52 protein-coding genes (2 of these 52 cut by a window edge) are annotated in these 57,671 nt (G+C 44.8%); 14 read left to right on the top strand and 38 right to left on the bottom strand.

What is annotated here, in order from left to right; all coding sequences use genetic code 11:
* Positions 1-118, bottom strand: the 5' end (the start) of a protein-coding gene (gene htpX / locus F0232_RS06325; protein ID WP_061031768.1) for a protease HtpX. It extends 746 nt beyond the left edge of the window; only the first 118 of its 864 coding nucleotides appear in the window; the start codon lies at positions 116-118; its stop codon lies beyond the left edge, outside the window.
* A 275-nt stretch (positions 119-393) separates the two neighbouring features.
* On the opposite strand from htpX, the gene F0232_RS06320 reads away from it, so the two are divergent.
* Positions 394-561: a hypothetical protein gene (locus F0232_RS06320; protein WP_162884288.1), complete on the top strand. Its 168-nt coding sequence runs from the start codon at positions 394-396 to the stop codon at positions 559-561.
* 80 nt (positions 562-641) lie between these two features.
* Here F0232_RS06320 and F0232_RS06315 read toward each other — a convergent pair whose 3' ends face one another.
* Positions 642-1,532, bottom strand: coding sequence for a LysR family transcriptional regulator (locus F0232_RS06315; RefSeq protein ID WP_061031769.1), 891 nt, complete (start codon positions 1,530-1,532; stop codon positions 642-644).
* Between the two features lie 97 nt (positions 1,533-1,629).
* Here F0232_RS06315 and F0232_RS06310 point away from each other — a divergent pair, with 97 nt between their 5' ends.
* Positions 1,630-3,018: an MATE family efflux transporter gene (locus tag F0232_RS06310; RefSeq protein ID WP_081090308.1), complete on the top strand. Its 1,389-nt coding sequence runs from the start codon at positions 1,630-1,632 to the stop codon at positions 3,016-3,018.
* A gap of 36 nt (positions 3,019-3,054) precedes the next feature.
* Complete coding sequence (locus F0232_RS06305) at positions 3,055-3,276, top strand: hypothetical protein (protein WP_061031770.1); 222 nt, start codon at positions 3,055-3,057, stop codon at positions 3,274-3,276.
* A 107-nt stretch (positions 3,277-3,383) separates the two neighbouring features.
* Here the strand turns inward: F0232_RS06305 and bioD are convergent, their stop codons facing one another.
* Genes bioD through bioB form a run of 4 tightly spaced genes read right to left on the bottom strand, consistent with a single transcriptional unit; the run spans position 3,384 to position 7,082 of the window.
* Positions 3,384-4,067: a dethiobiotin synthase gene (bioD, locus tag F0232_RS06300; protein WP_061031771.1), complete on the bottom strand. Its 684-nt coding sequence runs from the start codon at positions 4,065-4,067 to the stop codon at positions 3,384-3,386.
* Entirely contained in the window at positions 4,064-4,867 is an 804-nt protein-coding gene (gene bioC / locus F0232_RS06295; protein WP_105059268.1) for a malonyl-ACP O-methyltransferase BioC, read from the bottom strand. Before bioC ends, bioD begins: the two co-directional genes overlap by 4 nt.
* On the bottom strand, positions 4,868-6,043 hold the full coding sequence (gene bioF / locus F0232_RS06290) for an 8-amino-7-oxononanoate synthase (protein ID WP_105059267.1): 1,176 nt from the start codon (positions 6,041-6,043) through the stop codon (positions 4,868-4,870).
* The gene (gene bioB / locus F0232_RS06285) at positions 6,030-7,082 is read right to left on the bottom strand and encodes a biotin synthase BioB (protein WP_105059266.1); all 1,053 of its coding nucleotides are present in this window, start codon (positions 7,080-7,082) and stop codon (positions 6,030-6,032) included. Before bioB ends, bioF begins: the two co-directional genes overlap by 14 nt.
* Positions 7,083-7,241: 159 nt before the next feature.
* Between bioB and bioA the strand changes: the two genes are divergently transcribed.
* Complete coding sequence (gene bioA, locus F0232_RS06280; RefSeq protein WP_061031775.1) at positions 7,242-8,522, top strand: adenosylmethionine--8-amino-7-oxononanoate transaminase; 1,281 nt, start codon at positions 7,242-7,244, stop codon at positions 8,520-8,522.
* A gap of 133 nt (positions 8,523-8,655) precedes the next feature.
* Here the strand turns inward: bioA and F0232_RS06275 are convergent, their stop codons facing one another.
* From F0232_RS06275 to lrp, 6 genes are all read right to left on the bottom strand, one after another.
* Entirely contained in the window at positions 8,656-8,922 is a 267-nt protein-coding gene (locus tag F0232_RS06275) for a DksA/TraR family C4-type zinc finger protein (protein ID WP_061031776.1), read from the bottom strand.
* 235 nt (positions 8,923-9,157) lie between these two features.
* Entirely contained in the window at positions 9,158-10,465 is a 1,308-nt protein-coding gene (gene serS, locus F0232_RS06270; protein WP_105059265.1) for a serine--tRNA ligase, read from the bottom strand.
* Positions 10,466-10,608: 143 nt separating this feature from the next.
* Entirely contained in the window at positions 10,609-11,958 is a 1,350-nt protein-coding gene (locus F0232_RS06265; protein ID WP_105059264.1) for a replication-associated recombination protein A, read from the bottom strand.
* A gap of 70 nt (positions 11,959-12,028) precedes the next feature.
* Positions 12,029-12,625, bottom strand: coding sequence for an outer membrane lipoprotein chaperone LolA (gene lolA, locus F0232_RS06260; RefSeq protein WP_004741992.1), 597 nt, complete (start codon positions 12,623-12,625; stop codon positions 12,029-12,031).
* An 83-nt stretch (positions 12,626-12,708) separates the two neighbouring features.
* Positions 12,709-15,879 carry a DNA translocase FtsK 4TM domain-containing protein gene (locus F0232_RS06255; RefSeq protein ID WP_105059263.1) on the bottom strand — a complete coding sequence of 1,057 codons (3,171 nt, stop codon included), beginning with the start codon at positions 15,877-15,879 and terminating at the stop codon, positions 12,709-12,711.
* Between the two features lie 163 nt (positions 15,880-16,042).
* Positions 16,043-16,537, bottom strand: a complete 495-nt coding sequence (gene lrp / locus F0232_RS06250; RefSeq protein WP_004734558.1) for a leucine-responsive transcriptional regulator Lrp — start codon at positions 16,535-16,537, stop codon at positions 16,043-16,045.
* Positions 16,538-16,693: 156 nt separating this feature from the next.
* Between lrp and ald the strand changes: the two genes are divergently transcribed.
* Positions 16,694-17,818 (top strand): alanine dehydrogenase, encoded by a 1,125-nt coding sequence (gene ald, locus F0232_RS06245; RefSeq protein ID WP_008224299.1) that lies wholly within the window; start codon positions 16,694-16,696, stop codon positions 17,816-17,818.
* Between the two features lie 161 nt (positions 17,819-17,979).
* Here ald and F0232_RS06240 read toward each other — a convergent pair whose 3' ends face one another.
* A complete protein-coding gene (locus F0232_RS06240) occupies positions 17,980-19,182 on the bottom strand; it encodes a methyltransferase (protein ID WP_105059262.1) in 1,203 nt (400 codons plus the stop codon).
* A gap of 150 nt (positions 19,183-19,332) precedes the next feature.
* Positions 19,333-20,307, bottom strand: coding sequence for an HTH-type transcriptional regulator CysB (gene cysB, locus F0232_RS06235; RefSeq protein WP_004741986.1), 975 nt, complete (start codon positions 20,305-20,307; stop codon positions 19,333-19,335).
* Positions 20,308-20,627: 320 nt separating this feature from the next.
* On the opposite strand from cysB, the gene F0232_RS06230 reads away from it, so the two are divergent.
* Both F0232_RS06230 and F0232_RS06225 read left to right on the top strand, forming a co-directional pair.
* Entirely contained in the window at positions 20,628-21,395 is a 768-nt protein-coding gene (locus F0232_RS06230) for a hypothetical protein (protein WP_008224295.1), read from the top strand.
* 101 nt (positions 21,396-21,496) lie between these two features.
* The gene (locus F0232_RS06225) at positions 21,497-22,291 is read left to right on the top strand and encodes a tRNA-(ms[2]io[6]A)-hydroxylase (protein WP_275245645.1); all 795 of its coding nucleotides are present in this window, start codon (positions 21,497-21,499) and stop codon (positions 22,289-22,291) included.
* A 90-nt stretch (positions 22,292-22,381) separates the two neighbouring features.
* On the opposite strand, the gene pyrF is transcribed toward F0232_RS06225, so the two are convergent.
* The 11 genes from pyrF to F0232_RS06170 form a co-directional block, all read right to left on the bottom strand.
* A complete protein-coding gene (gene pyrF / locus F0232_RS06220) occupies positions 22,382-23,077 on the bottom strand; it encodes an orotidine-5'-phosphate decarboxylase (RefSeq protein ID WP_105059261.1) in 696 nt (231 codons plus the stop codon).
* Between the two features lie 126 nt (positions 23,078-23,203).
* A complete protein-coding gene (gene lapB, locus F0232_RS06215) occupies positions 23,204-24,379 on the bottom strand; it encodes a lipopolysaccharide assembly protein LapB (protein ID WP_102425557.1) in 1,176 nt (391 codons plus the stop codon).
* A 12-nt stretch (positions 24,380-24,391) separates the two neighbouring features.
* On the bottom strand, positions 24,392-24,664 hold the full coding sequence (locus F0232_RS06210; RefSeq protein WP_004741981.1) for a LapA family protein: 273 nt from the start codon (positions 24,662-24,664) through the stop codon (positions 24,392-24,394).
* A gap of 129 nt (positions 24,665-24,793) precedes the next feature.
* Positions 24,794-25,078 (bottom strand): integration host factor subunit beta, encoded by a 285-nt coding sequence (gene ihfB, locus F0232_RS06205; RefSeq protein WP_004741980.1) that lies wholly within the window; start codon positions 25,076-25,078, stop codon positions 24,794-24,796.
* A gap of 121 nt (positions 25,079-25,199) precedes the next feature.
* The gene (rpsA, locus tag F0232_RS06200; protein WP_061031784.1) at positions 25,200-26,870 is read right to left on the bottom strand and encodes a 30S ribosomal protein S1; all 1,671 of its coding nucleotides are present in this window, start codon (positions 26,868-26,870) and stop codon (positions 25,200-25,202) included.
* 106 nt (positions 26,871-26,976) lie between these two features.
* Positions 26,977-27,657, bottom strand: coding sequence for a (d)CMP kinase (gene cmk, locus F0232_RS06195; RefSeq protein WP_004741977.1), 681 nt, complete (start codon positions 27,655-27,657; stop codon positions 26,977-26,979).
* 255 nt (positions 27,658-27,912) lie between these two features.
* Complete coding sequence (gene kdsB, locus F0232_RS06190; protein WP_105059260.1) at positions 27,913-28,659, bottom strand: 3-deoxy-manno-octulosonate cytidylyltransferase; 747 nt, start codon at positions 28,657-28,659, stop codon at positions 27,913-27,915.
* A complete protein-coding gene (locus F0232_RS06185; RefSeq protein ID WP_004741973.1) occupies positions 28,659-28,838 on the bottom strand; it encodes a Trm112 family protein in 180 nt (59 codons plus the stop codon). The genes kdsB and F0232_RS06185 overlap by 1 nt, the downstream gene beginning before the upstream one ends.
* Positions 28,819-29,826, bottom strand: coding sequence for a tetraacyldisaccharide 4'-kinase (gene lpxK, locus F0232_RS06180; RefSeq protein ID WP_105059259.1), 1,008 nt, complete (start codon positions 29,824-29,826; stop codon positions 28,819-28,821). Before lpxK ends, F0232_RS06185 begins: the two co-directional genes overlap by 20 nt.
* A 15-nt stretch (positions 29,827-29,841) precedes the next feature.
* Complete coding sequence (gene msbA, locus F0232_RS06175; protein ID WP_061031786.1) at positions 29,842-31,590, bottom strand: lipid A ABC transporter ATP-binding protein/permease MsbA; 1,749 nt, start codon at positions 31,588-31,590, stop codon at positions 29,842-29,844.
* Positions 31,591-31,621: 31 nt separating this feature from the next.
* Positions 31,622-33,925 carry a DNA internalization-related competence protein ComEC/Rec2 gene (locus tag F0232_RS06170; protein ID WP_105059258.1) on the bottom strand — a complete coding sequence of 768 codons (2,304 nt, stop codon included), beginning with the start codon at positions 33,923-33,925 and terminating at the stop codon, positions 31,622-31,624.
* A gap of 17 nt (positions 33,926-33,942) precedes the next feature.
* On the opposite strand from F0232_RS06170, the gene F0232_RS06165 reads away from it, so the two are divergent.
* Positions 33,943-34,452, top strand: coding sequence for a DUF2062 domain-containing protein (locus tag F0232_RS06165; RefSeq protein WP_008223866.1), 510 nt, complete (start codon positions 33,943-33,945; stop codon positions 34,450-34,452).
* 173 nt (positions 34,453-34,625) lie between these two features.
* Here F0232_RS06165 and lolE read toward each other — a convergent pair whose 3' ends face one another.
* Genes lolE through lolC form a run of 3 tightly spaced genes read right to left on the bottom strand, consistent with a single transcriptional unit; the run spans position 34,626 to position 37,764 of the window.
* Positions 34,626-35,870, bottom strand: a complete 1,245-nt coding sequence (gene lolE, locus F0232_RS06160; protein ID WP_061031788.1) for a lipoprotein-releasing ABC transporter permease subunit LolE — start codon at positions 35,868-35,870, stop codon at positions 34,626-34,628.
* Entirely contained in the window at positions 35,871-36,563 is a 693-nt protein-coding gene (gene lolD / locus F0232_RS06155; protein WP_105059257.1) for a lipoprotein-releasing ABC transporter ATP-binding protein LolD, read from the bottom strand. It lies immediately after the preceding gene.
* Entirely contained in the window at positions 36,556-37,764 is a 1,209-nt protein-coding gene (lolC, locus tag F0232_RS06150; protein ID WP_171750725.1) for a lipoprotein-releasing ABC transporter permease subunit LolC, read from the bottom strand. Before lolC ends, lolD begins: the two co-directional genes overlap by 8 nt.
* A 227-nt stretch (positions 37,765-37,991) precedes the next feature.
* Here lolC and F0232_RS06145 point away from each other — a divergent pair, with 227 nt between their 5' ends.
* The 4 genes from F0232_RS06145 to F0232_RS06130 all read left to right on the top strand — a co-directional run bounded on the left by F0232_RS06145 (position 37,992) and on the right by F0232_RS06130 (position 43,555).
* On the top strand, positions 37,992-38,561 hold the full coding sequence (locus F0232_RS06145) for a PilZ domain-containing protein (RefSeq protein ID WP_105059255.1): 570 nt from the start codon (positions 37,992-37,994) through the stop codon (positions 38,559-38,561).
* 6 nt (positions 38,562-38,567) lie between these two features.
* Positions 38,568-42,029 (top strand): transcription-repair coupling factor, encoded by a 3,462-nt coding sequence (gene mfd / locus F0232_RS06140; protein ID WP_105059254.1) that lies wholly within the window; start codon positions 38,568-38,570, stop codon positions 42,027-42,029.
* A gap of 63 nt (positions 42,030-42,092) precedes the next feature.
* A complete protein-coding gene (locus F0232_RS06135; protein ID WP_105059253.1) occupies positions 42,093-42,857 on the top strand; it encodes a peptidoglycan binding protein CsiV in 765 nt (254 codons plus the stop codon).
* A gap of 152 nt (positions 42,858-43,009) precedes the next feature.
* The gene (locus tag F0232_RS06130) at positions 43,010-43,555 is read left to right on the top strand and encodes a GNAT family N-acetyltransferase (RefSeq protein ID WP_105059252.1); all 546 of its coding nucleotides are present in this window, start codon (positions 43,010-43,012) and stop codon (positions 43,553-43,555) included.
* Between the two features lie 119 nt (positions 43,556-43,674).
* Here F0232_RS06130 and F0232_RS06125 read toward each other — a convergent pair whose 3' ends face one another.
* The 7 genes from F0232_RS06125 to hinT form a co-directional block, all read right to left on the bottom strand.
* Positions 43,675-44,964, bottom strand: a complete 1,290-nt coding sequence (locus F0232_RS06125) for an NAD(P)/FAD-dependent oxidoreductase (RefSeq protein WP_061031794.1) — start codon at positions 44,962-44,964, stop codon at positions 43,675-43,677.
* 486 nt (positions 44,965-45,450) lie between these two features.
* Positions 45,451-45,990: an alpha/beta hydrolase YcfP gene (gene ycfP / locus F0232_RS06120; RefSeq protein WP_048658279.1), complete on the bottom strand. Its 540-nt coding sequence runs from the start codon at positions 45,988-45,990 to the stop codon at positions 45,451-45,453.
* Positions 45,991-46,098: 108 nt separating this feature from the next.
* Entirely contained in the window at positions 46,099-46,953 is an 855-nt protein-coding gene (locus tag F0232_RS06115; protein WP_105059251.1) for a phosphotransferase, read from the bottom strand.
* 153 nt (positions 46,954-47,106) lie between these two features.
* Positions 47,107-47,697 carry a penicillin-binding protein activator LpoB gene (gene lpoB / locus F0232_RS06110; RefSeq protein ID WP_004741952.1) on the bottom strand — a complete coding sequence of 197 codons (591 nt, stop codon included), beginning with the start codon at positions 47,695-47,697 and terminating at the stop codon, positions 47,107-47,109.
* A 122-nt stretch (positions 47,698-47,819) separates the two neighbouring features.
* Entirely contained in the window at positions 47,820-48,203 is a 384-nt protein-coding gene (locus F0232_RS06105) for a YcfL family protein (protein ID WP_004741950.1), read from the bottom strand.
* A complete protein-coding gene (locus F0232_RS06100; protein WP_105059250.1) occupies positions 48,203-49,594 on the bottom strand; it encodes a COG3014 family protein in 1,392 nt (463 codons plus the stop codon). Before F0232_RS06100 ends, F0232_RS06105 begins: the two co-directional genes overlap by 1 nt.
* Positions 49,595-49,904: 310 nt before the next feature.
* The gene (gene hinT / locus F0232_RS06095; RefSeq protein ID WP_004736268.1) at positions 49,905-50,255 is read right to left on the bottom strand and encodes a purine nucleoside phosphoramidase; all 351 of its coding nucleotides are present in this window, start codon (positions 50,253-50,255) and stop codon (positions 49,905-49,907) included.
* A 276-nt stretch (positions 50,256-50,531) separates the two neighbouring features.
* Between hinT and F0232_RS06090 the strand changes: the two genes are divergently transcribed.
* A complete protein-coding gene (locus F0232_RS06090; protein WP_061031797.1) occupies positions 50,532-52,523 on the top strand; it encodes a methyl-accepting chemotaxis protein in 1,992 nt (663 codons plus the stop codon).
* Between the two features lie 197 nt (positions 52,524-52,720).
* Positions 52,721-53,887 (top strand): DUF1887 family protein, encoded by a 1,167-nt coding sequence (locus tag F0232_RS06085; RefSeq protein ID WP_061031798.1) that lies wholly within the window; start codon positions 52,721-52,723, stop codon positions 53,885-53,887.
* A gap of 170 nt (positions 53,888-54,057) precedes the next feature.
* On the opposite strand, the gene udp is transcribed toward F0232_RS06085, so the two are convergent.
* The 3 genes from udp to F0232_RS06070 all read right to left on the bottom strand — a co-directional run.
* The gene (gene udp / locus F0232_RS06080) at positions 54,058-54,816 is read right to left on the bottom strand and encodes a uridine phosphorylase (RefSeq protein ID WP_017632176.1); all 759 of its coding nucleotides are present in this window, start codon (positions 54,814-54,816) and stop codon (positions 54,058-54,060) included.
* Positions 54,817-55,097: 281 nt separating this feature from the next.
* Entirely contained in the window at positions 55,098-57,443 is a 2,346-nt protein-coding gene (locus F0232_RS06075) for a zinc/cadmium/mercury/lead-transporting ATPase (protein ID WP_105059249.1), read from the bottom strand.
* Between the two features lie 165 nt (positions 57,444-57,608).
* On the bottom strand, positions 57,609-57,671 hold the 3' portion of the coding sequence (locus F0232_RS06070) for an MATE family efflux transporter (RefSeq protein WP_008221673.1). Its footprint extends 1,401 nt past the window's final position; 63 of the gene's 1,464 nt are visible here — the last part of the coding sequence; its start codon lies off the right edge, out of view; it ends in the stop codon at positions 57,609-57,611.

The raw sequence follows: 57,671 nt of genomic DNA, 5'->3' as shown, positions 1-57,671 counted from the left end.
ACAAGCCTGAGAGGCTACCTGGTTGCATACCTGTGACTGCGTATACAATATTAAGAACAACACTTAGTACCAATACAACCGCAAGGTTGGTTGCAAGGAACAACATTACTCGCTTCATTACTTATCTCCGCATGAAAGCTGTTTTTATCAAACTTATTGTTATAGACAAGGCAGACAGCAATTGATTCCAACCTTGACGACTTATACTTACTTATACATATAGTCTTAGATTAAGAAAACAAGGTTAAGCATTAAATTGAAACATTTGATTACGGGAGTAGCGCAATTTGCACTCGTCCATTAGACCTAAGTAGTATGGTCTACCTCTATCGTTCAGTTTAGAGTGTTAATCAATTAATGATTGGCTAGTTCATGTAACAAAAGGAAAGGATCATGGTTGAAGGTACTAACACTCAAATGGCTATCGATTTACTGTGCTGTCACCTGGGGATTACTGAAGAAGAAGCGAAAAAACAGATCGGTATTCTTACGCCAGAGGCTGCGCAGACAAACATCACAGAGACACAACAAGCACTAATGGGACTTACAAAAGAACATTGATCCCAAGCTTAACTCTACACAGGCTTAAAATAGCAAAAGGGCTGCAATCGCAGCCTTTTTTCTATTTACCCATAGTAACATTAATTGAAATATCGCTTAGCCAACAAATCACACTCATTTCGAAGAGCTTTAATAAATGGGTCACTTTCTAACTCAATGGTATGAAACAAGCTAAAGGGGACTTTCAAATCATTGCTTAGCAAACTCGTCTCTTTCTTTTCTATATCGCCCTTCTTAACAGCCCCTTCAGCAGTTCGATTAGGCAATAGTGCCCATCCTTGGTCTTGAAGCAGCTGTATGATTAAATCGCTACTACTAACAATACGCGTGCTATATGAAAACGCTTTTATAACGCCCTCTGCTTTCAATGCGTTTTCACTCAGATATTGGATTTCCAACTGAGCATCTTCAAGATCAAAAGTAGGTTTATGCGCCAACGAAGTATCGCTCCCAACATATACACCATAATCAATATACCCAAGGTGTTGGAAGTGAGCTGGAAATCCTAGGGAAATAGCGCCTCTAGTCGGGAAAATAGCAAAATCGAGTGCACCACATTTCAGCTCATCAAGGCCAACCTCACGATTTCTCGCCAACCAGTTAATACTCACTAATGGAAAGCATTTAGTTGCCCATAACTCGACACTCTTCAAAAAACCAAATGGAAAATCGACATCATAACCAATATTAAAATGTGTTCTCGACGCAGAGAATAAGAATTGACTCACTTCGGCCAACTTGCTCTCCTGTCTAATCACCAGAATCGCATGTGGATACAGTTTTTCTGCCGCAAATGTTGCTACTGCCTTTCTTCCTACGATATTAAAAAGAGCGTAACCTAAAGCATCTTCGTAAGACTTCACCAATTCCCTAACCGTTGTACGATCTTTATTTAAAGATCGTCCGGCTCCGCTAAAGGAGTGGTTCTCGTAAACAGCAATAAAAGCTCGCAGTTGTTCCAACGTATGCATAAAACACCTTTTGAACGCCTAACCCCATCATAAGTGATTTTTAAGAGTGTGAAATTCCTAGCATAATTGCTAGCAGTATTTCTTACTTGTTAGTGCTATGACTCCCAAAAAAAGATCAATAACTTCAAACCCACTGGTGCAATTTAATGCCCCACTCTTAAAGCAGCTTTTTGCTCTCGCACTCCCTATAACGCTACAAAGTATCTTTTTTTCTAGCAAAGGAGTGATTGACCTAATCATGATTGGTCAATTGAGCGAGAACGATATTGCAGCGGCAGGTGTCTCTAGCCGAGCCTTATTTGTTGCTACCATCATTCTCTCCGGTGTGACAACGGCTGGCGCTATCTTAATTGCTCAGTACTTTGGGAAAAAGGACGACCAAGGAACCAAAAGAAGTACTGCATTGACTTGGTTGCTATCAAGCCTGCTTGCACTAATGCCTTTCGGTGCTCTAGCACTGGCAAATTCACAAGTTATGGGTCTATCTTCCAATAACGTCGAAGTGCAAGCTCTGGGCTCTCAATATCTATTTATTACCAGCTTTAGCTTATTTTGCGTGGCATTTACTGGCAGTATCGCCGCGTACCTACGCTCAGTACACCAAGCTTCAATCAGTTTATATCTAAGCAGTCTTGGTATCATTCTCAATATATTGCTCAACTGGGTATTGATATTTGGACACTTCGGCGCACCTCAGATGGGATTAAAGGGGGCTGCAGTTGCCACGTTAATCAGTAGCTTGCTCGAAGTGGCAATAACGATCATTTACCTGAAACTGAATAAAAATGTAGTTTTGTTTAACCTGTCAGATATAAGACAAGCACTGCTGTTTTCTCATGTCAAACAGCTTACTCGTTTGGCTCTCCCTACCACTATCAACTTTGCCTTATGGGCCGGGGGCTTATTCGCTTACACCTCCATCATGGGGCGTTCTAGCGATGAAGGGCTGATAGTCTTGTCGATCATTACTCCAATTGAAGCCTTCTCTCTTAGCTTTTTAATCGGAATTGCAAATGCTTCGGCAGTTATTGTTGGTAACCACATCGGTGCAAAAGACTTTGATTCGGCATACCGCCACGCCATTATGATCACTGTGATCGCATTCATGGTTACTTTGTGTGTGTCATTATCGCTGTATGCACTAAAAGACACGATTCTCGCTCTCTTCACTTCCTTGGAAGCAACAACTATAGAGCTAGCAAATAAATTCTATGGGATTTTGTGCTTAGGAATTATTTTGCGCTCACTCCCAACAACCATGGTCGTTGGCGTGCTACGAGCTGGAGGTGATGTGAAATTTTGCTTATACCAAGACCTAATCACTCAATGGTGTTTTGGTATCCCTTTAGCCGCAATAGGCGCTTTACTGATGGGGTTGAGTCCGGAGTGGGTTTTCGCGCTTTTCTTTTTGGAAACTCTGTTTAAGTGGTTCGCTTGTATCTATCGATTTCGAAGTAAGCGTTGGTTTAACTACTTAGCTCAATAGACACGATTTACCTATACAAAAATTAAGAGACTAAAAATGAATATAATTACTTTGTATGAAGCCTACGGCGTCACCATCGCGACCTTACTTTTCATCGCCATTTATATATTTATCCATGTTAAGTACATTAGGCATCATGCTGCTCACAAACGATTCCTTGAGGCTTTGTGGGCATTAATGAAAAACACCATTCACGGTGAGCATATTCGCACCATGGGCTATAAGCCAGATGATAAAAAAGAAGATAGGAAAGTTTAGCCCTGCATACAAAAAAACCGAGTGAATAGATTCCACTCGGTTTTCATGAAATCAGTACGCAGAAACGATTAGAAATCGAAATATTCTCTACAAACCAAGATCAGCTGTTAAAGATTCAGTAGAGGTGCTACATCAATGTACTTACCAATATTCTTAGACTTCGCTTTTGGTACGTAAGGGATTTCACCTAACTTTGGTGCACCTAGCTTATCTTCAAGCATCGCAATAATATCCGCGTAATGTTCAGTGCCTGGATTAATACGGTTAGCCACCCAACCTACTAGGTTTAAGCCGTCAGCACGAATCGCTTCAGCAGTTAGCAGCGCATGGCTCAAGCAACCCAGCTTAATACCAACCGTCAATACAACTGGAAGCTGCTCTTTTTTAACCCAACTAGACAAGTATTCGTCATCTGAAACCGGTACACGCCAGCCACCAGCACCTTCAACTAGAACGATGTCAGAGTTTTGCTTATGCTCGTCTAGTTTCGCCGATAATACCGCTTCATCAATCACGACACCGTCATGCTTGGCTGCGATGTGAGGTGATGATGGTAGTAACAATGCGTATGGGTTAACGTCTTCGTAAGCAATATCTTGCGTCGCCGCTTCTTGAAGATGCAGCGCGTCGCTGTTACGCAACCCTTCAGGGTACTTTTCACACCCTGCAGCAACTGGCTTATAACCAATTGTTGATAAATCTTGTGCGGCCAAAGCTTGAAGAATCGCTTTTGAAACCACAGTTTTTCCCACTTCGGTATCCGTACCTGCAATGAATACTGCATCAATCATAATTGAATAACCCCTAAACAAACTTGATATGTTGCTGGTAAGAAACCTTGATGGTTTTTAAACTCTCGATATTCCCGTTCAACAAGCTGCAACATGCGACGACTTGTTAAACCTTGTGAGCGACCACTTACGTGATTAGCGCCGATACCTTTAAGGTCGCGCATCAGTTCAAATGAAGTGTCGTACCAAACGGTGATGGTGGGCAAGTCTAGTTGATGAACCGTACAGCTAGATTGCGCTAACGCAATTTTTACCTGATTGATTGTAATAAAATGGTTAACGTGTTGATGTGCGTCAATTTTGCTCCATGACTTTTCTAACTCAAACAGTGATCCATCGAGCAAAGTTGAGAAAATAACCCGCCCACCCGCTACAGTCACACGCTTCATCTCCTTCAACGGTGACGATAAATCGTCACACCATTGCAAAGCTAAGCTCGAAAAAACAATGTCAAAGCTTCCATTTGCAAACGGCAATTGTTCGGCATCAGCTTGCTGATATAAAGAGACGGCAGAACCACAACGCTGCTTTGCCTTCTCTAGCATTCCAATAGAGAGATCGGCACAAACCACTTCTGCACCACGATTCAACAATTGCTCTGAAAAATAGCCCGTCCCGCAACCAAGATCGAGCACCTTAACACCAGAAAGATCGTTTGGTAGCTTATCCAGCAATCGGTGACCAACATCGCGCTGAAACTCAGCGTGTTTATCATAGGTAGTTGCTGCCTTACCAAACGCTTCGGCAATTGCACTTTTGTCTTGGCCTAGGTATTCATGCACTACTGCTTCTTGTGACATTTACTGAGCCTCTTCCTTTAATACAGGTCTGGATTCGATAGCTTTAAGTAACAAACTGCTTAACTGGCTAACCTGTTTTTGAGTGTGATTGGTAGTTAATGTGATTCTCAAACGAGCTGTTCCTGCTGGTACAGTTGGCGGCCTGATTGCTGTCACCCAAATCTGATTATTTTTTAACTCATCTGCGACCGATAATGTCGTCTGTGCTTCGCCTATCACCAATGGCTTAATCGGAGTCTTGGTATCAACAAAGCCCGGTACGCATTTCATCTGCTCCGCATAATGAGCACTTAACTCTGTCAGTTTCTCTCTGCGCCACTCTTGGGTTTGAATCATCTGACAAGCATGCGACAAAGCGACAGCCTGTGAGGGCGGCATTGCCGTCGAATAGACATGATGACGTGCAAACTGGGTTAAGTAATCACCCACCTCGGCTGAACATAGAATCGCAGCACCGGAGAGACCAAATGCTTTACCGAAGGTCACCACCAAAATATCAGGTGTGATTTGCGCAGCATTGCAGCTTCCTGCCCCTCTGTCGCCTAATACACCGATGCCATGAGCGTCATCAACCGCCAACCAACTGTCGTGTCGATTGGTCAAGCAAGACATGATATCGAGAGGGGCTTGGTCACCATCCATGCTGAAAACGCCTTCCGTCACGACTAACGATTGGGGAGAACGGCTTAGTAACGACTCAAGGTGCTGCACATCGTTGTGCTTAAAGCGTTTCATTGTGGCAGGAGAAAGTACACCCGCTTCCATCAAAGAGGCGTGATTAAGCTTGTCTTGTAGCAAGACGTCATCTTTCTCGAGCAAAGAAAACAACAGGGCTTGATTAGCGCTGAATCCAGAACTAAAAAGAATGGCACGTTCGAAGCCAAGCCACCCACACAGCTGAGCTTCTAGGTTTCGATGAGCTGGGCTAAACCCGGTGACTAATGGCGACGCTGCACTGCCAGCGCCATACTGAGACAACCCGTTTTGCCATGCTTCGACCAACTCAGGATCGTTCGCCAGTCCCAAATAGTCATTACTCGAAAAGTTTATGAAGGATGAACCTTCACTACTAAGCAATGGACCATTACTGTTTTCAAGCACCTTGAGTTGACGAGTTAACCCTTGCTCACGGCGATGAACAAGGGCTTCTTCAATGCGAGATTTAAACCGTGGCATCGTAGAACATGTCATCTTTCGTAGGGCGAGCTGCAACGCGCTCCACCACTTGATCTAACAGTTCGTTTTCTTGAATTTCATCTGGCTTTTGAGCCACTTCTCGGCTGTTGATACCCAACTTTTTGAACAGCTGTATATCTGTATCTTCATCCGGGTTTGGCGTAGTCAGTAGCTTACAGCCATAGAAGATAGAGTTTGCACCCGCCATGAAACACATCGCTTGCATTTGTTCGTTCATGTTCTCACGACCTGCAGATAAACGAACCGCAGACTTAGGCATCATGATGCGAGCAATCGCGATCAATTTAATAAAGTCGAAAGACTCAACATCATCGACGTTTTCCATCGGTGTGCCTTTCACTTTAACGAGCATGTTGATAGGTACACTCTCTGGGTGTACCGGAAGGTTAGCCAGTTCAACTAGCAAGCCCGCACGGTCATTAGTGCTTTCGCCCATACCAATAATACCGCCCGAACAGATCTTCATACCTGCATCACGAACGTGAGATAGCGTGTCTAGACGATCTTGATAGGTACGAGTGGTGATAATGCTGCCATAAAACTCTGGAGAGGTATCAAGATTGTGGTTGTAGTAATCCAATCCTGCATCTGCTAACTCACCTGCTTGTTCAGGCGTTAGCATGCCAAGTGTCATACAGGTTTCTAGCCCCATACCTTTCACACCTTTAATCATATCGGTAAGGTGTGGCATATCGCGCTCTTTAGGGTTCTTCCATGCTGCCCCCATACAGAAACGTGTTGAGCCCGCATTCTTCGCTTTTTGTGCGGCATCCAGCACACGTTCAACTTCCATCAGGCGCTCTTTATCGACATCAGTTCGATAATGAGCACTTTGAGGGCAGTATTTACAATCTTCAGGACAGGCACCTGTTTTGATCGATAACAGCGTACTCACCTGCACGTGGTTGTGCTCTTGGTACTGTCTGTGAACCAGTTGTGCTTCAAACATTAAATCCATAAATGGTTTTTCAAGCAGTGCCTTTACTTCAGCGACTGTCCAGTCATGACGAACTTCCACGTGTCGATCCTTTTTTATTATTTGATGTCGCATCTCCATCAATAGAGATTGCATTTATGCTTGGCTAGTCTACCGACAAGCTTTAGACTGTCAACACATTGATAATAACAAAAGTTTACATCTGGTTATTTTTTAATCACAACAAGAACGGAAATCGTTATGGATCTCGCCTTTGATCGCCAGCATATCTGGCATCCCTACACATCAACGTTAACACCTCTGACCTGCTATCCTGTTACCAATGCAGACGGCGTTTACCTAGAACTAGAAGGCGGAAATCGAATTATTGATGGCATGTCTTCTTGGTGGTCAACGATCCACGGATACAATCACCCTGTCTTAAACGAAGCCGCACACAGCCAAATCGATAAGGTTTCACACGTCATGTTTGGTGGCATCACCCACCAGCCGGCTATCGATTTATGTAAGAAACTTCTAAAACTAGCACCAGACAATCTAGAACACGTATTTTTGGCTGATTCAGGATCAGTCGCGGTAGAAGTGAGCCTGAAAATGGCACTTCAATTTTGGCATGCGAAAGGACAACCTCGCTCTAAATTCTTAACGCTGAGAGATGGTTATCACGGTGACACGTTCGCTGCGATGTCAGTGACAGACCCCGATAACTCAATGCACAGTCTCTATAAGGGCTTTTTACCTGAGCATATTTTCGCTGAATCGCCAAAGACTGGCTTTTGGGATGATTGGAACCCAAGTGACATTGATAGTTTTCGTGAAAAGCTATCCGCACACCATGAAGAAGTCGCCGCCGTGATCTTAGAGCCAATCGTTCAGGGCGCTGGCGGTATGCGTATTTATCACCCTGAATTCTTGAAACAAGTTCGCTTGCTTTGTGATGAGTTTAACGTGCTGTTGATTTTAGATGAGATTGCGACCGGGTTTGGCCGCACAGGCAAACTGTTTGCCTGCGAGCATGCAGATATTCAACCGGATATTTTGTGTGTCGGCAAAGCTCTGACTGGTGGTTATATGACGCTCTCAGCAACACTAGCAAGCAAAGAAGTCGCGGACACCGTATGTGGAGGTGAGGCAGGTTGCTTCATGCACGGCCCGACTTTTATGGGTAACCCGTTAGCTTGTGCCGTTGGAGCAGCGAGTTTATCCCTCATAGAACAAGGCCATTGGCAAAATCAAACCCTACAAATTGAACAGCTTTTCTCTGAATTGCTGCCACCTTTGCGAGAGCATGCACTGGTTAAAGACGTTCGCTGGTTGGGCGCTATTGGTGTAGTTGAAACCCATTCACCTGTCGAGATGGAAGCTATACAAGCTCACTTTGTCGAGCAAGGTGTTTGGATTCGTCCATTTGGAAGGTTAATTTATATGATGCCTCCGTTTATTAGCGAACCACAACATATCGAGAAATTGGTCGCTGCTATCGATACTGCATTAAAAAATGCTCATTGCTTTAAATCGTAATTAAATAATGCGTTTATTGTTCTAAACAAGAGCGATGATTATTTCCGTATATCTTCAGTAATAAATCATTTAATAAAACTAAAAGGCCTTACATAAAAGTAAGGCCTTATCTATTTTGAAGATATCCGTCAGTTTAACGCAATTGACTATCTTTACTTGCTCGACGGTTAAACAATGAATGTCGATGTGCGTCATGCTCTAATAATGACTGACATTCGATACACAAACGAACGCCTTTTATCGCGAGTCGTCTTTGTTCTGGTATCTCGTCGCCACACTCATCACAATAACGCAAACTCTCACCACCTCGAAGGTTCCCTCTTACACGAGAGATCTCATCATCGATGGTGTTTTGTATTTGCTGGCTGACACTGTCGTCTCCAGCCCACCCTACGGCCATAAGCCCTCCTCAATACATAAACGAGAAAATCTATACCTACCGCGGTAAGAGGACATTATAGCTACATATAAATTAAGTAATAATAACCAAAAATAACAAAATACTATTACACTATGGTAATAGTACTGAAATGAAAGTAGCTAAGGAATGCACCAACCTATTATTAAGGCAATAAAAAACCCAGCCAATAGGCTGGGTTTTCAATATTTTATGGACTCATTAAATCGTAAAACGATTAGCCGATGTGCGTTACGCCGCCCATGTATGGCTGAAGTACTGCTGGGATAGCAATACGGCCATCTGCTTCTTGGTTGTTCTCAAGAATCGCAACCATAGTACGACCAACAGCAAGACCAGAACCGTTTAGTGTGTGCACAAGTTCAGGTTTCTTCTCGCCTTTACGACGGAAACGAGCCTGCATACGACGAGCTTGGAAATCCCACATGTTTGAACAAGAAGAGATTTCGCGGTAAGTCTCTTGTGCTGGAACCCATACTTCTAAGTCGTAAGTTTTCGCAGCGCCGAAGCCCATGTCACCAGTACATAGAACCACTTTACGGTAAGGAAGCTCTAGAAGTTGAAGTACTTTTTCAGCGTGACCTGTTAGCTCTTCAAGAGCAGCCATAGAGTCTTCTGGCTTAGTAATTTGTACTAGTTCAACTTTGTCGAATTGGTGCATACGGATAAGACCACGAGTGTCACGACCGTAAGAACCCGCTTCAGAACGGAAACATGGTGTGTGAGCTGTCATCTTAAGTGGCAGTTCAGCTTCGTCTGTAATGGTATCGCGAACCATGTTCGTTACCGGTACTTCCGCAGTAGGGATAAGTGATAGCGTCTTAAGAGGAACATCACTTACTTGCTCAGTTAGCGGGCTTGTGTGGAACAAGTCTTCGCCAAACTTAGGAAGTTGACCTGTGCCGTATAGGCTATCGTGGTTCACTAGGTACGGTACGTACATTTCTGTGTAGCCGTGCTCATCAGTGTGAAGGTCCAACATGAACTGAGCAATCGCACGGTGTAGACGTGCAAATTTGCCTTTCATCACGATGAAACGAGAACCTGAGATTTTTACTGCGCTAGCAAAATCAAGACCGCCAGACATTTCGCCAAGATCAACGTGATCTTTCACTTCGAAGTCGTAAGTCTTAGGTTGACCCCAACGAGAAACTTCAACGTTATCATCTTCGTCTTTACCTTCTGGCACAGAGTCGTCTGGCAGGTTTGGAATAGACATAGTGATCGTTTCTAGATCAGATTGAAGCTCAGCCAATGCTGCTTTAGCTTGGTCTAGTTCTGCGCCTAAGTTGCCTACTTCAGCAAGGATACGCTCAGCTTCTTCATGGTCGCCTTTTGCTTTCGCTTGACCAATGGACTTCGATCGAGAGTTACGTAACGCTTGTAGCTCTTCAGTTTTCATCTGAAGGGACTTACGCTTTTCTTCAAGTTCACGAATTGTCTCTACATCAAGGTCAAAGCCTCGACGTGCTAATTTTGCCGCTGTTTCATCCAGCTCAGCTCGAAGTAATTTAGAATCCAGCATTGCTAATCCTATGCTTTAGTTATTTGAATATTCAGTAGCTTGGCTACCGAATCACCACTAAACCCCTAAAACTGGTGCTATTTCAACCAATTTGTAACGATTTAATCTGAATTTTATGACTAGGTAAAGATATCCAAAAAAGACTACTTTTCATAGCGTTTTTGTGGGCTTTTTGCGTCCAAATCCGCCAGATAATCTAGCTTCTCGCCAATTTTGGTCTCTAAGCCTCGTTTTGTTGGGAAATAGTATTGTTTCTCGCCCATTTCAGGAGGCAGATACTTTTCACCCGCCGCGTAGGCACCTGGTTCGTCGTGAGCATAACGGTATTCTTGTCCATAGCCCATGTCCTTCATCAAAGTTGTCGGTGCATTTCGTAAATGATGAGGCACTTCATACTCAGGAAGATTATGAGCATCGGTTAAGGCTTGCTTCCAAGCTGTATAAACCGCATTACTCTTTGGTGCACACGCTAAATAGACAACCGCCTGTGCGATCGCGCGTTCACCTTCTGCAGGGCCAATGCGTGTAAAGCAATCCCAAGCAGACATAGCAACCTGCATAGCACGAGGGTCCGCGTTACCAATATCTTCAGAAGCTATCGCCAATAAACGCCTAACGATATAAAGCGGATCACAGCCTGCTGCAATCATTCGAGCCGACCAGTACAAAGCTGCATCAGGTTTTGAACCACGAATCGATTTATGAACAGCTGATATTAGGTCGTACCAAATATCACCCTTGTTATCAAAGCGAGCCACTTTCTCACCCGCCACTTCAGCAAGCAGTTGTAAGGTGATCGCTTTCTCGCCTTTGTCGTTGTCTTCTGCCATGTCGTACAGCAGCTCAAGGTAGTTGAGCGACATACGTGCATCACCGTTCACTAACTCAGCTAAGCGATCCAAAACATTATCAGCAAAGTGTGCAGGTACATCACCAAGGCCACGCTGCTTATCTTCAATCGCTTGACGTATTACCGTCGCAATATCATCGGTATTGAGAGATGTCAGCTTGTACACTCGCGCACGAGATAACAGAGCGTTGTTTAACTCGAAGGAAGGGTTTTCTGTGGTTGCACCAATGAAGGTAACCGTGCCGTCCTCTATATGAGGCAGAAAAGCATCTTGCTGGCTTTTATTAAAGCGATGGACCTCATCCACAAACAAGATGGTTCTGCGCCCTGCATGCTTGTTTTCACGCGCTTTTTCAATAGCGATGCGAATGTCTTTCACACCCGATGTCACGGCGGACACACGCTCCACTTCTGCATTGGCATAATTGGCGGCCACTTCTGCGAGCGTGGTTTTACCAGTACCAGGAGGCCCCCACAAAATCATCGAGTGGATATGCCCCGCTTCCAGAGCTCTACGAAGAGGTTTACCTGGACCTAATATGTGCTGCTGACCAATATACTGCTCTACAGTTTCTGGTCTCATACGAGCAGCAAGGGGACGAAAATCTTCGTCCCCTGCAAAATCTAAGCTGTAATTACTCAATTGCAATCTCTTGATTCGTTGATGGCATTAATGCCTATCGACGTACTACCAAACGATCGACTTGATTCGATCAGTTTCTTTGGTCGTCGACCTCGACACCTTCCGGTGCCACAAAAGTAAAGCGGTCTGCCGCTGGTTTACCCAAATTCACATTACTGAAAGTAAACTCGCCTTTTTGACCGTCTTGTTCAATCACATTAAAGCCCTGAACAATGCCTTTTTCATTGATATTAATCTGGAAGTCACCCTGATTAGAGTCAACTGCCGTTGGTGTTAGTGTAAATTGGTTACCCGATTGCGCTACATTGTAGTTATCCCAATCGCTCTCTTGGTTGCGTGTCAGCAGTACAAAAGGCGTTTGCGATGTCGCTTGTTCTTGCCAGTAAATACTGACTTGCTCAATGAACGGGCTGTAATACCACAAACTCTGACCATCAGAGACTAATAGGTTCTCATCCGGGAACGTGGTTTCCCAGCGGAATAAGCTTGGGCGCGCAATTTCAACCGTGCCTTCACCTTCCATTACAACATCGCCGTCAGGGCTTGTTACCACTTGTTTAAAGTCAGCGCTAAACCCTGCGTTCAATGCCAAGCGGCTACTCAACTCTTCTTTCGGAGAAGCAAACACTGAGAAGCTCATAAATAAAAGTGCGAATACTTTTTTCATTAATAATCCTGTTCCAAGGTAAATCGGTCATAAAGCTATGACCGATTATTAAGGGTTGAGTTCCTATCTACACAATTAAGCGATTACTCTTTCGGTGGCGCTGGTGCTAAGACTTCTCGGTTACCGTTATGGCCTGGAGCACTTACAATGCCTTGCGCCTCAAGCTGTTCCACAATTCGTGCCGCTCGGTTGTAACCAATCTTGAATCGGCGCTGTACGCCAGAAACTGAACCACGGCGTGAATGAACAACATGCTCGACTACTTGATCAAACAGAGGATCAACCTCTTCATCACCTTCCATTTTCTCACCCGGAAGCAAGGTTTCTGGTGTTTGCTCGCCATTAGTGATTTCATCAATGTAATTTGGCTTGCCGCGTGCTTTCCAGTTGTTTACCACCGCGTGTACATCATCATCTGACGCAAACGCACCGTGAACACGGATCGTATGGCTAGAACCTGGCGGTAAATAAAGCATATCACCCATACCAAGCAGCGATTCTGCGCCACCTTGGTCAAGAATGGTTCGAGAGTCGGTCTTAGTTGATACCGTAAAGGCAACACGCGTCGGAATGTTGGCTTTAATCAGGCCTGTAATAACGTCAACTGATGGACGCTGAGTTGCAAGAATCAAGTGAACACCAGCTGCACGAGCTTTTTGTGCCAAGCGTGCAATCAGTTCTTCAACCTTCTTACCTACCACCATGATTAAGTCGGCAAATTCATCGACGATAACCACAATGTATGGCAGCTTCTCTAGCAATGGCGCTTCTTGGTCCATGCTATCGCCCGGTTTCCACAATGGATCGTGGATTGGGTGACCTGCATCGGCAGCCATCTTAAGCTTGTCGTTGTAGCCTTTGATATTACGAACACCGAGTGCTGACATCAGCTTGTAACGACGTTCCATTTCGCCAACACACCAACGAAGTGCATTCGACGCATCTTTCATGTCAGTAACGACTTCAGATAGTAGATGAGGAATGCCCTCATATACTGAAAGCTCTAGCATTTTCGGGTCGATCATAATGAAACGAACGTCTTCAGGCGATGCTTTATACAGCATACTCAAGATCATTACGTTCACACCAACCGACTTACCAGAACCCGTAGTACCCGCAACGAGAACGTGTGGCATCTTAGCTAGGTCAGCAATCACAGCTTCACCTGCAATATCTTGTCCTAACACCACTGTTGTCGGTGATTTCGCTTCTTGGAACTGCTCGCTGCCCACTACGTCTGAGAAGAATACGGTTTGACGGCTCATGTTTGGCAACTCCAAACCAACATAAGGTTTGCCCGGAATTACTTCAACTACACGTACCGCCAACGCAGACAATGAGCGAGCCAAGTCCATAGATAGGCCAGAAATACGGCTTACTTTCACACCAGGTGCCAAATCCAACTCAAATCGAGTGATAACTGGACCAGGGAAAATATCAACAACGTCCGCTTTAATCTTGTAGTCCGCTAGCTTGGATTCAACCAGACGCGCAATTGCTTCTAGTGCATCACGGTCGATAAATGTTTCACGTTTCTCAGGGTGGAACAAAAGCTCAAGTGTCGGTAGTGGCTCAGCCGGTTTCGGCAAATTAACTTCCTGCTGAACCAAGAATGGGTTTTGTGCAGCTGCCATGTTTGCTTGCGCTTCAGAAACAATGTTCTGGAAAGCCGCAACGTCTTTATCCTGATTCAGGTCTTCATCTTCCGAGACTTCTTCCCAAGGCAGATCAATCGCAGGCTCTTCATCCAAAACGGCAGGTTGTGCAGCTTGCTCTTGCTGATATGAGAATGGTTCAGGTTGTTCTTCGATATCACTCTCTACTGTTTCAGAATCAAACTCAGAAGGCTGCTCGTAGCCTTGCTCTTCAGGCGCATCAAATGGTGCACTGTGCGCTGAGAAATCATCTTGAGTATCAGCATCTAGCTCGCCCATAGGTAAGGCATACAAAGATTCAGGCTGAACGTCATCAGCATCAAACTCTGTAGACTCGTGAGCTTCACTATCAACCTCTGGTTGTGCATATTGAGCATCAAGAGCTGTTTCTGTAGTCGCATCCACAATAGGTTCAGTAGGACGAACTGGCTCCTGTTCTTGCTGCATGTATTGCTGATAAGCAGCTTGAGATTCATGTGCATCTGTCTGATCTTGCTCAGCAAGATCATCTTCATACATTGCAGCACTTTCTAGCTGCTCTATGGTCGCATTTAACTGCTTAGAACGCTCAACGCCCTCTTCCAATGGCTCTTGTGGCGCTTGATAAACAGGAGGAACAGCAATTGGCTGCTCTGGTTGAGGAGCAACAGGTGGTTGAGTCACTCGAGAAACTTGGTCTTGAGAAGCAGGCGCTTGCTGCTTAACCGGCGCTTCTGTTGGCATATGAATATTGTAATGACGCTTCTCTGCAACACCCTCTTTAGATGCGTTTGTTGCAATACCAGAAGGATCATTGGTCGCTGAGAAGCTCATTGCAGGATCGAGAGCTTCTTCTTGCTCAGCATATTGCTCTTTCACTTCGTCATCGCGGTATGTTGGCTGTTGACGTAGATCTTGCTGTGGAGCTCGGTCTGCTGACTCTTTCAGTTCCGGCTCAAGCAATTCTTGGTCTTGACCACGAGCTTTGTTAACCGTTGAAGTAAAGAGTTTGATTGCGCCTTCACCCAACCATTCAACAATTCTTAACCAAGAAATACCAGTGAGAAGCGTAAAACCTGCCCCCCAAAGGAAAAGAAGCACAAGCGTACTACCCAAAATATTCAACGTTGGAAGTGCAAGGCTCGTTAACACGTCACCAACCACACCACCTGACGAGAAGTACCAAATATCATCAAAGTTAATGTCTGCCAAACCACAGCTGGTCAGAATGAGCACTGTCAAACCAAGTAAACGAGTACCCCACAACATAAAGTCGATCTGCTCATCTTCATTACGCTTACGGAATAAGACCCATGCGGCAACGGTCACTAAGATCGGCAGTGGATAAGCCAGAGAGCCAAACACAAAGAAAAGCGTATCTGCTAGCCATGCTCCTAGATAGCCACCCGCGTTTTGAATGTCACCACCCCACGCCGTTTGCGACCATGATGGATCGGCTGGGCTAAAGGTTAATAACGCAACGGCAAGTAGAATAGAGAAAAGAACACCCAGTATCAGGCTGCACTCTTTAAGGCGTTGAGAACCATTTAAACGAGAAGACTGGGGCTCTTCACTCGTTTTAATGATTGTTTCTACTTTATTACTGCTCTGCTTGAACATAAACCAACTTAATAATTAAACGAGATAAAAACATAGCGAGCGGCACAGGCCGCCCGTTTCAATGAAACTACTGTTGATTTAACCATATCAAACCAAAAAACCCAATTCCAGGAAGCAAGAAAGCGGAACAAATGTCCGCTTTCTTTCATTTCACCAATTATGACTAACGAGTTTTAATCACAAGTTGGTTGGTTTGTTTCACTTCTTCCATTACTACGTAGGTTCGAGTGTCGTTTACGCCCGGTAGACGAAGTAACGTATCACCCAGTAGCTTACGGTAAGCACCCATATCAGATACACGTGTTTTTAGAAGATAGTCAAAGTCACCCGACACTAAATGACACTCTTGGATGTCATCCAGTTTCTGCACAGCGGTGTTGAATTGTTCGAACACATCTGGCGCACCACGGTTCAACGTAATTTCAACAAACACTAAAAGTGAAGCATCAAGGTACTGTGGGTTCAGCAGCGCTGTGTACCCAGTAATGTAACCTTGACGTTCTAAACGACGAACACGCTCAAGACACGGAGTCGGAGAAAGTCCTACTCGTTTTGAGAGTTCAACGTTCGAGATACGACCGTCTTTTTGCAACTCATTAAGAATGTTGCGGTCAATACGATCTAGTTCCTTGGACGGCTTCTTATAATTGTCTGCCATTTTTTATTCCACCTTATTACTTCCTTGCAAAAAAATATACTACAACTTTTTAATATTCAGTATCAAATTTTATCTGAACATATCTATACTAGATATTAATTCGACAGAATTACCCTACACATAGATAAAACAACCAAAATAAAATGAGGAGTCAGGATGATCATTGGCGTACCTAAGGAAATCAAAAACCACGAATACCGCGTTGGTATGACCCCAGCTAGCGTGAGAGAACTAATCTCACACGGCCACCAAGTTTTTGTTGAAACCAATGCCGGTACTGGTATCGGTTTTTCAGACGATGATTACATCGCTGTAGGCGCATCCATTCTTCCTACTGCTGCTGACGTTTTCGCGAAAGCAGAGATGATTGTAAAGGTTAAAGAACCTCAAGCTGTCGAGCGAGCTATGCTTCGCGAAGGGCAAATATTATTTACTTATTTACACCTTGCACCAGATTTTCCACAAACTGAAGAGCTTATCAAGAGCAAAGCTGTCTGCGTAGCCTATGAGACTGTAACAGATAATATGGGTCGCTTGCCACTATTAGCACCAATGTCTGAAGTAGCTGGTCGCATGTCTATTCAAGCAGGTGCACAAACATTAGAGAAATCTAACGGTGGTTGTGGTCTTCTTCTAGGCGGCGTTCCTGGTGTTGAACCAGCGAAAGTTGTTGTTGTTGGCGGCGGTGTTGTAGGTGCTAACGCAGCACGTATGGCTGTTGGCCTTCGCGCTGATGTAACGATTCTAGACCGCAACGTGGACACGCTTCGTCGCCTTGATGAAGAATTCCAAGGTCGCGCAAAAGTGGTTTATTCTACTGAAGACGCTATCGAGAAGCATGTTCTAGAAGCAGACCTAGTGATTGGTGCAGTACTGATCCCTGGTGCAGCAGCACCTAAACTGGTTACAAAAGAGCACATCGCTAAGATGAAACCAGGTTCAGCGGTTGTTGACGTTGCTATCGACCAAGGCGGTTGTTTCGAAACTTCGCACGCGACGACACACGCAGATCCAACTTACATCGTTGACGACGTAGTTCACTACTGTGTTGCAAACATGCCTGGTGCTGTTGCTCGCACTTCAACTTACGCACTAAACAATGCAACACTTCCTTACATTGTTAAGCTAGCGAACAAAGGTTACCGCGAAGCACTTCTATCAGACAAAGGCTTCCTAGAAGGTCTTAACGTGATTCACGGTAAAGTGACTTGTAAAGAAGTTGCAGAGAGCTTTGACCTAGAATACGTAGATCCAGCTGAAGCTATCGCGATGTTCAACTAATGATGTAATGAGTCACTGAGCGTCAAATTTTCTCGTTGAGGCGCTCAGTTGAATCATACGCATGAAAAAAGCCAGTCCGATTATGTCGAACTGGCTTTTTTGTCTCTGTAACACTAACGTTCGAAAGCGGTGAGGAACATGCTTTCTACTAGACGCATCGTCTATCGGTCGTTCTTAACACCATGAATCAACAGGTTTCTGGGTGTGATACTACGTCCACAAAACTCTTCGATGCTCGCCTCATAGCCTTGCTCTTGTAGGTAAATCGCTTTATCTAAAGCTAGCCATATCTCCAATGGTCGTCTGAAAACTTGTTGAACCAAACTCAGCTTCTCCATTTCCCAGAAAAGTTTCTCACCTTGAGCAAAATAGGATTCAAAATCGATATCCGAACCAAGTGTTATCTCTTTCACTTCAGAAGCCCACTGACAAAACGATTCAAACCCTTCAGATAATTCTGACTTTTTGATGCTCGGTACTGGGATGTATTCATCAATCCCCATTTCAGTCTTAAGTAACCGGCTGAAGCCTAGGCGATAGCTCATCTCCAATTGACGGTGTCGCCTTACTCTTTCACCACCAGTAACGGTTTCTTGAAGTGGGATTCGCAAATCACTCTTGCTCAATGTTAACGCTGAGGCTTTTGCCACTGATGACATTGTCTGGTAGTTGTCGTCTCGAATAAGGTGGTAACAACAAGGGGATATAGTCACCGCAGGAAGCCCATGCGATACGGACTTTTTAACTAACTCAACATGTAGATCGCCACAAGCATGCAGTGCTACCGCATGTTGATTGGCATTAAACACCTTGTCAGCACTCTCAGAAAAAGCGTCACCTTGCACAAAGGTCATTTCTAGACGTTGTGCATCCGCTATTTTTTGGCCGTTTTCACACAGTGATTGCTGCCATTCGAAACTGGTCACCTTTTGGTTAGATTGCTGAGACAAAATTCGCCCTAAGAACCCTTTACCAGAACACCACTCCAACCACTCTTCACCGTGGTGATGTTCAAGCGCGGCCTCCCCCATAGATACGATTTGCTGCAACTTTCTTCCTGGAATACCGTCTTCAGTTCCTCTAGGAAGCTGCAAGCCTTTGAGATTTGTATTCGTAAATTGAGTGCTTTGGTGAGCGTCCGCAAGCTGAGGCATAAAATAGCTGAGTTCAGTAAGCAGCAGATCAGGCAGTTCTTTCAGCGTCTGAATATTTTCAATCGTTAAGCTATTTAACCAGTCAACGAGTGGCGAGTTAACTTCTTGCCATGGCTGCTGTTGTGTTTGGCATAGGTGAAAAGGCTCAGAGCGCCAATAAACTTGGTGCTCAAGCAAAAATGAGTCGAGTGTTTTAAATCGTGAATGCATGCTTCCCCCTATGGTGCGTGGATTGTAGGGGTAACCGGCTTAAATGAAAAGGTTCGAGGTAAAGGGAACGAAAGGTGAACGCCAAACGCCAAAAAGGAAAACGGCCTGTAGACACAGGCCGAAGTAACAATCTAGCTTTGTATGTTGTGATTAACGAACAGGCAGTTCGATATCTTTAAACATCTCTTCAATCTCTTCATTCGATTTCAAAGAGATAGCCTGCTCTACCACTGGGCGAGTTAAGTGAGGTGCAAAACGTTCCATGAAATCAAACATGTAAGAACGCAGGAACGTACCTTTTCTAAAGCCAATGCTGGTTGTGCTCGCACCAAATAGATGGCTCGCATCAATAGCAACCAAGTCGGTATCTTGTTCATGGTCAATCGCCATACTCGCAATCACACCAACACCGATGCCCATACGAACGTAAGTTTTGATTACATCGGCATCCGTAGCAGTAAACACAACACGTGGTGTTAGACCTACTTTATTGAAGGCCGTATCCAGCTCAGATCGACCAGTAAAGCCAAAGACGTAAGTCACCAGAGAATAAGCAGCCAGATCTTCGATGGTGATATTTTGCTTTTGAGCCAGCGGGTGATCTTTTGTTACCACGATAGAACGGTTCCAGTGGTAACAAGGCAGCATTATCGCATCTTGGTAAAGGTGAAGTGCTTCTGTCGCAATCGCGAAGTTTGCTGTGCCCTTAGCTACTGCCTCAGACATTTGGCTCGGTGTACCTTGGTGCATGTGAAGCGACACTTTAGGGTAACGCGCGGTAAAGCCTTTGATGACATCTGGCAATGCGTAACGAGCTTGCGTGTGAGTCGTTGAAATATTCAATGTACCCATCTCAGGGTGAGTATGTTCGCCAGCGACCGCTTTAATGCTTTCAACACGAGCAAGGATCTCTTGAGAGATACGAATAATGTCTTCACCAGCTTGAGTAACTTGAGTCAAATGCTTGCCGCTTCGCTCAAAGATCTGAATACCCAATTCATCTTCAAGCAGTCTAACCTGTTTACTGATGCCTGGCTGAGATGTGTATAAACTCTCTGCTGTTGCAGAAACATTTAGGTTATGGTTTACAACCTCAACAATGTACTTCAGTTGCTGTAACTTCATATCTAACCTCGTAATCCTTTACTCATTTCTGTGCTAACTTATTTGCAAAGAGAGCATTCTAGTCTCGTGTAATATAATTATTAGTTATAACGCTTCAAGCGCTAAAAAGACAGAAAAATTGAGTTTTTCTCGATGAACAAATAAAAATGCCACGATGGCTTTGCAAGCTAGCCCTCATTCCCATAAATTAGTTGATAGTTTTGATTGCTGATTACGCTCAACAAGAGATAATCAGAAATTGCATTTTACGAGTGCCGATACACAATGGAATCGTGTATCCTCTCTAGTTAGCTCAAGAAAACATAAGCAGACATAAATATATGAATAACCCTGGTTTAATTATTGCCTTAGTTGCGATTCTTTTGGTGTTGGTATTAGGTTACAACATCATGCTTCAGTACAAAGTTAAGGTAGAAACAGCGAAGAAACAGGAAGCTTCTCGTTATTTGACCATTATTGATGGAACCGAAGAGCTTATTGGCAACGCGCACCACATGCCGTTTAGCCAAGATCTTCTTGTATGCTTAAATAATCGAATTCTTGATGCATTAGAAAACATGTATCAGCTCGACCCCAAAAATAAGCAACTTGCCCAGCGCATTGAAAGCGTAAAACAGCAAATCACGCAGCTTAAAGAGAACTACCAAGGTGGCGAAAGCACGGCCTTTAGAGTTCCAAGCAGCGATAAACAAGCAATCATGATGCTCAAACTGGTTAAGCGCCTACGCGATACGGTACGTAACGAACACAATAAAGGCCGTTTTGAAACCCAAGCTTATGTGGTAGAAAACGCACGTTTAGAGACTATTCAGATTCGAATCAACATTGAGAACGTGATTAAACGTGCTAACGATTCAATTTCACGCGGCCAACCAGGTACCGCTATTCAATTGCTTCGTAAAGGTATTGATGCACTGGCAACCAAGAATGACGCATACTCAATGAGAGCAAAAGAAAAGCTTCAACAGATGCTGAACGAGCTTGACCAAAAACGCCAAGACAAAAACGCGCAAGATTTACAGCAAATGGAATCTAAAGAACGCGATGACGATATGGATGCCCTATTCGGTCAGAAAAAGAAGTGGTAACCACTTAATCAAGTCATCGAGAAGGCCACCTCAGTTCGCTAAAGTGGCCTTTTTTGTCACTAATGAATTTCCTTCCTCCGTATAGGGAGATCTCATTAGCTGTGATAAAATCCCGCATTATCAACAAACCTGCTCCGACCATGTATCAAGAATTACTCGCTCCAATCCACTCTTTTCTTAAAGCTGAAACGCCAGATTCATGGATCGATGAAGCCAAAAAGCCAGAAAACCTCCACATCATTTTGCGCGACCACATGTTGTGTGAACTCAAGGCTGCTCAAAGTGCTTTATTCCTTATCCGTAAATACGCGGTAGATAAAGAAAGTGCCAAGCAATTAAACGAATGGATCTTGCCATACGAGCAATTTGCTTACCGTCGCATTGGTGATTTAGAGTCACTTCGTGGCAAGAGCAACGTTTCAAAACAGATCACAGCAAAAGAAGGCTGTAATTACGGCGCTGACCTTATCGATAAGATGGTGCTGTTGATTAAAGAGGAACTCCACCACTTCTATCAAGTAATGGAATTAATGGAGAAGAAAGGCGTGACTTACCAACCGATCGAAGCCGGTCGTTACGCGAAAGGATTGATCAAACAAGTAAAGACATACGAGCCTGATGCTCTGGTCGACAAACTGATCATCGGCGCCTTTATTGAAGCACGCTCTTGTGAACGTTTTGCGAAACTGGCCCCTTTCTTAGAAGAAGACATGGAGAAGTTTTACGTATCCCTACTTCGTTCAGAAGCTCGTCACTACCAAGATTACCTCGAATTAGCAGAGCAAATCGCAGGTAAAGATATCTCGGAACGTATCGCCCACTTCGCTCAAGTAGAAGCAGATCTGATCACCTCAGACGACAGCGACTTTAAATTCCATAGTGGCGCACCAGTATAATCCCGCTAAGAAAGCACGCTCCAATCCAAACAAAGAAGGCCAGCTAACTGCTGGCCTTCTTATTTGTTTCACGCTAGCTATAAGAGAAAGTTAAGCTAGTGTGCCGTTGATTTCAGCAAGCACAGCTTCAGGGTCTACAGCCTGAGTAATTGGACGACCAATAACCAAGTAGTCAGAACCAGATTCAATCGCTTTAGAAGGCGTCATGATACGCTTTTGGTCACCAACATCGGCACCTACAGGACGAATACCCGGAGTCACCAGTTTGAACTCTTGGCCAAGCGCACCTTTCAATAAAGAAGCTTCTTGCGCTGAACACACCACACCATCAAGACCAGAGTTTTTTGTAAGAGAAGCTAAACGCATCACTTGTTGCTGTGGTTCTAGATCCAACCCGATACCCGCTAGATCCGATTGCTCCATGCTCGTCAGTACTGTTACGCCAATCAGCAATGGACGATCTTTACCATAAGGCTCCAATATTTCGCGAGAAGCCGTCATCATGCGCTCACCGCCACTTGCGTGTACGTTTACCATCCATACGCCTAGTTCAGCGGCTGCACGAACGGCTTTTGAACATGTGTTCGGGATATCGTGGAACTTAAGGTCCAAGAATACTGAAAAACCACGCTTGTGTAATTCACGAACAAACTCAGGACCAAATAGGGTGAACATCTCTTTACCCACCTTAAGGCGGCAAGATGCTGGGTCAATACGGTCAACAAAGGCTAACGCATCCGCTTGGTTGTCATAATCCAAAGCTACAATGATTTTTTGGTCGTTCATTTCATCTCCTAACGCAGTTAACTTTCTTAAAAAATATCTATCTACCCTTGCAGGCGATATATAACAGTCATAAAAATGCAGCCCGAAAGCTGCAATTAATAATTTGGTCTTGTAATGACCACAAATCTATTCACCATCCAACCCACGAATAGGCTTGATCGTTCCCCACCCCTTACATGAAGGGCAGTGCCAATACATTGAATGTGTTGAGAATCCACACTGACGGCAACGGTAATGAGGCTTAACCTTAAGCTGTTCACCAACCATAGATTGAAGCGTGGTTAAGCTTTCTTTTGCTCGGCCTTCTTCAGCTTCTGCTAGGTGATAATCGATCAGTCGATAAAAACCTTTCATGGTTGGGTTTTTAACAAGTTGCTTGGTCAGGAGCTCTTGCGCAGAGCCAACATCTTCATGGTGAGCAACCAGCTGAGCCAGCATCAATTCTGCAGACACACCAGCCTTCTTCTGGATACATGCTTTAAGGAACTCAACCAACTGTGCTTCGTGCCCGAGCTTGTGATAACACTCAGCAAGAGTTGGTAACACTTCACTGATAAAATCGATATCTTGCTCAAGAACACCCTCAAGGCAGTCGATCGTCTTCTGGTAATCTTCGTTCGCTAAGTGGAATTTACCCAAAGCGATACTGGCACGCACACATTTAGGGTCTTCAGATAACGCTTTCTTAAAATGCGCTAATGCTTTTGAACGATTACCATCAGCTTGTTCTTGCATAGCGAGCTCACACCAAAAATGCGCGACCGTAGCACGCATCTTCATCTTCTTCTTGCCAAGCTTTACTAGAATATTGCCGTAATGAATCGCCTTGTTCCATTCTCGAGTCTGCTGATAAATTGCAACTAACTGCTGCAGAGCACCCTCTTTGTGGTCAGGTTCATCAACCAGCTGTTCAAAGATTTTTTCAGCGCGATCAAGAAAGCCAGAGACCATATAGTCTTTCGCTAGTTGTTGCAGTGCGAGGTTTTTCTGATCGAGAGTCAGCCCAGAACGGGAGATAAGATTTTGGTGAATACGAATAGCGCGGTCGACTTCGCCTCTTGAGCGGAATAGGTTACCCAAGGCCAAGTGAGTATCGATGGTTTCATTGTCTACTTGAAGCAGCTCAATGAAGTGATCAACCGCTTTGTCAGATTGGTCTGACAGTAATAGGTTCAAACCCGTCACGTATTGACGGGAGATCTGGTGTGATTGCTTTTGTTTTTCTTGCTGAGCATTACGATTACCCATATACCAACCATAAGCGGCTGCAATAGGCAAAAGTAAGAACAGTAACTCTAACATCAAATATAGCCTTTAAGCTTTAGTATCAGCAGCTACCTGCTTTGATTGCTTATTGAGTTGCTTCTTCAAGCGATGAATTTTCAGCTGAGATCGCATATGCATGTTACCAAAGACTAACCAAGCAAGAGCAAAGCCTGAAATGAAGACAATACCTAATAGGCTTGAAAGGTGGAAATCACCTTGTGCTAGCAGGTAATTAAAATTCACGATAGTTTGGTTTTGAGAGCCTAAAGCCAGTGCAATTAGGAAAAGTGCGATAACGGCGACTATTTTTATAATTTTCATAGTTCATCACTCATTGGTTGGTTAGCTGTACGATTATGCAGGAAAATTACTAATCAGACCACCATATTATGGTCATAAAAAAGCGGCATACATTATAGTATGCCGCTTTTCATAATTCCGATAAGTAGACTACATTCCTGTATTTACTCGTTCACGTAGCTCTTTACCTGGTTTGAAGTGAGGAACGTATTTACCTTCTAACTCTACCTTGTCACCAGTCTTTGGGTTACGTCCAACACGAGGCTCACGATAATGCAGAGAAAAGCTGCCAAAACCGCGAATTTCGATTCGATCACCACTTTCTAGTGTTGAAGCCATATGCTCTAAAATGTCTTTTACAGCGTCTTCAATTTCTTTTGCAGAAAGATGCGTTTGCTCAGCGCACAGTCTTTCAATCAATTCAGACTTAGTCATAGTTACCCTCGTTGGTTTTCTTTTTAGAAATTATAGACCTATCGGAAAAATAAGCAAAAAAAAAGGAGCCTTACGGCTCCTTTCTTGGCTATATAGCTATATTTCTCTTAATGAGAAGCTATTATTCGCCTTTAGCAGCTTTGAATGCGTCTGCCATTGCGTTACCGAACGCGCCTTCTTCAGACTTGTTCAGTGAAGCCATTGCTTCTTGCTCATCAGCTTCATCTTTAGCTTTGATAGATAGGTTGATTACGCGGTTCTTACGGTCTACACCTGTGAACTTAGCTTCAACGCTGTCACCAACGCTTAGGATTAGAGATGCATCTTCGATACGATCGCGAGATACTTCAGAAGCGCGGATGTAACCTTCAACGCCTTCGATTAGCTCGATAGTAGCGCCTTTCGCGTCAACTGCAGTAACAGTACCGTTTACAAGAACACCTTTCTTGTTGTCAGCAACGTATGCGTTGAACGGGTCGTTTTCCATTTGCTTAACGCCAAGAGAAATACGCTCACGCTCTGCATCTACTGCTAGAACAACTGCTGAGATTTCGTCGCCTTTCTTGTACTCACGTACAGCGTCTTCGCCAGCAACATTCCAAGAAATGTCAGATAGGTGTACTAGACCGTCGATACCGCCTTCTAGACCGATGAAGATACCAAAGTCAGTGATAGACTTGATCTTACCAGTAACTTTGTCGCCCTTAGCTTGCATTTCTGCAAATGACTGCCATGGGTTAGCTTTACACTGTTTCAGACCTAGAGAGATACGACGACGTTCTTCGTCGATATCAAGAACCATAACCTCAACTTCGTCGCCAACATTAACAACTTTAGAAGGGTGGATGTTCTTGTTAGTCCAATCCATTTCAGAAACGTGTACTAGACCTTCAACGCCTTCTTCGATTTCAACGAAGCAGCCGTAGTCAGTTAGGTTAGTAACACGACCAGAAAGCTTGTGACCTTCTGGGTAACGCTTAGCGATTGCTACCCATGGATCTTCGCCTAGTTGCTTAAGACCTAGTGAAACACGAGTGCGCTCACGGTCGAACTTAAGAACTTTAACTAGGATTTCGTCACCAACGTTAACGATCTCTGATGGGTGCTTAACGCGCTTCCAAGCCATATCTGTGATATGTAGAAGACCGTCAACACCGCCAAGGTCAACGAATGCACCGTAGTCAGTAAGGTTCTTAACGATACCTTTAACTTCAGTACCTTCTTGTAGAGTTTCAAGAAGTTCGTCACGCTCAACACTGTTTTCAGATTCGATAACAGCACGACGAGAAACAACAACGTTGTTACGCTTCTGGTCTAGCTTGATTACTTTGAACTCTAGCTCTTTGTTTTCTAGGTGAGCAGTGTCACGGATAGGACGTACGTCTACTAGAGAACCTGGAAGGAAAGCACGGATACCGTTTAGTTCAACAGTGAAACCGCCTTTAACTTTACCGTTGATGATACCAACAACAGTTTCAGCTTCTTCGCAAGCTTTCTCAAGAACGATCCAAGCTTCGTGACGCTTAGCTTTCTCACGAGAAAGTTGAGTCTCACCGAAACCATCTTCAACAGCGTCTAGAGCTACGTCTACTTCAGCGCCAACTTCAACTTCAAGTTCGCCAGCAGCGTTCTTGAACTGTTCAGCAGGGATAGCAGATTCAGACTTAAGACCAGCGTCAACAAGAACGAAACCGTTCTCGATAGCTACTACAGTACCTTTAACGATGCTGCCTTGTTGGAATTCTGTTTCGTTTAGAAACTCTTCAAAGAGTTGAGCAAAAGATTCAGTCATTATTTAATCTTCAATAATTAAACGTCCATGGGTATCCTACCGCATGGGGTTGATAAATTCGCCGGTCATCATCCTTGCGACCAACGTTCTTGCCAGCCGGGCAGAATTACCCAGCTAGTTTCGATTCAATATAGTGTAGTGCTTTTTCTACTACCTGCTCAATATTCATTGAGGTGGAATCAAGCACTAGAGCATCCTCTGCAGGGCGAAGTGGCGCCACTGGGCGATTACGATCTCGGTCGTCTCGCTCTTGGATCTCGCTCAAAAGGTCGTCAAATTTAACATCTAACCCCTTCTGTTGCAACTGTTTAAGGCGGCGAGTCGCACGCTCTTCTGCACTTGCATCTAAAAATATTTTTGCTTCTGCTTCAGGGAAGACAACGGTTCCCATATCGCGGCCATCAGCCACCAAACCTGGCGCTGCGCTGAATGCGCGCTGACGACGAAGTAATGCTTCACGTACGCGAGGTAATGCAGCAACTTTTGAAGCCGCCATGCCGGTCTCTTCTTTACGAAGCTCACCCGACACATCTTCACCTTCTAGGATAACCTTAACTAGGTCGCCCTCAGCAATAAACTGAACGTCTAAGTGAGTTGCAAGAGGAACTAAAGCGTCTTCCGATTCAGTATCTACACCGTGATGAATTGCTGCTAAAGCCAGTACGCGATAGATCGCACCTGAGTCTAGAAGATGAAAGCCTAGCTTATCTGCTAGTAACATACACAGGGTACCTTTACCTGCACCACTTGGTCCATCAACCGTAATCACTGGGCTTTGAGAAGGCATCTTTTACTCCACGTTTAGTCGTAAGTTTTATTCTGTACTAGCGAGTCGCCACTACTTTATAGGCGGCATATTATAGAGAAAAATTGGAAGTCGAGCGAGGTAAATCTCAGATAATTCAATCTTGATGATGCACACGATAATGCAACAGGCCTAATATCAATCACCTGATGCTAATAAGGCTTTCTATTGGCAGTAAATCGGCATAAAAAAGCCTCGCATGAGCGAGGCTAAGTATATTTGTTGCTTCAAGCAAGTCTAACCGATGATGGCGCGTACCGCTTCCAAGTCTTCTGGAGTATCAACACCCGCAGCCGGCGCTTCAACAGCAACATCTACATGAATCTTTTCACCATACCAAAGTACGCGAAGTTGCTCTAAGCACTCGATGCGCTCTAGGGTACTTGGTTCCCAGTTGATGTAGGTATTGATGAAACCCGCTCGGTAAGCGTAAATACCAATATGACGAAGTAGTGGAGATTCAGCAGCAGTACCGTTATTAGCATAAGCATCACGATCCCAAGGAATCGTCGCACGGCTAAAATACAGCGCATAGCCGTCTTTATCCGTCACTACTTTTACAGCATTAGGGTTAAAAACTTCATCAACATGAGAGATTTCAACACCAAGTGTTGCCATTGGCGCAGTGCTGTTTGCTAAGTTGTTCGCCACCTGATTAATAATCGCCGGTGGAATAAGTGGCTCATCCCCTTGTACGTTCACAATAATGTGGTCGTCAGGGATGTTCATCACTTCAATCACTTCTGCTAGGCGTTCAGTACCTGACTCGTGATTCGGTGACGTCATACACACAGTCGCACCAAATGCTTTCGCAGCCTTCTCAACGCGAGCATCATCGGTAGCAATGATTACGTTATCAGCCCCTGCTTTCATTGACTGTTCGTATACCCATTGAATCATCGGCTTGCCGCCAATGTCAGCCAGAGGCTTACCTGGCAAACGGCTCGATTGGTATCTTGCTGGTATAACTACCGTGTAAGACATTACTTGCCCTCGTCCATTGAAAGAGTACGAGCTTCAGGTTCAAGAAGAACAGGAATACCCTCTTTAATTGGGTAAGCTAGGCGATCGATTTTACAAACAAGCTCTTGCTTATCCTTGTCAAAAGTTAGTTTACCTTTACATACAGGGCAAGCAACGATCTCAAGCAGACGGTGATCCATAGTATTCCATAACCTCTTTTATTCTTTTTAAAATTTGCTGTTGCGCTTCTTCTTCGAACTGCGCAGAAACTGGAAGATACCACCAGTTGTCTTGAGCATATTCTTCGCATTTTACAGCGTCTTTTTCTGTCATAATCATATTCATACCTTTCTTTGCTAAGGCATGAAGTTCATCTTTATCAAAATCCTGATGATCGGCGAAGCCTTGTGTGTAAACCACATCACCATCAAGATCGTCTAATGTTTTAAAAAAGCGTGGCGGGTGCCCTATTCCAGCAAAAGCCACCAGCTTTGGTAATTCTGCAACTGGCTTTTTTTGACCTGTCTTTAGGTTAACCGCTTCACTTGGTGCCAAAGACATTGAGAACTCTCGCCCTTGTGCCTCTCCACCATTGTTAATCAAGAAATCTACGTCAACTAAACGCGATACAGGCTCTCTCAATGGGCCTAGTGGAATCAGACTCTCGTTACCAAAACGCCTTACACCGTCGATAACTGAAAACTCAATGTCGCGTTCAAGTGCATAATGCTGCAGGCCGTCATCAGTGATAATGACATCCACGCCTTGATTCAATAAAGCCTTTACCGCATTCGCTCTTACTGGGTCAACCGCTACCGGCGCGCCCGTTCGCTTTCGAATCAAGCGGGGTTCATCACCCGAGTGTTCAGCGGGCGTGCTCTCTTCTAAAACCAGTGGATAACTCGGCGCTTTCGCACCATAACCACGAGAAACCACACCTGGTTTAAAGCCGTTGGCTTGAAGCATTTCAACCAACCAAATCACAACAGGGGTTTTACCATTGCCACCAGCGGTAATGTTACCAACAACGATTACAGGCAGAGGTGGTCGATAGGTTTCTTTCTTTCCAGAGAGATAAGCATTACGACGTTGCCCACTGATCACTTTGAACAGCAGGCTCAATGGCCACAATAGTGGCCAAAGAAGATATTTTAACGGGTGATTGTTAAACCAAATCTTTTCGATCACAACAAAGACCTAATCTTATCCGCTGAACTGAATTCGATGCAGTTGAGCATAGGCACCATCATGAGCAATTAGCTCTGCGTGTGGGCCTCGCTCTACAATCTGACCATCATCAACAACCAAAATTTCATCAGCTTGTTCAATCGTCGATAGCCTGTGAGCAATCACCAACACAGTTTTATCTTTTTGTAACTCTTCTAGTGCTGATTGAATCGCTCTTTCTGACTCTGTATCTAGTGCAGACGTCGCCTCATCAAGAATCAGAACTGGCGCGTCTCTCAATAGTGCTCGTGCGATCGCAATACGTTGTCTTTGACCGCCAGACAAGCTCGCACCGTTTTCACCCACGACAGTATCAATACCATTTTCCATACCCTCAATAAACTCAGTCGCATGAGCAAGTTTAGCGGCATGTTCGATCTGTTCGCGTGAATACTGTTCTTCTGCTGCGTAAGCGATGTTGTTAGCCACCGTATCGTTAAACAGATGCACATTTTGAGAAACCAGAGCAAAGTGCTCACGCAGATTTCTCAATTCGTAATCACGAATATCGTGACCATCCAGTTCAATAGAGCCAGAGTCTACGTCATAGAAACGAGTAAATAGGTTGGCAATGGTACTCTTACCTGAGCCCGATCGCCCAACAAGCGCAACCGTCTTACCTTTCGGTATATTAAAACTCACATTATCCAATGCTGGCTTCTCGGCACCTTCGTAAGTAAAGGTCACATCTTTTACCGCAACATCACCACTTACCGTTTCAGGTTTCAAGGTACCTGTGTTCTGCTCTGTGTCTAAGTCCATCAAGCCGAACAGTGTCGTACTTGCAGCCATACCACGTTGGAATTCAGACGTTACGTTAGTTAGTGCTTTTAGTGGACGCATTAGACCAAACATTGCTGAGAACACTACCGTAAACGTACCCGGAGTTAGTTCAGCCTTAATTGAATCAACGCTCGCCAATACCAGTACAACCACAATAGCAACCGATGCAATCATCTGAATGATTGGGTTAGCGGCCGCTTGTGCTGTTACTAGCTTCATGCTCTGTTGACGCATCTGGTTACTTACTTTATCAAAGCGATGTTTTTCTAAATCCTGACCGCCATAAGTAAGCACCACTTTGTGCCCTTTCAGCATTTGTTCTGCTGACGAAGCAACGTGACCCATGCTGGTTTGCATGTTTTTAGAAATCTTTCTGAATCGCTTCGATACTATGCTGATTGCCCAAGCTACCAGTGGAGCAACCGCAAATAGAACCAAAGACAACTGCCAGCTGTTCCAAAACATCAAGGTCAATAAGCCAATGATGCTTGCGCCTTCACGAACAATACTCACCAACGCTTTACTGGTTGCCGCAGAAACTTGCTCCGAATCGTAGGTAATACGAGACAGCAGCGCACCCGTCTGCTCTTTATCAAAGAAAGAGACTGGCATGTGCATAAAGTGACTGAATATTTTACGGCGGATTTCCATCACCACATTGCCAGAAACCCAGCTTAAGCAATAGGTGGATACGAAACCGCTGACACCACGAATGAACATCATGGCAAAGATAATAAGAGGAAGTGTGCGTAGGAAATCTGATTCCGCACTACCAAAGCCTTCATCTAGCAACGGCTTTAGCAAAGAAATCATGTAAGTATCAGAGACGGCATTAATAATAAGCGCAATAACCGCAACACCAAGGCCAGCCTTATATAGTCGAATATAAGTCCAAAGTCGTTTAAATGTGACCCAGGTAGTTTCATCTGTTTGTGTTGACATAAAATCGCTTAATTTTCTCACAATAATCTATCTATTCTACTCCCTTACGAAGCATCTGCCTATACCACTGCCGACCTTGTTCCTCTCTAATCGTATGATAATGCCAACCTTCTTGGTTGGTAGTGATGGTTATTTGTCCACTTTCACCTGTATCAAGCCAAGCACTTCCACTTTGTAAGTAACGTTGAACGACTGATTCGCTTGGCATCCCCCATTGATTTCCCTTTGCCAACGAAGCAATCGCTAACTTTGGTGAAACCGCTTCTATGAAAGGGGCGATAGATGAGCTGTCACTACCATGATGAGGTACTAGCATGGCGTCGCTTTGAAGCTGTTCAACTTCCCGAGCAAGTAACCACTCACTTACGAGTTCAATATCACCCGTGAGCAACATCGAAAAGCCCGATTCTGGTTCAATTATCCGTATGACACAAGAGTGTGGGTTATACGCCCTATTCACTAGTTGTGGCGGCCACAACACTTCGAACTGCACATTCTGCCATTCCCACGCCTCACCTAACGTACATGCTTGAACAACTGAGCTCATTTGATGATTCAAACTTTGGCTAGCTCTTATCCATTCAGGCTGATAGTTCTCAAGCAATGCAGGGTAACCACCAGCGTGATCAGAATCGAAATGGCTAATGATCACTCCTTGAATTTCATCTATACCTCTTTGAGATAAAGTAGGAATCAATAGTGACTCGACCATCGACCCTCCCGGCCACGCGTTACCTAAATCGTACACCACCACGTGATTGTTCTTTTCAAAGATGAGAGACAAGCCATGCCCTACGTCCAAGACATCAATAGTTAACCTGTCCTGTTTCACTTTGCCAAATTCCCACCACAACAGGAATACAGAAATGATGACAGCGGCTACCCCATGTTTAAGGTATCGACCAATAAAACCGAAGAATAAGATAAGAAAAACGAGCAATACGGTTACGTGATTATCTACCTGAATCCAAAACTGTTCAGAGAAAGGCAAGCTAAACACCAACGGTTCAAGTGACAAATCAACCAGTTTCCATAACTCAGCAGAAAAACGAGCCATTGAGTCACTTCCCCAAAATAAAGACTCAGTGACCAAACTTAGAAACATCGAAAAAAACAGCAAAGGTATCGTCACCATTGACACCCAAGGCAATAGCAACAAATTGTAGACGACCGAGATCAAGCTAACACCTTTGAAAAACAACATCGAAAAGGGAGCAATTAACAAGGTCAGCATGACCTGTATTTTGATGAGCTTTAGCACTCGTTCAATAAAGGTAGAATTTGAAGAAGAAGCATCACTATTGAACGCAATGTAGAGAACCGCACCCAATGTACCAAAAGATAACCAGAAGCTACTGGATAACGCAGAAAAAGGCCAAATAACGAGAACGATACACAAGCTGACTAGAACATAGCGAACCACACCGATACTTTGTCCACGCCACAGAAAGTAACTCGCCACAACACACATCACTAGCGCTCTTAGGGTCGGTAGGGTGAACCCAGCAAACCAGCTATAGAAATAAGCGAAACCTAAACCAAATAGTGTCGGAAGCCATAACAACTGAGGAGACAACAAACGCGCCAACTTCCCCAGCTGATAACCGATACCAAAGGCAATACCAATGTGAAGCCCAGAAATCGCCATCAAATGAATCAAGCCACTGCTCTTTAGTAAATCCCAACGCAAAGAAGGAATGAGATCTCGATAACCGAAACTCAAAGCGACTATTAAATCGTTATTTTTTAGCTGGCTAAGATTATAAAGACTGCGCTCGAACCACCGAGCACGTAGATGGTTGCTAGAGTGGATTCTATATTTAGTATTCGTTCGGTAATTCGCATTTGCCGTGACCCCAGTGCTAAACAGGTGCTTTTCCAAATCAAAGCCCGCTTCATTAAGCTTCCCAAAAACAGGCTTGATACTGACCGACAAATGAACTTCATCACCCAAAGTGAGCTTGAAAGGCGTAAACAATCGCAATTTTATCAATTGAGGAAAGATTAATTTTTCACCGTCAATTGATCTAACTACTACTACGCTTTCAAAACCATGGCTATTTTCACTAAAAAGACTAACTACTGAGGCATTTATGGTAGTATTCTGCCCTGATTGAAATAAGCGACTTGTTTGGATTTCAATCGTATTCCCTAGGCATGCAACGAGTGTCAACGCAGTAGCTAGACCTCTTGTACGTCGGAAAACGCTATACTTTATTGATGCGATTAGTAATAACAGCATCAATGGTGCCAAGACCCAATGTGGCATCACAGGCCAGAAGCTGGCAGACACAACTGTCGCAGCAAATGAAATCAAGAACCAAGTGTTAAACAAGAGAGTAGCTTCCTCCTATGCCAAGAAAGTTTATCAAACGATTTATGCCTGACCATGAGCTCATCAAGCGTCAGAAAGCATTAAAAGTTTTTGGCAATGTTTTGTACAACCCCAACTTATGGTGCCTTAATCGTCGCTCCGCGGCCGGCGCGTTCGCTGTTGGGTTATTCATGGCGTTTGTCCCTCTACCAAGCCAAATGATTATGTCTGCAGGCCTAGCCGTTGTATGTGGTGTTAACTTACCGCTGGCTGTCGCTCTCGTTTGGATCAGTAACCCCGTAACCATGCCAGTCTTGTTCTACTTTGCCTATAAAGTAGGTGCATTCGTTATGCATGTTCCGCCGCAAGCCTTTCACTTCGAACTGTCTTGGGACTTTATCTTGGCGCAAATGAGCACCATCGGGCCTCCGTTCCTGCTGGGCTGTATGATTTGTGGTGTGATTTCAGCAATGATTGGTTATTTCGGTATTCGTGGCTTATGGCGCTACTCAGTAGTAAGAAGCTGGAAGAAACGACAAGCAAGATAGTGAATCTATACTGACGAGCTCTCCACTTTTAAGAGATAGCTGTGAAAATAAGACGAGTCATAAGCCATTAGATGATAGGCATGTAATGAAAGTCTTAGATAATAAAGTTTGAATTCAATAAAAAAGGATCCCACAAGGGATCCTTTTTTGTATCTGTCGAAACAGTCGGTTGGTTATTTGGAGCTCAGCACAGAAGCTGGATTTAACTTCGCTGCTCGAGATGCTGGGTACCATGTCGCCAGCAGACTTAAAGCGATTGCAGTACCTGATACTACAACGACATCCATCATATTCAGCTGTGATGGCAAGAAGTCGACAAAGTAGATATCACCAGACAGGAATTGGTGATCGATCAGCTTCTCAAGACCCTTAATAAGAGTGGTCAGATTGAGTGCAACCAAAACACCTATCGCACTGCCGACTAAGCTACCTAATACGCCTGAGAACACGCCCTGCCAAACAAAGATACGTTTAACTAAGCCGTCGGAAGCGCCCATGGTTCTTAATATTGCGATCTCCGAGGCCCTATCTTTTACTGCCATCATCAAGGTAGAGACAATATTGAAACACGCAACACCAATCACTAGCACCATGACTAAGTACATAATGGTGCGAACCAATTGAATATCTCGATATAGGAAGCCGAACTTCTGTTGCCAACTGCGCAGGTACACATACACATCAAGCTGATTGCCAACCTCACGTACAATCTCGTTCGCGTTCAGTACATCGGTCACTTTCAAAGAAACACCTGTCACAGCCTCCCCCAAGTTCGCATATACCTGAGCATCACCAATCGGAATGAGCGCTAAGCTATGGTCAATTTGTCCATTAAGCGTCAGTAAGCCGGCAACTTTTACTCGTACCCGCTTTGGCGCCTGAACCTTAACCGAGCCGTTCACTGTTGGGATCATCAAAGTCAAGTAATCACCCACTTGCGCGCCAAGCACATTGGCGACACCAGAGCCTAAGATGATCTGCTGCTGCCCTGCTTTGAAATCGCTCCACACTTGCTTATCAATAAAGCTTGATAAACTCGATACCTGTTGCTCAAGCTGTGGGTCAACACCACGCACTTCAATCGCTTTAAGTTCTTTGCCCTTTTCAGCGAGCGCTGTGATTTTCACATAAGGCGCAGCGGCAACGACTTTGTCATTTTTTTCGGACTGCTCTACCACATGCTCCCATCGAGTTACAGGTTCATTGACCCCTTCAAACTCACCATGTGGAATCACAGACAGCACGCGAGATTCTAGCTCACGCTCAAAACCATTCATGGCTGACAGACCGATAATGATCACCGCCACACCAACCGCAATACCGATCGTCGAAGACAAGGAGATAAAAGACACCATCTTGTCTCGCTGCTTAGCACGGCTAAAGCGACCGCCTATCAATAGGGATAAAGAAGAAAACACTTAGCTCTCCTCTTTTTCTACGTTAACCAGCAAGCCATCTTGCATGTGCAGTTGACGATCCATTTTACCAGCAAGTTCGCCATCATGGGTCACCACTAAAAAGGCAGTATCGTATTCGCGATTTAACTCTCGCATTAAGTCATAAATGGAAACTGCAGTATTATGGTCTAGGTTACCCGTCGGCTCATCCGCTAGCACAAGAGCAGGCTTGTTTACTAATGCACGAGCGATCGCCACACGTTGCCTTTCACCACCAGAAAGCTCTGAAGGACGGTGATCAACTCGATGACTTAGTCCCACTTTATCAAGTAACAACTGTGCTTCTTGTTTGGCTTTCGCAGGCTTTTCACCACCTATCAACAGCGGCATAGCGACGTTTTCTAATGCTGAAAAGTCAGACAATAGATGGTGAAATTGATAAACAAAACCAAGGTGCTGGTTGCGAAGCTTAGCCTGCTTGTTCGAGCTCAGTTTAGCTAAGTCTTGACCAAGAAAGCTCACGCTCCCCTCAGAAGCATCATCAAGCGCTCCTAAAATATGCAGTAATGTACTCTTACCTGAACCAGAAGTACCTATGATAGAAACCAATTCACCTTTTTCGACCTCAAAGCTCACCCCTTTAAGGACCTCAGTATCCAACGAGCCTTCACGGTACGTTTTACGGATATCATTACATTGAAGAAAATTACTCATAACGAAGGGCCTCAGCAGGTTTCACAGAAGATGCACGATAAGAAGGGAAAATAGTAGCAATCAAGCTAAGTGCAATAGCAAGTACCACCACAACGGCGATTTGAATTGGGTTAATCAAAATAGGTAACTGACCACCAAACGAGAATAGAGCAACACCCATCGCTTCTAAAATCGGGTTAAGGTTCATTGCCAGAACAACGCCTAATGCGCCGCCGGATAGTGCGCCAATAACGCCACTACTTGCACCTTGAACCATAAAGATGCCCATCACTTGACCATCGGTCATGCCTTGAGTTTTAAGTATCGCGACCTCAGATTGCTTCTCCATCACCACCATAATCAGCGCAGAGATAATATTAAATGCAGCAACCCCGATGATCAGCCCAAGCATTAGGCCCATCATGTTTTTCTCCATACGAACCGCTTGGAACAGCTCGCCGCGTTGGTCACGCCAATCGCTCCACAACCATCTATCTGGTAAGGGTTGACTCGATAGCTCCGCGACTTCAAATGGGTCTTCAAAAAACAGTCGCCAACCTGAAATAGTGTCCGACTTGTAGCGCATCAAACGCCCTGCATCTTGGATATCCGTCACCATAAGTTGAGCATCAATGTCCGAGCCCGTATTAAAGATACCGGCTACGGTGAAATTACGTTGGCTAGGAATACGGCCAAGTGGTGTGTATTGGCTTGCGCTAGTCACCATTAGACGAACCTTGTCGCCCATCGATACCTTTAGGTTTCTCGCCAGTGTATGACCAAGGAACAGCTGATATTGCCCAGCTTTTAGTGAAGACAGTCTACCCGCAATGAGGTGGTCTTGAAGTGGATCATCAGAATTGGGTTGGATGCCAATTAAAAGGCCAGCAGACAGCTGAGCTGGGCTCTGAATCACCGCCTCACTGCGAACAATCGGTTCAACATGACCATTAAGCGAAATTTGCTTAGCAAAATCCGGAGCCTGTTCAGAGAGTAGCGTCTTACCACCTTGCTCATAAACCACTGCCTGAGGAAGAACGCCGAGAATTCGGTCTTTTAATTGCGCTTCGAATCCATTCATTACCGACAAAACAGTAATCAAAGACAGCACACCAATGGTGATACCCGCTGTCGACATATAAGAAACAAAACGGCTAAAGCGATCACCTGAACGGCCTTTCAAATAACGCAGGCCAACAAACATTGAAATAGGATGAAACATACTTTGAACCATCAAAAAGGGATGCGGGTTAATGTAACGGGTATTGCTGTTACTTTGTAGGGGTTAATTGAAAATATAGAGTGAATTAACTCAATTAGTTAGGCCTGAAAAACAGAACCCTGTCAAAACACCAAATTTCAAACAACTATTTGATACTTTCAATTAACTGACCTTGATTACTGACGCCACATAGCGATAATCAATAGATCACTTCAAGGAACTAACGCATGACAGAACAAGAGTTTTTCACTGTTCACCACAGTCTTACCGCTAATATAGAACCGATGGAAAGTAACTTCACTTTACCCTCTCAAATTCAGTTCGAATCCGAGATCCCTGCCCCTTTTATTGTGGCGAGTGAATTTAGTCAGTTGGACCTTTTAGCCGACAGTGCTCGCGCTGAACTGAAAAACAGCGACTTGAAGAATGTCACCAGTTTATTGGATGCACAGAACTCTAAATTAAACCTGCTGTTGAGCTTTATGTTATCGCAGCAAGATGATGAGAAGTTTCGAACTCACACTTACTCCTTCGGTGCGAGCCAATTTTCCTGCTTTTCGAAGACAGACATCGAACCGGGTCGCTTAGTAAAAGCTAAGCTATTCTTGGAACACCCTGCCGCAGCGATTTACTGCTACGCGGAAGTGTTTGCAAGCCAACCTAAAGATTCAGGTTTCGAAATTAACTTCAAATACGCTCATCTTCGCGATACTGACCAAGACCTGCTGATCAAAGCGGCACTTCATCAACAACAGAAACTTTTGCGTCAACGCTCTCTAGACCGAGATAACAAGTAAATTAACATGACCAAACAATCTATTTTTACCCTACCTACCCTCAAAGGAGCTGGTGACAAAAAGCACATTGGTAACCTAGTGGGTTCGTCTCTCGCTCTGGCCATTGCTAAACTCGCAGAGCAACACAGCAGTCATACTGTACTTGCTGTGCCAGATCCACAAATCGCACTCAAGCTGCAATCTGAAATTGAACAGTTTACGGCGAGCGAAGTAGCGCTATTCCCAGACTGGGAAACCCTGCCTTACGACAGTTTCTCACCACACCAAGAGATCATATCAGATCGTATCGCGCGTCTTTATGCCTTGCCGACATTAAAAGACGGCATCACGATCGTACCGATTAGCACCCTACTTCAGCGCCAATCACCGCGTGACTTCTTGCTACAGCACACTCTAATGGTGAAAACTGGTGATCTTTACTCACTAGAGAAACTGCGTTTGCAGCTTGAAAAGTCTGGCTATCGTTACGTTGATCAAGTATTTGGCCCAGGTGAGTACGCGAGCCGTGGCTCTATTCTTGACCTGTTCCCGATGGGCAGCAAAGACCCTTACCGTATCGACTTCTTCGATGATGAGATCGACACCATCCGAACCTTCGATCCAGAGAACCAACGTTCTATTGAAGACATCTCTGAAATTCGACTCTTACCAGCTCACGAGTTTCCAACCTCGGAAACAGCGATCGAAGATTTCCGTATTCGTTGGCGCCAACAGTTTGATGCCCGCCGTGAACCAGAATCGGTTTACATGCAGGTATCTAAAGGGACATGGCCCGCTGGTATTGAGTACTGGCAACCTCTATTCTTCGATCATACAGAAACACTGTTTGACTATGTTGCCGATGAAACGCAACTCTTGGTTCTTGGTGATGTAGAAACCGCTGTTGATTCTTTCCTTGCTGATGTCGCTCATCGATACGACCAACGTGGGGTCGATCCATTACGTCCTCTATTAGCGCCAGAACAGCTTTGGCTGAAAAAAGACGAACTGTTCGCACACTTCAAGCAAAAGTCACAAGTCAACCTGAGCTTAGAACCTATTGAAGAGAAAGCTGGACGCATCAACCTTCCGGTTACGTCACTGCCTGATCTCAGCGTTCAGCACCAAAACAAAGAGCCTTTGGCTAACCTGAGAAAATTCACTGAAGCCTTCGATGGCAAAGTTGTTTTTTCGGTTGAGTCAGAGGGTCGCCGTGAAGCATTGAGCGAACTACTTCGCGGTATAAAAGTACGACCAAACGAAGTTGAAAACCTCAATGCAGCCGTTAAGGCCAAAGACAAGTTCAGCCTGATCCTAGGTTCAGCTGAGCACGGTTTTGTTCACGAAGAGAAGAACATCGCGCTTATCTGTGAAAGCGACTTGCTTGGCGACCGCGTTGTTCAACGTCGTAAGAAAGATAAGAAAAGCGTTAATAGCGACACCGTTATCCGCCACCTTGCGGAGCTAAAACCAGGTCAACCTGTTGTGCACATTGACCACGGTATTGGTCGCTACATCGGCTTGCAAACCCTCGAAGCCGGTGGAATGAAAACCGAATACGTGACGCTTGAGTACCAAAACGACGCCAAGCTGTACGTACCCGTTGCGTCTTTGAACCTTATTGGACGTTACTCTGGCGGTGCTGAGGAGTCTGCACCGCTACACAAACTAGGTGGTGAGGCGTGGCAAAAAGCGCGTAAGCGTGCCGCTGAAAAAGTACGTGACGTTGCTGCAGAGCTGCTGGATGTTTACGCCAAGCGCGAACTTAAACCTGGCTATAAATTTGTTTTAGATCGCGGGCAATACGCAACCTTCAAATCTGGCTTCCCATTTGAAGAAACTGATGACCAAGCGATGGCAATCAATGCGGTGATGTCTGACATGTGCCAAGCAAAAGCCATGGACCGCTTAGTGTGTGGTGATGTTGGTTTTGGTAAAACAGAAGTCGCAATGCGCGCGGCATTCGTGTGTACGGATAACAGCAAACAAGTGGCGGTGTTAGTTCCTACTACCCTACTTGCTCAGCAACACTTCGAAAACTTCCGAGACCGTTTCGCGAATTTACCGATTCGTGTTGAAGTACTGTCTCGATTCAAGTCCGCGAAAGAGCAAAAAGCGATCATGCAAGATGTCGCGGACGGTAAGGTGGATATCCTAGTCGGTACTCACAAACTGCTCTCTAGTGATATCAAATTCAAAGACCTTGGCTTACTGATCGTCGATGAAGAACATCGCTTTGGTGTCCGCCAGAAAGAGAAAGTAAAAGCGATGCGTGCCGATGTCGACATCCTAACGCTAACTGCAACGCCAATCCCAAGAACGCTCAACATGGCGATGAGTGGGATGCGTGATCTATCGATCATTGCAACGCCACCAGCACGACGCTTGGCTATCAAAACCTTTGTTCGTCAAAGTGACGATGCCGTAGTGAGAGAAGCAGTACTTCGTGAAATCATGCGTGGTGGTCAGGTTTACTTCCTGCACAATCAAGTCGATACGATTGAGAAAACCGCAGAATCATTGCAAAAGCTGATTCCAGAAGCGCGTGTAACCGTCGCTCACGGTCAAATGCGAGAGCGCGAACTAGAACGCATCATGAACGACTTCTACCACCAACGCTTTAACTTATTGGTGTGTACAACCATCATCGAAACCGGTATCGATGTTCCGACAGCCAATACCATCTTGATGGACCGAGCCGACAACCTTGGTCTAGCGCAGCTTCACCAACTGCGTGGTCGTGTGGGTCGTTCTCACCACCAAGCTTATGCGTACCTACTAACGCCACATCCGAAAGCGATGACCAAAGACGCAATTAAGCGATTAGACGCGATTGCCTCTTTGGAAGATTTGGGCGCAGGCTTCACTCTCGCAACACACGATTTAGAGATTCGTGGTGCCGGTGAGCTATTGGGTGATGAACAGAGTGGTCAAATCCAATCTGTCGGCTTCACGCTATACATGGAGATGCTAGAGCAAGCGGTTGAGGCCTTGAAAGAAGGTCGAGAGCCATCACTTGATGATCTGCTACGTGAGCAAACTGAGATTGAGATGCGCATCCCAGCACTATTACCAGATGACTACATTCCAGACATCAACACGCGCTTATCAACATACAAACGTATTGCGAGCGTGAGTGACACGGATGAACTTGCAGAGCTAAAAGTCGAGCTTATCGACCGCTTCGGTATTCTTCCTGATGCAACCAAGAACTTATTATCGGTTTCCGAGCTTAAGTTAGCGGCTGCATCTATCAAAGCGAAGAAAATTGAAGCGCACGATAAAGGCGGATTTATCGAATTCTACCCGGATGCTGACATAAACCCGAACTACCTTGTTAAACTGTTGCAATCTCAACCGCAAAAGTTTTCAATGGAAGGACCAACTAAGTTCAAGTTTACGATACCATTGGTCGACAGACGGAAACGAATTCAATTTGTTAGTGATTTATTGGGCGAATTCAGACAGAACTTGCTGCCTTCAGCCTAAAGCCCAACCCACTTGCACATATAATTTATCCAGCCGGTAGTGCGGCTGGAAAACGGAGTAAAAATGAAAAGACTGATCCCACTGCTACTATTGTTCGTCTCACTGCCAAGTTTGGCGCAGAGACAATTTGATATAGAAGTGATCATTTTCAAACGCGCAGTTGATGCAGAGAAGGTGAACGAGTCTTGGCCTAACACCCAGCCAAAGATTTCACTTGAGCGCGTTGGCTCATTTCAAGATACCCAATACCGAGCAAGCAAAGGTGTGAAAATGCTTCCTTACTCGGAATACAAATTAACACCTCAGAAAGATAAGCTACGTAAACATGCAGGCTTTGAAGTTCTGATGCACACGGCTTGGCGTCAAGGCGATCAAGGCAAGAGCTCAGCACCTGTGTTCCACATTCAAGCAGGTAAAGACTTTTCTAAACAGTTCAATGCTGACGGCTCTGAAAAAGGCGCGGTTACCGCAAGTGCTGATGGATTCCAAGAAGAGACTATCGACAAACCGCTTTATGAGCTAGACGGCAAGCTACAAATCTATGTTCAGCACTACCTATACGCTGAAACCACTCTAGATTTGAAAGCACCAAGCGTTCGTGAAGTCACGCTGCAAGAACAGCAAATTGAACTCGATTCTCCAGTAAGCGGTGCAGAGAGCAATGTTCAGGTGGGCAACCTAACCGAGATTTCACCGACCGTTCAAGTAGAAGAGTTCCTTAAGAGCTACCGTATGGACCAAAAACGTCGTATGCGTAGTACAGAAACTCACTACCTTGACCACCCGCTTCTTGGCATGGTGATTCAAGTCCGTCGTGTTGCTCAATAAGCGGCTCTAGTGATATAGCGACTAAGCTGGTTACTCTACTCGCGATCTCGCTATACTCATATTAATCACTCAAAACGCCCTCCATTGTGAGGGCGTTTTATTAAGTGCTGGCTACTTTCAGCAGGTACTTACAAATTTAATTGGTACGCCCTATGAGCCCCGACTTCCAGATCAATACTCAAAACCTTAGCCTAAGAATTATTGAGCCTTCTGACGCACAAGAGTTTTCTCAACTGATCAAGTCTTCCCCTAGCTTACTGCCTTGGGTCGATTGGTGTCACGATCAGTTCTCTATCGTAGAGGCAGAGAAATTCATTCTGGCAACTCGCCTAAACTGGGTGAAAGCCGATGCGTTTGGCTTTGGTATTTTTGAGCGAAAAAGCGATAAGCTGGTCGGCATGGTAGCCATCAATGAGCTTTACCACACCTTTAACATGGCGAGTTTAGGGTATTGGGTTGGCGACCAATTTCAGAGAAAAGGCATTGCAAAAGAAGCGATGTTGGCTCTGTTTGAATTTTGCTTTGCGCAGCTCAAACTAACGCGTTTAGAGATAGTCTGTGATACCGAAAACCTACCGAGCCAAAAGCTCATAGAGAAGTGCGACGCAGAGCGAGAAACCATTGCCAAAAATCGATTCATCTTCAACGGTAAACCAAAAGATGGGGTCGTTTACTCAGTACTGCCACCGGTGGCTTAACCATCATCAACAAGGCAGCCACTTAACTGACACGATCAAAAAAGAGCTCCGAAGAGCTCTTTTTTACTATCAGCGTTAAGCATTTTGAAAGCTTAACTCTTCTTCGAAAAGCTAGCTAATTAGTGAAGCTTTAGATTTGGACGTAGAACACGGTTGATACGGCCAACCAACATCATTAGTGACGTCTTGATGATTCCGTGAAGCGCCATCTGGTGCATGCGGTACAAAGAGATGTAAACCACGCGAGCAATACGACCTTCGACCATCATCGAACCTTTAGTCAGGTTACCCATCAAGCTACCTACCGTAGAGAAACGGCTTAGTGATACTAGTGAGCCTTTATCTTTGTAGATGTAATCTTTCAGGTCACGACCGTTCAGCTTAGCAATGATGTTGCTGAATGCGCAGCTTGCCATTTGGTGAGCCGCTTGAGCACGAGGTGGAACAAAAGAACCATCCGCTTGTGTACATTGCGCCAAGTCACCGATAGCAAAGATGTTGTCATCAAGCGTCGTTTGCAGCGTGTTTTTCACAACTAGTTGGTTGATACGGTTAGTTTCAAGACCACCAATATCTTTCATGAAGTCAGGCGCTTTAATACCTGCTGCCCATACCATGATTTGAGCAGGGATTTTGTCGCCATCTTTCGTTGTTAGGCCATCAGCATCGGCTTGCGTTACCATAGTATTGGTACGAACGTTCACACCAAGCTTAGTTAGCTCAGAGTGCGCAGCGCTTGAAATACGAGGAGGAAGAGCAGGAAGAATACGCTCGCCCGCTTCCACTAGGTTTACGTTTAGCTTGCTTGAATCTAGGTCACCAAAACCGTATGTACGAAGCTCTTTCACAGCGTTGTGAAGCTCAGCCGACAGCTCAACACCAGTAGCACCCGCACCAACAATCGCGATGTCTACCGTACCTTGACCATTCTTAGCGTGCAGCTTTAAGAACTGGTTGTTCATTTCAGTACGGAAACGGTGAGCTTGTTCTGGGCTATCAAGGAAAATACAGTTATCACGAACGCCTGGAGTGTTGAAATCATTAGACGTTGAACCTAGTGCCATAACCAGAATATCGTATTCAAGCTCGCGGCTTGGCATTAACAGCTCACCGTGCTCATCTTTCAGTTCGCTAAGTGCAATCACTTTACGCTCACGATCGATGTCGTTCAGGCTGCCCATTTGGAAATCGAAGTAATGGTTTTTTGCGTGTGCGCGGTAGCTTAATGCATCAACGCCTTCATCTAGAGAACCAGTTGCTACTTCATGAAGCAATGGCTTCCATAGGTGGCTTGCTTTACGGTCTACCAGAGTGATCTGGGCACGCTTTTTACGACCTAAAGTGCGGCCTAGCTTAGTTGCTAGTTCTAAACCACCAGCACCGCCGCCTACTACGATAATTTTTGTCACAATGACAATCCTCTACAAAATGAATAAATAGGGTTCGGCTCGATTACTCCAACCGATAAATTCTATGTATCTACTCGGCCTTTAAATAAGGCTGTGACATATTGGATAACCGCGAAAAGAAGAACGACAGCTCACCGAGTAGTTAGAGGGGCTACAAGCAACAAACATCCGTTTATCGCCTTACTCACATGGATAAAAAGGTGACAACCTTAGAGGTAGTACACAAATAATGGGCAAGTTTTATCACTCGCTCTCAATTTTTTTTGATATTTATCAAAATATTTTGCTTTGGAACATTATATATAGCAAAAAGATGACCGCAACTAAAATCCTTACCCACAATGAGGATTCGAAGCTAAATAGTTAACGTTTGCGTAAACTTGTCAACATAGCCGCTACGACAGCATCATCAATAGTAACCTTTGCTATCCAGATACAAAAAAGCAGCACTCAATGAGTACTGCTTTTATAAAAATAGTGGGATGATTAAGCGTTTTTAAAGGCTTTCATCGCTTGGAGATGTTGAGAGATTTTTTTGAACTTGTGACTCTCTTTCTCATCCCAGATTACATCGTAGTAATCTTCAAGTGCTGCAGCTGTTTTGCTATTGTCGTGAATTTCATCTTCACGAGAAAGCACCACAAGACAACGACCTTTGTTTTTCATGCGGTACTGTTCAACACACTTAGTCGCAATATCTTCGTACTCTTCAGGACGGTCGATTCGGCCTACCATGTTGTTCTCAGGTTGCAGGTTCGGGTTGAAAATTACCTGCTTAATACCACACAAGAAACCAATACGCTCAGACCAAAAACCACCTAAGCCAACACCACAAATAATTGGATGTGGATCATCTGATTGCTCTATCACTTTGTGCACCTCTTTTAGCAGGTGCTGCATATCGTGTTTTGGATGCAAAGTACTGTAGTTGATGAAACGAACGTCATCATCAATGAATTGCAACTGCAGTATCTTTTCGTGATTGCCCGGGCTTGTTGAGTCGAAGCCGTGAAGATAGATAATCATTGTACCTCCCCCATTGAATATTGGTACGTTTTGATCAATCTAACACGAAAAACAAGGTTTTAAAGGGAAGACCATCGAAATTATATTTTTCACTTCCTAAACGTGATCCTAGCTACAGAAAGTGTGACTCAGAGCCTCTGCTTCACGCAGATAACTTTCATCTCCCCACAGTTGATGAGCGAGCAAATACCACAACATTGCCATCATTCGACTTCGTGGTAACCACGCTTCTACACCATCCAGCCAAGGCTGAACATCGTGAATGCCGCGCAGCTGACAATACTTTTCAACCGTTTCTTGCACCGGGGCATCTGCGACTGAAATGGTTAAGGTTAGATCTAATCTAGGGTCAGCAATTGCCGCGTATTCCCAATCAATGATTTTAATCCCACCGCTGTTCTTCACTAGGTTGTAACCGCCCAGATCAAAGTGACATAAGGAAAGCTCAACACTCGGAATACTCGGTGTTGTCCGCCACTCTTTATAAATGGAGCTGTAGGCTTCGGTCTTATGAACCGCATCAAGCTGAAGCCAATAATGGTCTACTCGCGCTGTAAAGCTGAACGGCTTAAGTGGTAACCGTGCGGTGTTAACCAAATGCACAGAGATAAGCGTTTTCAATAGGTCATCAATATCTAAACCTTCATAGAGCGTATCCCCGGCAACCCATTCAACCAATAAGCCTTGTTCATTGACGACAATAGGGCTTGGTCCAATACCAAGACGCTCGATGGCAGACAACACTTGGTACTCTTCATGACGGGAAATAAAGAAGGCGTTAGTAATCGGTGTAATCGGACGCCACACGTATTCAGTGCCATCAGCAGAAACCAGCTTCCAACATCGGTTAGTTAGACCACCGGTAAGTGTCTGCGCCTTCACTGGCGGCTGCGAAAAATAGCCATCAAGCGAAATCAAACTGGTATCAAGAAGCTTCGCCTCAGACCAAGAAAAAATTGCCATTGCTCATTCCCTATAAACGTCTTCGTTTCCCTACAAAAAAGACACTGACCAAAAGCCAGTGTCTTCAAATATCAGCACATCATGTACTGAATTGGCGTGTGACCAAGCTATTCACTTTCAATAGTAAGTGTCATAGTTGGCAGTTAAGCGAAATTAAAGACCTAGTAGGCTCTTAGATTGCTGCTTACGGATTTCAGTCTCGTCAGCCCACTCGATCAAGCCAGACTCAAGGTCCATCAGACGCATGGTCATTTTGTAGTACACGTCTTCGTCGCTACCCGCTTTCTTAACGATGCTTGATAGGTTGCCGTACAGCATGTACTGAGCACCAACCATCTTACCGAACTGAATCGCAGAGCTTTGGTTCACTAGCTCATCGTTGTTTTGAAAGTTTAGTTGGTCACGAACAGACTCTACACGGTCCATATCAACGAAACGGAACTTACCAGAGTTCAGCATTTTAGTACTGATTGTGTCAGTGATTGACTCAGTATCGATGTGCTCACTTGTTTTGTTCTTGATTCGCTCTACGAACACGATTGGACGCTGATCACGAGTAATGTAAGACACTGAACCAGAAGCCATCATGCTATCAACCATCTCACCAGCAATAGTTTGAAGGTCAGTTGAACCGAAATCGATTGTCGTGGTTTCTACTGCTTGTGCATCACCGTAGCTTACCTTGTTCGAACAACCGCCTAAAATAACCGCTAAGCCTAGTAGCGCAATGACACTCTTTTTCATGATGTTTCCTCAACTTATCATTGAGTGGGGTTACCCACACTCTTAAATTTTATCTGTGCGAATCAATTCGCTTTATCAGCGCTAGTCGATATTAACCGCGCCAGTTCTAACGGAATCTGTTACTACTGCTCTCGGAACTGAACTCGGAACTGAGTTGCTTTCGGGTTTACCGATACTTCCGACAACGAAATGCTTTCAAAGCCACGTACAATCGCTTGCTTCCAAGGTCCTTGTTTCAAGTTGACCTCCAGTCCAGCATCGTCGTACCAATAGAAACGATAAAGGATGTGTTGGTCACCTTTATAGTTACTGTTTAAGCGGACAATACCTCGAGTGTGACCATCAATCTGATCGGTACGGATATCTTCAACTTGTAAACGGCTGCCCAATACATTGTCGCCAAAGAATACGTTCTGAGTCAGACTATCAACCCTTACGCCAGCTGTATTATCAGCACAACCAGCCAGAGCCATAACCGCTGCTAAGCTCACTAACCACTTTTTCATTACAGCCTCCCTAGCTGTTTATGCCACATTGTTGCGTTGTTTCCTTGTCGAGAAATCCATACCAAAGTAGTCTGCCCTTCTCGAATATCAAAATCGTAGGTTTTAGCACCCGCTTCCAAGGTATATTGGCCGCTGTTTGCTACAAACGTACTGCTCTTAATCTCAGCTGGTAATGATTGCCAACTGCGAGTGTCTGGTTGCTCTGTCAGCGTGTTCCACACATTGAACAAAATGTTGCCAACGTCATCACCCTTGGTTGCCTCTTTACGAATGCGGTCTTTTGCGACCACACGCAGTGCTTGGCGAATAACAATGCTCGTCATACGCTCAGAGAGATCGTTTTGAGCCATAGCGTTTACGTCGGTAATCAAATGCTCCTGCAGCGGCTGCCCACTGATTCGTAACGGAGAAAAACGCTCTACGTTCTGACTTGGGTAATATGGCAGCGCAAGAGAGTATATTGCTCCCTGATCGCGACTGTCATAAACAGGTAAATCTAGTCGCCAACTGTCCATTGCTTGAACAGCACTCTGCTCTTGAAGAACAATCACGCGCCCTTGACCGCTACTTAGCTTAGACGACTGCTTGTAACGCTTCTCAAGTGTGACCAAATCCTGTCGCATACCTAAGCGTGCGGCCGTTGCCATGGTTCTGTCGATAATCTCTTGGTTATCAGGCATCACCGCCAATGCGCGTCGATAATCAACATAAGCACTGTTAAGGTCGTTTGAAGCTTCATAAAGCAGACCCGATAAAAACATCAGATAAGCGTTTTGCACTGACTGCAGCTTTTTACCCGCATTTGGGTAATTCGCGAGAATACTGCCGACATTGGCAGACAGCCCCTGCTTCTTCGCATCGTTGGCGGCTCTTTCTAGCTCGGCCTCACGCTGCTTTTTCGCTTGCTCTTGAACTTGATTGGCGCGACGCATTTCGATCACCGCACCTTCTAAATCGTTTTTCTTTAAATAGTTTAAGCCGAGATAAAGGTGAAGAAAGCCTAACTCGTAATCCGGCGGCACATACTCGGTAATGTTGTCATTCACAGCCAATGCACCCACACTGGTTGCACTGTCTGAAATTGAGATGACGGCTTTTCTCTGCTGCTCGGTAACAGCCTGATCCGCCGCTTCAAACGAAGACTTACTCTCTGGGTACTTTTGATCCAACAGATTGATTCTGCCTCTCTCAAAATTATCGAGAATATCGCCTGCTGCGTAATCTGGTAACTCTTGTTGAGCCTCTGAATAATCTCCAGATTTAACAGCTTGGTAGATACTTTTATTTTGTGCGCTGTAATGACTGAACAGGTTACCTGCAGACATACTCGCGCATCCCGCGGTCAGCGCCGATAGTAGGGCAATGGAAGCGAATCTAAACTGTTGCTTCACTTATCGTCTCCGTGCATGTTTAAAATGCCAACTTTATTATGGTCTGCTGACCTTTCGTGGTGAAATCAGCTCGAAAGCTCAACAGACCCTAGTCTCATTATCAAAACGAAACGTGCTGTAAAAAGGATCTCAAGCAAGTAAATGCTTGCTTCATCGGGCTCTGGCTAAGCAAAGCCGATATTCAGACAACAGATAACAATTAAAGTTGGCATACAAACAACAAATTTTCCAACTTGTTGTTTGTGTTAATTAACTCATTAACTTTCTAGTTCGTTCATTGACTATTTTGTTAATTCGTTAACTTATTTGATTAGCTCATCAGTAAAGGGCCAAGCGGACGGCCACCAACTAAGTGCATGTGGATGTGGTAAACCTCTTGGCCACCATGAGAGTTACAGTTCACGATAAGACGGTAACCATCCTCTGCGATACCCTCTTCTTTTGCTAGCTTACGAGCAACTGTAAACATGCGCCCCATCATTGCTTCGTCTTCCACTTCAACATCGTTGGTCGTTGGAATAAGCTTATTAGGGATAATTAGGATGTGGCTAGGCGCACGTGGGTTGATGTCACGAAACGCTGTCACTAAATCGTCTTGGTATAGCAGATCTGCTGGAATTTCTTTGTTAATGATCTTACTAAAGATGGTTTCTTCAGCCATGTTTTTCTCCGATAAAACATTTACTTTTTAGTGCTTTGAGTATGCGCTATGCCGCTACAAACCACAATAAACCTGCTTTAAAGCTTAATAAAAAACACCGTTCAAATCAAAGAAAACTAGCCTAAGCTCTCAAGAATGGCATGTTGATTATAACTGAGGGTTATTTTTGCTGTGTGCGTCATAAAATGCGTAAGCGGAGCTCAATAGAATGCTGACAATTTTGTTAGTTTTACTTTGACCTGACATTAGGTCTGCATTTTATTTAGGGAGAAAGCCATGAAGGGATCTGTGATCAAGCGTATGTACGCTGGTTTCGCACTGATCATCATCATGTTCGCAGTCACGATAACCATCATGATGAACAGCATGAATCAGATACACAGCAATTTTGAGAGTGTCTCAGAAACCTCTTTACCGCTTGTTGCGCTTTCCAATCAAACAAGTGTCCAATTGCTTTCGGCAGATAAGTCATTCAAAGATTTCTTAACCACACAAAACACTGAACGCATGTCTGCAATGCGCACAGAGTTTGCTGCATCACAAAACGCTTTTTCAGAAGTCCTTGGTAATCTAGAAGCGGCAAGCCAAAACAACACCTCACTCATCGAACGCATTACTCAGCTAAGAGCCATGGAAGAACGCTACTTTGCTGAAGCAGATGAAGCGATGAACAACTACGTCGCGATGTTTGAAGCGCAAGAGCAAGTACAAAAAGCATCACGTGATTTCCAACGCCTACACTCAGAATTGACCGTTGGCATGAAAGAGTACGTTGCCGATCAGAAGAGCATCTCTGTGAAAGTCATGGCGAAAAGCTACTTCATCAAACTGCAAGATGCAGAAGTGATCACATCAGACGCACTCGCGAGCTCAGATGTGGCATTCGTACAAAAAGCCGTAAACCAAAACAAGAAAGCCGTTACTCACCTAAACTACGCCTACCGTGGTTTGGCAACACAGCTACCTGCTCTTAAGAATGTATTCGATGAATCGGTTCAGAAATTCACCAAAGACGTAGGCCAAAAAGGCGGTGTTCTTGATAAGCACAACAACTACCTTCAAGCGAAACAAGCACTTTATGTGAACATTGCCAATCTAGCAGTTGAAGTAGACCAAGCGATGGCCGTGTTAGACTCATTCAACGTGACAGCCGAAGAACAACTCAACTCTTCATTGGCAGACGCGAGCAGCATTTACGACAAAGGCCTATTCAATGCGATTGCCATCGGTGTGGTTGTAACACTATTTGCGGCAGCGATTGGCTACCACATTGCTCACAGTGTAAGAGAGCCACTAACGCGCATCCTTAAAACACTAGAAGGCCTAACAGAAGGTGACATGACACAGCGCATCGACATTCGTTACAACAACGAATTCAGCCGCGTGAGTGGTCACATCAACACCTTAGCCGATAACCTACACAATATTCTTGTAAAGCTTAACGATGCGTCAGATGACCTAACCAAAACAGCAAGCGTCAACCAGAAGACCTCTTCAGAAACTCAGGCTCAACTGAACAGCCAGCGTGAGCAAACTGCGACAGTAGCGACTGCGATGACAGAGATGTCTCACTCTGTACAAGAAGTTGCTAATAGCGCACAAAGCTCTTTGACTATGGTTCAACAAGTCGAGACGGCTTCTGAATCGGGTCGTCAGATCATGAACACCAACATCAGCACCATCAACCAACTGGAAACTCGCCTAACCGAGTCGGTAAGTGCGGTGGGTGAACTGCAACAGATGAGTAGCCAAATTGGCTCAATCCTAGACGTAATTCGCGGCATTGCAGAACAGACGAACCTACTCGCACTGAATGCAGCAATTGAAGCAGCGCGTGCCGGTGAGCAAGGTCGTGGTTTTGCAGTCGTTGCCGATGAGGTTCGTGTGTTAGCGCAGAAAACAACGCAATCTACAGCTGAAATCGAAACCATGATCAGCAACCTACAATCCAGCTCGAAAACCGCAAGTAACGTTATCGAAAGCTGTATGAGTGATATGGACATGTCGGTACAACAAGCATCGAATGCCAATAGTGCAATGGAAGAGATTCAAGCCTTGATTCTAGAAATCAGCCATATGAGTACTCACATCTCTCAAGCTGCTGCTGAACAGAGTGAAACCTCGGGTGATATTGCGCGTAATATTGAAGACATTAACCACATCGCAGACGCCAGTTACCAAGCGATGTCATCAATAGCTGAAGCGAGCCAAAACCTAACGATTCTCGCAAATCAACAAGGGGATTTGGTTCATCAATTTAAGCTATAGATAAATGATGAAACCATAGATATTTGGTGAGATTGTTGGGACTTCTTACCCAATAGTGGTAACTATTTGAACAAGGGCAACTTTTATCAAGAGTTGCCCTTGTTTTTTATGAGCTTTGTCATTATATGGTTATTAAGGCTTGCTGCTTCCCGTTTTTTCTTTCACCTTTATGAGCGAGCCGCTATTAAGGAATTTATATGGCTGTTCATGTTGGCATTATCGATCAAGACCCCATTCGCTTGCTTACCCCACTGCTTGATAACCGTACGGTCAGCACGCACATCGTGTTCATCGGCGACAAAAATCAAGTCGATATGTATCAACGCTTAGACAGCGTTTTGCAAAAGCGCGACATTACCAGCGAGTTTTTTGAAATTCCTACGATCGTAAACACGTCCGTGATTAAAGAATCCATTCAAAACCTCGCTGAAGATTTAAAAGCACGTGGACAAGAAGTGAAACTCAACGCAAGTTGTGGTCTACGTCACCGTCTACTTTCAGTCTACGAAGTGTTCCGAACTTACCACTGGCCTATTTTCGTTGTAGAACCAAATAGTGACAAACTATGCTGGCTGTACCCGAATGGCAAAGAAGACGCCCAAGTTCAAGACCGCATCACTATCGACGATTACCTCACGGTATTTGGCGCTCGTGGTGAATTCAGCGACGTGCAATTGCCTCCGCAATTAGACCAAAAGCTTTATGAGCTAGGTGAACGTTGGGCAAGTAACGCACTTGAATTAGGTCCTGGTCTAGCGACACTGAACTACCTTGCAACCACTTGTCGTAAAGAGCAGAAGCTGGATGTTGAGTTATCCGAAAAACAGCAAGGCTATCGTGAACTAAACATGCTATTGAGTGATTTAGTTGAAGCTAAGATCGCCACTTACGACAATGGTATTTTAACTTTCGCTAATGAAGACGCACGACGCTTCTCAAATGGTGAATGGCTTGAAACTCTGGTTCACAGCACCGTCAAACAGATCCAAGACGACATGCCAACCATTCAAGACCGCTCTTTGAATGTTCAGGTATACCGCCAGCTCGGCGAGCGTGAAGTTCGAAATGAGCTAGATGTGGCATCTGTGGTGAACAATAAACTGCACATCATCGAATGTAAGACGAAAGGCATGCGTGATGACGGTGATGACACGTTATACAAACTGGAATCACTAAGAGACCTATTAGGTGGCCTACAAGCCCGCGCTATGCTAGTGAGCTTCCGTCCACTTCGTCATAACGACATAACACGCGCAGAAGATCTTGGCCTTGCTCTGATCGGCCCAGATGAATTGAAAGATCTTAAAACGCACCTAACCGCTTGGTTTACGGCTGCTGGCGGTAACGAAGACCAAGAGTGCTAAAAAGAAACATTTAACAGCAAGCTTCTCTTAAACAGATATAACAAAGGCGAGTCGCTATTTAGTGACTCGCCTTTTTCTTATCTGTTTTCTCTCTGTCACTTAACGAGTAAATAAAAAATGGCCGCATCAATCGATGCGGCCATTTTCAAAATTTGCTGTCAGATTAAGACTTAAAGCATTTTACGAGCAGCTTCTACAACCACTTTGATTGAGCGTGCTTCTGTTACTTTTAGTGTATCGTGATCAGGCGTCTCTTTTTGAGTACGGTTGATGATTACACCAGCAACACAACCCGCTTTCAGACCAGAACTTGCACACATAGTTAGCAGCGTTGCAGATTCCATTTCGAAGTTTAGAACGCCCATGTCTTGCCACTCTTGCATAGAACCTTGGAAACGCTTAACTACGCGACCTGAGAACGTGTCGTAACGCTCTTGACCTGGGTAGAACGTATCACTTGAAGCAGTTACGCCCATGTGAACGGCTGCACCTGATTCTTCAACTGCCGCTTTCATTGCTGTTGCCACTTCGAAGTCAGCAACTGCTGGGAACTCCATTGGAGCAAAGTGTAGGCTAGCGCCGTCTAGACGAACAGAACCAGTAGAAACAATCATGTCACCCACATTTACGTGAGGTTGGATAGCACCAGTAGTACCAACACGTAGGAAAGTGCGAACACCCAATTGAGCTAGCTCTTCTACAGCGATAGAGGTAGATGGACCACCGATACCTGTTGAACATACAACCACTGGCTTACCGTCTAGTTCTGCGCGGTAAAGTGTGTATTCACGATGGCTAGCAAGAAATACTGGGTTCTCCATCTCTTCTGCAATTTTTTGTACACGAGCAGGATCACCTGGAATGATCGCAAGAGTAGCACCGTTAAGATCTGCTTCAGTAACACCTAAATGGAAAACAGCTTGAGACATAGTTCGCTCCTTTTGGCTTATTGGGCTTTTTACCCTTATTTAAGCTCATAGTAAATTCGTGGGGTACGAACACACTCTAACCAAGCTCACCACAAAATGAAGTGACACCCGTCACATGAATGATCGCAACAAGATTTCAAGTTTCACGAAAAACCGATTGGCATCACAAAAATAAGCAATGTAAGCACCTGTGTTGCATACTAATGAGACAAAAAACGCCTTTAACGTATTACCGCTAAAGGCGTTTATATAGTAGGCAACTTTATATAAGAGCGTTAGATTTAATCAGATTTAGACTTGAATCGTAGTAAGCGTAATGCGTTCAATGTCACCAGTGCTGTTGCACCGCTGTCCGCCAGAACCGCTACCCATAACCCCGTAATACCAAACAAACTCGTCACTAAGAACACACCTTTCAAGCCAAGAGCCAGAGCGACGTTTTGACGGATATTATTGATGGTCGCTTGCGACAGCTCAATCATTGCTGGTAATTCAGTTAGACGGTTATGAGTCAGTGCTGAATCAGCAGTTTCCAGAGCAACGTCTGTGCCCCCACCCATTGCGATACCGACATGCGCGGTTTTCATCGCGGGCGCATCGTTAATGCCATCTCCGACCATGGCTACATGCGACTGTTGAGACAACTCTTGTACATAAGACACCTTATCACTTGGAAGCAGACTCGCTTTGTACTGCATGCCAACTTTGCCACTGATCGCGGCAGCACTGCGCGGGTTATCCCCTGTCAGCATAATGGATTGAATACCGAGACCATTCAGGCGCTCAATCGCAAACTTCGCATCACTGCGTAATGTGTCTTGCCATGCAATCAAGCCAATCGCATTGGCAGCTTGCTCAGAATCTTTAACCTCTAATGCAACAACGACGGTTTTACCTTCATCTTCTAGCGATTCGATTTGCTTAGATACCTGTGCATCCAAAGCGAAATTAAGCTTAGATGGCGCAAGCACTCGATATTTCACACCATCGACGTCACCTTCCACGCCACTACCAATCAGCGCTTTCTTGTTGTGAGACTCTGGAATATCAATGCCTAATTCTTCAACTTTTGCCACCAGCGATTTTGCTAATGGGTGAGTAGAGCCAACCTCAATAGCGCCAACCACACGAAGCATCGCATCTTTCTGCCAACCTGCTAGTGGCTCAATATCAGTCACCTGAGGCTTACCTTCAGTCAGTGTGCCTGTTTTATCGAAAGCAATAGTTTCGATCTTACCAAGCTGCTCAAGTGCTGCACCGCCTTTAATTAGCGCGCCGCGTTTTGCTGCCGCAGCCAAACCAGAAGTGATCGCCGCAGGTGTTGAAATAACAAGGGCACAAGGGCACGCGATTAACAGTAGTGCTAGACCACGGTACACCCATGTTTCCCACGATTGAGCAAATAATAATGGTGGCGTGATGATGACAAGCAAAGCGACCACCATCATCAATGGTGTGTACCAACGACTGAACTTATCAAGGAAACGTTCCAATGGCGCTTTACGCGATTCCGCCTCTTCAATCAGGTGAAGAATACGGTCAATGGCGTTCTCACCTTGTTTCGAGGTAATCGTAATGCGCACCACTTTATCGACTACCACAGCACCAGCCATGATGCTATTACCTTGGGTGTGCTCCACAGGCACAGACTCGCCAGTCAACGCACTTTCGTCAAAACTCGCAGCATCGGTAATCAACTGACCGTCTGCTGGCAAACGAGAACCCGCAGCCACTTCAATCACATCGCCAGGTACCAATTCGCTTACTGCTACTTCAACACGTTCACCGTTAATAATCTTGGTCGCATTCTCAGGCACTAACGCCATTAGCGCTTGAACGCCGCTTCTTGCTCTTGAAGAAGCAAAAGCCTCTAAGCGTTCACCAATTAAGAAAAGAAGTAATACCATTGCCGCTTCTGCGGTCTCGCCAAGGTATAGCGCACCCAGTGCAGCCACACTCATTAAGGTTTCTATCGCGAAAGGAGTTCCCGAGCGAGCGAGCTGAACGGCTTTCTTAGCGACCGGATACAGTCCAAGTAGACAGGTCGCGATGAATAAACCTTCACTTAATTGAGGCGCTGAGCTTTTCAGTAACGCCGCGAACAGCATCGCAGCGGCTATCGCTATGATCTGTAAATTAGGTTGGATATGCGCTTGCCAAAATGTCTCTGGTTGTTGCTTTTCTTTCTTAGAACCCACTTCCGTTAACGGGAAGCCAGTGTTGATAGAGACTTGTTCGATGGTGTCAGCAAGACTTTCATTGTTATATTTCACAACCAGTTTTTCGGTAGCAAAGAGCACCTTCGCTTGAATTACACCGTCGATATTACTGATCGCTTTTTCTATTTTTCTGGCACAAGCTGGACAGTCCATTCCGGAAACCAACCAACTTTTAGAAAATTGGGCATCGTTCGTTATCGTTGAGGACTGACTGTCTTCTTCTCCACTGTCTGAACTACAACAGCCATCACCCGATGACGCGACTGTCGTTGAAGAAGAGCTGCAACATGCTGATGATGTACCAGCTGCAGTAATGCTTGAAATTTTAGGGCTAGAGCAGCTTGTTGCGGCTGCTTGTGGTTGAACGTCCACTTTTACTGAGCGGCACGCTGCGTGTTTTGCGCACATAATGTATCTCCTTAATATTCCAATACCCTTGGAGTGGCTACTCAGTCATTAAAGTAACCAACCCCAAGTTCATCGAAAGTATAAACCTTGGAGGTAGCTCCAAGGTCAAGAAGAAGTTTTCGGTTAATACAATTTATTTAACAGTCTCGACCAAGTAAGTCACTATTATTGAGGCTTCAGTTCGGCACACTCTTCTCTGTTCGCTGAAACATCATCAATCAGCACTGC

It is taken from the genome of Vibrio sp. T3Y01 (genome assembly GCF_013114525.1).
In the GTDB taxonomy this organism is placed as follows: Bacteria; Pseudomonadota; Gammaproteobacteria; order Enterobacterales; family Vibrionaceae; genus Vibrio; species Vibrio chagasii_B.
The sequence above is the reverse complement of the archived record's forward strand: the minus strand, read 5'-3'. Positions and strand labels throughout refer to the sequence as shown.

Excerpts from the sequence above, each read along its gene's own strand:
- F0232_RS06320 (WP_162884288.1), top strand. The coding sequence starts at position 394 with ATGGTTGAAGGTACTAACACTCAAATGGCTATCGATTTACTGTGCTGT.
- F0232_RS06315 (WP_061031769.1), bottom strand. The coding sequence starts at position 1,532 with ATGCATACGTTGGAACAACTGCGAGCTTTTATTGCTGTTTACGAGAAC.
- F0232_RS06310 (WP_081090308.1), top strand. The coding sequence starts at position 1,630 with ATGACTCCCAAAAAAAGATCAATAACTTCAAACCCACTGGTGCAATTT.
- F0232_RS06305 (WP_061031770.1), top strand. The coding sequence starts at position 3,055 with ATGAATATAATTACTTTGTATGAAGCCTACGGCGTCACCATCGCGACC.
- bioD (WP_061031771.1), bottom strand. The coding sequence starts at position 4,067 with ATGATTGATGCAGTATTCATTGCAGGTACGGATACCGAAGTGGGAAAA.
- bioC (WP_105059268.1), bottom strand. The coding sequence starts at position 4,867 with ATGTCACAAGAAGCAGTAGTGCATGAATACCTAGGCCAAGACAAAAGT.
- bioF (WP_105059267.1), bottom strand. The coding sequence starts at position 6,043 with ATGCCACGGTTTAAATCTCGCATTGAAGAAGCCCTTGTTCATCGCCGT.
- bioA (WP_061031775.1), top strand. The coding sequence starts at position 7,242 with ATGGATCTCGCCTTTGATCGCCAGCATATCTGGCATCCCTACACATCA.
- F0232_RS06275 (WP_061031776.1), bottom strand. The coding sequence starts at position 8,922 with ATGGCCGTAGGGTGGGCTGGAGACGACAGTGTCAGCCAGCAAATACAA.
- serS (WP_105059265.1), bottom strand. The coding sequence starts at position 10,465 with ATGCTGGATTCTAAATTACTTCGAGCTGAGCTGGATGAAACAGCGGCA.
- lolA (WP_004741992.1), bottom strand. The coding sequence starts at position 12,625 with ATGAAAAAAGTATTCGCACTTTTATTTATGAGCTTCTCAGTGTTTGCT.
- F0232_RS06255 (WP_105059263.1), bottom strand. The coding sequence starts at position 15,879 with ATGTTCAAGCAGAGCAGTAATAAAGTAGAAACAATCATTAAAACGAGT.
- lrp (WP_004734558.1), bottom strand. The coding sequence starts at position 16,537 with ATGGCAGACAATTATAAGAAGCCGTCCAAGGAACTAGATCGTATTGAC.
- ald (WP_008224299.1), top strand. The coding sequence starts at position 16,694 with ATGATCATTGGCGTACCTAAGGAAATCAAAAACCACGAATACCGCGTT.
- F0232_RS06240 (WP_105059262.1), bottom strand. The coding sequence starts at position 19,182 with ATGCATTCACGATTTAAAACACTCGACTCATTTTTGCTTGAGCACCAA.
- cysB (WP_004741986.1), bottom strand. The coding sequence starts at position 20,307 with ATGAAGTTACAGCAACTGAAGTACATTGTTGAGGTTGTAAACCATAAC.
- F0232_RS06230 (WP_008224295.1), top strand. The coding sequence starts at position 20,628 with ATGAATAACCCTGGTTTAATTATTGCCTTAGTTGCGATTCTTTTGGTG.
- pyrF (WP_105059261.1), bottom strand. The coding sequence starts at position 23,077 with ATGAACGACCAAAAAATCATTGTAGCTTTGGATTATGACAACCAAGCG.
- lapB (WP_102425557.1), bottom strand. The coding sequence starts at position 24,379 with ATGTTAGAGTTACTGTTCTTACTTTTGCCTATTGCAGCCGCTTATGGT.
- F0232_RS06210 (WP_004741981.1), bottom strand. The coding sequence starts at position 24,664 with ATGAAAATTATAAAAATAGTCGCCGTTATCGCACTTTTCCTAATTGCA.
- ihfB (WP_004741980.1), bottom strand. The coding sequence starts at position 25,078 with ATGACTAAGTCTGAATTGATTGAAAGACTGTGCGCTGAGCAAACGCAT.
- rpsA (WP_061031784.1), bottom strand. The coding sequence starts at position 26,870 with ATGACTGAATCTTTTGCTCAACTCTTTGAAGAGTTTCTAAACGAAACA.
- cmk (WP_004741977.1), bottom strand. The coding sequence starts at position 27,657 with ATGCCTTCTCAAAGCCCAGTGATTACGGTTGATGGACCAAGTGGTGCA.
- kdsB (WP_105059260.1), bottom strand. The coding sequence starts at position 28,659 with ATGTCTTACACGGTAGTTATACCAGCAAGATACCAATCGAGCCGTTTG.
- F0232_RS06185 (WP_004741973.1), bottom strand. The coding sequence starts at position 28,838 with ATGGATCACCGTCTGCTTGAGATCGTTGCTTGCCCTGTATGTAAAGGT.
- msbA (WP_061031786.1), bottom strand. The coding sequence starts at position 31,590 with ATGTCAACACAAACAGATGAAACTACCTGGGTCACATTTAAACGACTT.
- F0232_RS06165 (WP_008223866.1), top strand. The coding sequence starts at position 33,943 with ATGCCAAGAAAGTTTATCAAACGATTTATGCCTGACCATGAGCTCATC.
- lolD (WP_105059257.1), bottom strand. The coding sequence starts at position 36,563 with ATGAGTAATTTTCTTCAATGTAATGATATCCGTAAAACGTACCGTGAA.
- lolC (WP_171750725.1), bottom strand. The coding sequence starts at position 37,764 with ATGTTTCATCCTATTTCAATGTTTGTTGGCCTGCGTTATTTGAAAGGC.
- F0232_RS06145 (WP_105059255.1), top strand. The coding sequence starts at position 37,992 with ATGACAGAACAAGAGTTTTTCACTGTTCACCACAGTCTTACCGCTAAT.
- mfd (WP_105059254.1), top strand. The coding sequence starts at position 38,568 with ATGACCAAACAATCTATTTTTACCCTACCTACCCTCAAAGGAGCTGGT.
- F0232_RS06135 (WP_105059253.1), top strand. The coding sequence starts at position 42,093 with ATGAAAAGACTGATCCCACTGCTACTATTGTTCGTCTCACTGCCAAGT.
- F0232_RS06130 (WP_105059252.1), top strand. The coding sequence starts at position 43,010 with ATGAGCCCCGACTTCCAGATCAATACTCAAAACCTTAGCCTAAGAATT.
- ycfP (WP_048658279.1), bottom strand. The coding sequence starts at position 45,990 with ATGATTATCTATCTTCACGGCTTCGACTCAACAAGCCCGGGCAATCAC.
- F0232_RS06115 (WP_105059251.1), bottom strand. The coding sequence starts at position 46,953 with ATGGCAATTTTTTCTTGGTCTGAGGCGAAGCTTCTTGATACCAGTTTG.
- lpoB (WP_004741952.1), bottom strand. The coding sequence starts at position 47,697 with ATGAAAAAGAGTGTCATTGCGCTACTAGGCTTAGCGGTTATTTTAGGC.
- F0232_RS06105 (WP_004741950.1), bottom strand. The coding sequence starts at position 48,203 with ATGAAAAAGTGGTTAGTGAGCTTAGCAGCGGTTATGGCTCTGGCTGGT.
- hinT (WP_004736268.1), bottom strand. The coding sequence starts at position 50,255 with ATGGCTGAAGAAACCATCTTTAGTAAGATCATTAACAAAGAAATTCCA.
- F0232_RS06090 (WP_061031797.1), top strand. The coding sequence starts at position 50,532 with ATGAAGGGATCTGTGATCAAGCGTATGTACGCTGGTTTCGCACTGATC.
- F0232_RS06085 (WP_061031798.1), top strand. The coding sequence starts at position 52,721 with ATGGCTGTTCATGTTGGCATTATCGATCAAGACCCCATTCGCTTGCTT.
- udp (WP_017632176.1), bottom strand. The coding sequence starts at position 54,816 with ATGTCTCAAGCTGTTTTCCATTTAGGTGTTACTGAAGCAGATCTTAAC.
- F0232_RS06075 (WP_105059249.1), bottom strand. The coding sequence starts at position 57,443 with ATGTGCGCAAAACACGCAGCGTGCCGCTCAGTAAAAGTGGACGTTCAA.